This window comes from Candidatus Pantoea soli, assembly GCF_007833795.1.
GTDB classification, from domain to species: Bacteria; Pseudomonadota; Gammaproteobacteria; order Enterobacterales; family Enterobacteriaceae; genus Pantoea; species Pantoea soli.
In genome coordinates this window covers 2,700,938-2,758,608 of the sequence record NZ_CP032702.1, presented here as the reverse complement: position 1 = coordinate 2,758,608, position 57,671 = coordinate 2,700,938, and the positions used below count along the sequence as shown (strand labels likewise).

At 59.2% G+C, this 57,671-nt stretch carries 46 protein-coding genes (1 of these 46 cut by a window edge); 31 read left to right on the top strand and 15 right to left on the bottom strand.

Annotation, left to right across the window (positions count from 1 at the left end; translation table 11 throughout):
• The first annotated feature begins 171 nt into the window (after positions 1 to 171).
• From purL to glnB, 5 genes are all read left to right on the top strand, one after another.
• Positions 172 to 4,062: a phosphoribosylformylglycinamidine synthase gene (purL, locus tag D8B20_RS12820; RefSeq protein ID WP_145889236.1), complete on the top strand. Its 3,891-nt coding sequence runs from the start codon at positions 172 to 174 to the stop codon at positions 4,060 to 4,062.
• 587 nt (positions 4,063 to 4,649) lie between these two features.
• Positions 4,650 to 6,077: a sensor histidine kinase gene (locus D8B20_RS12815; RefSeq protein ID WP_145889235.1), complete on the top strand. Its 1,428-nt coding sequence runs from the start codon at positions 4,650 to 4,652 to the stop codon at positions 6,075 to 6,077.
• 3 nt (positions 6,078 to 6,080) lie between these two features.
• Complete coding sequence (qseG, locus tag D8B20_RS12810; RefSeq protein WP_145889234.1) at positions 6,081 to 6,755, top strand: two-component system QseEF-associated lipoprotein QseG; 675 nt, start codon at positions 6,081 to 6,083, stop codon at positions 6,753 to 6,755.
• Between the two features lie 2 nt (positions 6,756 to 6,757).
• Positions 6,758 to 8,089, top strand: a complete 1,332-nt coding sequence (gene glrR / locus D8B20_RS12805) for a two-component system response regulator GlrR (RefSeq protein ID WP_145889233.1) — start codon at positions 6,758 to 6,760, stop codon at positions 8,087 to 8,089.
• A 77-nt stretch (positions 8,090 to 8,166) separates the two neighbouring features.
• The gene (gene glnB / locus D8B20_RS12800) at positions 8,167 to 8,505 is read left to right on the top strand and encodes a nitrogen regulatory protein P-II (RefSeq protein ID WP_007886217.1); all 339 of its coding nucleotides are present in this window, start codon (positions 8,167 to 8,169) and stop codon (positions 8,503 to 8,505) included.
• A gap of 53 nt (positions 8,506 to 8,558) precedes the next feature.
• Here the strand turns inward: glnB and hmpA are convergent, their stop codons facing one another.
• Positions 8,559 to 9,743 carry an NO-inducible flavohemoprotein gene (gene hmpA / locus D8B20_RS12795; RefSeq protein ID WP_145889232.1) on the bottom strand — a complete coding sequence of 395 codons (1,185 nt, stop codon included), beginning with the start codon at positions 9,741 to 9,743 and terminating at the stop codon, positions 8,559 to 8,561.
• Positions 9,744 to 10,075: 332 nt separating this feature from the next.
• On the opposite strand from hmpA, the gene glyA reads away from it, so the two are divergent.
• Positions 10,076 to 11,329 carry a serine hydroxymethyltransferase gene (gene glyA, locus D8B20_RS12790; protein WP_145889231.1) on the top strand — a complete coding sequence of 418 codons (1,254 nt, stop codon included), beginning with the start codon at positions 10,076 to 10,078 and terminating at the stop codon, positions 11,327 to 11,329.
• Positions 11,330 to 11,459: 130 nt separating this feature from the next.
• The gene (locus D8B20_RS12785) at positions 11,460 to 12,611 is read left to right on the top strand and encodes a 3-phenylpropionate MFS transporter (protein WP_145889230.1); all 1,152 of its coding nucleotides are present in this window, start codon (positions 11,460 to 11,462) and stop codon (positions 12,609 to 12,611) included.
• Here the strand turns inward: D8B20_RS12785 and csiE are convergent.
• A complete protein-coding gene (csiE, locus tag D8B20_RS12780) occupies positions 12,593 to 13,861 on the bottom strand; it encodes a stationary phase inducible protein CsiE (RefSeq protein WP_145889229.1) in 1,269 nt (422 codons plus the stop codon). The genes D8B20_RS12785 and csiE overlap by 19 nt on opposite strands.
• 157 nt (positions 13,862 to 14,018) lie before the next feature.
• Here csiE and D8B20_RS12775 point away from each other — a divergent pair, with 157 nt between their 5' ends.
• From D8B20_RS12775 to D8B20_RS12765, 3 genes are all read left to right on the top strand, one after another.
• Positions 14,019 to 14,645 (top strand): DUF1007 family protein, encoded by a 627-nt coding sequence (locus D8B20_RS12775; protein WP_145889228.1) that lies wholly within the window; start codon positions 14,019 to 14,021, stop codon positions 14,643 to 14,645.
• A complete protein-coding gene (locus D8B20_RS12770; RefSeq protein ID WP_145889227.1) occupies positions 14,636 to 15,613 on the top strand; it encodes a nickel/cobalt transporter in 978 nt (325 codons plus the stop codon). The genes D8B20_RS12775 and D8B20_RS12770 overlap by 10 nt, the downstream gene beginning before the upstream one ends.
• Positions 15,614 to 15,802: 189 nt before the next feature.
• Complete coding sequence (locus tag D8B20_RS12765; RefSeq protein WP_145889226.1) at positions 15,803 to 16,816, top strand: TIGR04086 family membrane protein; 1,014 nt, start codon at positions 15,803 to 15,805, stop codon at positions 16,814 to 16,816.
• A gap of 73 nt (positions 16,817 to 16,889) precedes the next feature.
• Here D8B20_RS12765 and suhB read toward each other — a convergent pair whose 3' ends face one another.
• On the bottom strand, positions 16,890 to 17,693 hold the full coding sequence (gene suhB / locus D8B20_RS12760) for an inositol-1-monophosphatase (RefSeq protein WP_145889225.1): 804 nt from the start codon (positions 17,691 to 17,693) through the stop codon (positions 16,890 to 16,892).
• Positions 17,694 to 17,811: 118 nt separating this feature from the next.
• Here suhB and trmJ point away from each other — a divergent pair, with 118 nt between their 5' ends.
• From trmJ to sseB, 5 genes are all read left to right on the top strand, one after another.
• On the top strand, positions 17,812 to 18,555 hold the full coding sequence (gene trmJ, locus D8B20_RS12755; RefSeq protein ID WP_145889224.1) for a tRNA (cytosine(32)/uridine(32)-2'-O)-methyltransferase TrmJ: 744 nt from the start codon (positions 17,812 to 17,814) through the stop codon (positions 18,553 to 18,555).
• A 135-nt stretch (positions 18,556 to 18,690) separates the two neighbouring features.
• Positions 18,691 to 19,188 carry a Fe-S cluster assembly transcriptional regulator IscR gene (gene iscR, locus D8B20_RS12750; protein WP_145889223.1) on the top strand — a complete coding sequence of 166 codons (498 nt, stop codon included), beginning with the start codon at positions 18,691 to 18,693 and terminating at the stop codon, positions 19,186 to 19,188.
• Between the two features lie 149 nt (positions 19,189 to 19,337).
• Entirely contained in the window at positions 19,338 to 20,507 is a 1,170-nt protein-coding gene (locus tag D8B20_RS12745; protein WP_145889222.1) for an IscS subfamily cysteine desulfurase, read from the top strand.
• A 59-nt stretch (positions 20,508 to 20,566) separates the two neighbouring features.
• Positions 20,567 to 21,853 (top strand): aminopeptidase PepB, encoded by a 1,287-nt coding sequence (gene pepB / locus D8B20_RS12740; RefSeq protein ID WP_145889221.1) that lies wholly within the window; start codon positions 20,567 to 20,569, stop codon positions 21,851 to 21,853.
• A 52-nt stretch (positions 21,854 to 21,905) separates the two neighbouring features.
• On the top strand, positions 21,906 to 22,673 hold the full coding sequence (gene sseB / locus D8B20_RS12735) for an enhanced serine sensitivity protein SseB (protein ID WP_145889220.1): 768 nt from the start codon (positions 21,906 to 21,908) through the stop codon (positions 22,671 to 22,673).
• Between the two features lie 58 nt (positions 22,674 to 22,731).
• Here sseB and sseA read toward each other — a convergent pair whose 3' ends face one another.
• Entirely contained in the window at positions 22,732 to 23,571 is an 840-nt protein-coding gene (gene sseA / locus D8B20_RS12730; RefSeq protein WP_145889219.1) for a 3-mercaptopyruvate sulfurtransferase, read from the bottom strand.
• Between the two features lie 145 nt (positions 23,572 to 23,716).
• Here sseA and D8B20_RS12725 point away from each other — a divergent pair, with 145 nt between their 5' ends.
• From D8B20_RS12725 to D8B20_RS12670, 12 genes are all read left to right on the top strand, one after another.
• Positions 23,717 to 28,600, top strand: coding sequence for an alpha-2-macroglobulin family protein (locus D8B20_RS12725; protein WP_145889218.1), 4,884 nt, complete (start codon positions 23,717 to 23,719; stop codon positions 28,598 to 28,600).
• A 15-nt stretch (positions 28,601 to 28,615) separates the two neighbouring features.
• Positions 28,616 to 30,931, top strand: coding sequence for a peptidoglycan glycosyltransferase PbpC (pbpC, locus tag D8B20_RS12720; RefSeq protein ID WP_370664112.1), 2,316 nt, complete (start codon positions 28,616 to 28,618; stop codon positions 30,929 to 30,931).
• Positions 30,932 to 31,100: 169 nt separating this feature from the next.
• Positions 31,101 to 31,532, top strand: a complete 432-nt coding sequence (ndk, locus tag D8B20_RS12715) for a nucleoside-diphosphate kinase (protein ID WP_021506555.1) — start codon at positions 31,101 to 31,103, stop codon at positions 31,530 to 31,532.
• Between the two features lie 186 nt (positions 31,533 to 31,718).
• Positions 31,719 to 32,888, top strand: coding sequence for a dual-specificity RNA methyltransferase RlmN (rlmN, locus tag D8B20_RS12710; RefSeq protein ID WP_145889216.1), 1,170 nt, complete (start codon positions 31,719 to 31,721; stop codon positions 32,886 to 32,888).
• 75 nt (positions 32,889 to 32,963) lie between these two features.
• Positions 32,964 to 33,701, top strand: a complete 738-nt coding sequence (gene pilW, locus D8B20_RS12705; protein ID WP_145889215.1) for a type IV pilus biogenesis/stability protein PilW — start codon at positions 32,964 to 32,966, stop codon at positions 33,699 to 33,701.
• Positions 33,691 to 34,707, top strand: coding sequence for a cytoskeleton protein RodZ (rodZ, locus tag D8B20_RS12700; protein WP_145889214.1), 1,017 nt, complete (start codon positions 33,691 to 33,693; stop codon positions 34,705 to 34,707). The genes pilW and rodZ overlap by 11 nt, the downstream gene beginning before the upstream one ends.
• Before the next feature lie 38 nt (positions 34,708 to 34,745).
• Positions 34,746 to 35,867: a flavodoxin-dependent (E)-4-hydroxy-3-methylbut-2-enyl-diphosphate synthase gene (gene ispG, locus D8B20_RS12695; RefSeq protein WP_145889213.1), complete on the top strand. Its 1,122-nt coding sequence runs from the start codon at positions 34,746 to 34,748 to the stop codon at positions 35,865 to 35,867.
• A gap of 106 nt (positions 35,868 to 35,973) precedes the next feature.
• A complete protein-coding gene (gene hisS / locus D8B20_RS12690; protein WP_145889212.1) occupies positions 35,974 to 37,248 on the top strand; it encodes a histidine--tRNA ligase in 1,275 nt (424 codons plus the stop codon).
• Between the two features lie 38 nt (positions 37,249 to 37,286).
• Positions 37,287 to 37,904: a YfgM family protein gene (locus D8B20_RS12685; protein WP_145889211.1), complete on the top strand. Its 618-nt coding sequence runs from the start codon at positions 37,287 to 37,289 to the stop codon at positions 37,902 to 37,904.
• A 19-nt stretch (positions 37,905 to 37,923) separates the two neighbouring features.
• Positions 37,924 to 39,105, top strand: coding sequence for an outer membrane protein assembly factor BamB (gene bamB / locus D8B20_RS12680; protein ID WP_145889210.1), 1,182 nt, complete (start codon positions 37,924 to 37,926; stop codon positions 39,103 to 39,105).
• Between the two features lie 176 nt (positions 39,106 to 39,281).
• A complete protein-coding gene (gene der, locus D8B20_RS12675) occupies positions 39,282 to 40,772 on the top strand; it encodes a ribosome biogenesis GTPase Der (protein ID WP_145889209.1) in 1,491 nt (496 codons plus the stop codon).
• Positions 40,773 to 41,135: 363 nt separating this feature from the next.
• Positions 41,136 to 43,586 (top strand): glucose/quinate/shikimate family membrane-bound PQQ-dependent dehydrogenase, encoded by a 2,451-nt coding sequence (locus D8B20_RS12670; RefSeq protein ID WP_145889208.1) that lies wholly within the window; start codon positions 41,136 to 41,138, stop codon positions 43,584 to 43,586.
• A 77-nt stretch (positions 43,587 to 43,663) separates the two neighbouring features.
• Here D8B20_RS12670 and D8B20_RS12665 read toward each other — a convergent pair whose 3' ends face one another.
• The 4 genes from D8B20_RS12665 to xseA form a co-directional block, all read right to left on the bottom strand.
• Positions 43,664 to 43,846, bottom strand: a complete 183-nt coding sequence (locus D8B20_RS12665; protein WP_145889207.1) for a con-10 family general stress protein — start codon at positions 43,844 to 43,846, stop codon at positions 43,664 to 43,666.
• 103 nt (positions 43,847 to 43,949) lie between these two features.
• Positions 43,950 to 44,297, bottom strand: coding sequence for a protealysin inhibitor emfourin (locus tag D8B20_RS12660; RefSeq protein ID WP_186454373.1), 348 nt, complete (start codon positions 44,295 to 44,297; stop codon positions 43,950 to 43,952).
• On the bottom strand, positions 44,273 to 45,286 hold the full coding sequence (locus tag D8B20_RS12655; protein WP_145889205.1) for a M4 family metallopeptidase: 1,014 nt from the start codon (positions 45,284 to 45,286) through the stop codon (positions 44,273 to 44,275). Before D8B20_RS12655 ends, D8B20_RS12660 begins: the two co-directional genes overlap by 25 nt.
• A gap of 71 nt (positions 45,287 to 45,357) precedes the next feature.
• A complete protein-coding gene (gene xseA, locus D8B20_RS12650) occupies positions 45,358 to 46,728 on the bottom strand; it encodes an exodeoxyribonuclease VII large subunit (RefSeq protein WP_145889204.1) in 1,371 nt (456 codons plus the stop codon).
• A gap of 168 nt (positions 46,729 to 46,896) precedes the next feature.
• Here xseA and guaB point away from each other — a divergent pair, with 168 nt between their 5' ends.
• Together guaB and guaA are read left to right on the top strand one after the other, a co-directional pair.
• On the top strand, positions 46,897 to 48,363 hold the full coding sequence (guaB, locus tag D8B20_RS12645) for an IMP dehydrogenase (RefSeq protein WP_145889203.1): 1,467 nt from the start codon (positions 46,897 to 46,899) through the stop codon (positions 48,361 to 48,363).
• Positions 48,364 to 48,435: 72 nt separating this feature from the next.
• Positions 48,436 to 50,016 carry a glutamine-hydrolyzing GMP synthase gene (guaA, locus tag D8B20_RS12640; RefSeq protein ID WP_145889202.1) on the top strand — a complete coding sequence of 527 codons (1,581 nt, stop codon included), beginning with the start codon at positions 48,436 to 48,438 and terminating at the stop codon, positions 50,014 to 50,016.
• A 199-nt stretch (positions 50,017 to 50,215) separates the two neighbouring features.
• Here guaA and D8B20_RS12635 read toward each other — a convergent pair whose 3' ends face one another.
• Complete coding sequence (locus D8B20_RS12635) at positions 50,216 to 51,001, bottom strand: dTDP-4-amino-4,6-dideoxyglucose formyltransferase (RefSeq protein WP_145889201.1); 786 nt, start codon at positions 50,999 to 51,001, stop codon at positions 50,216 to 50,218.
• A gap of 534 nt (positions 51,002 to 51,535) precedes the next feature.
• On the opposite strand from D8B20_RS12635, the gene D8B20_RS12630 reads away from it, so the two are divergent.
• Both D8B20_RS12630 and D8B20_RS12625 read left to right on the top strand, forming a co-directional pair.
• Positions 51,536 to 51,910, top strand: a complete 375-nt coding sequence (locus D8B20_RS12630; RefSeq protein ID WP_145889200.1) for a hypothetical protein — start codon at positions 51,536 to 51,538, stop codon at positions 51,908 to 51,910.
• A gap of 111 nt (positions 51,911 to 52,021) precedes the next feature.
• On the top strand, positions 52,022 to 52,798 hold the full coding sequence (locus D8B20_RS12625) for a DUF3750 domain-containing protein (RefSeq protein WP_145889199.1): 777 nt from the start codon (positions 52,022 to 52,024) through the stop codon (positions 52,796 to 52,798).
• Between the two features lie 47 nt (positions 52,799 to 52,845).
• Here the strand turns inward: D8B20_RS12625 and D8B20_RS12620 are convergent, their stop codons facing one another.
• The 6 genes from D8B20_RS12620 to ppk1 all read right to left on the bottom strand — a co-directional run.
• Positions 52,846 to 53,025, bottom strand: coding sequence for a GDFGVC terminal motif YodC-like protein (locus D8B20_RS12620; RefSeq protein ID WP_145889198.1), 180 nt, complete (start codon positions 53,023 to 53,025; stop codon positions 52,846 to 52,848).
• A 103-nt stretch (positions 53,026 to 53,128) separates the two neighbouring features.
• Positions 53,129 to 54,562 carry a magnesium transporter gene (gene mgtE, locus D8B20_RS12615; RefSeq protein ID WP_145889197.1) on the bottom strand — a complete coding sequence of 478 codons (1,434 nt, stop codon included), beginning with the start codon at positions 54,560 to 54,562 and terminating at the stop codon, positions 53,129 to 53,131.
• Positions 54,563 to 54,676: 114 nt separating this feature from the next.
• A complete protein-coding gene (locus D8B20_RS12610; RefSeq protein WP_145889196.1) occupies positions 54,677 to 54,868 on the bottom strand; it encodes a YfgG family protein in 192 nt (63 codons plus the stop codon).
• 161 nt (positions 54,869 to 55,029) lie between these two features.
• Complete coding sequence (gene tehB / locus D8B20_RS12605; protein WP_145889195.1) at positions 55,030 to 55,629, bottom strand: tellurite resistance methyltransferase TehB; 600 nt, start codon at positions 55,627 to 55,629, stop codon at positions 55,030 to 55,032.
• Between the two features lie 27 nt (positions 55,630 to 55,656).
• On the bottom strand, positions 55,657 to 57,180 hold the full coding sequence (gene ppx / locus D8B20_RS12600) for an exopolyphosphatase (RefSeq protein WP_145889194.1): 1,524 nt from the start codon (positions 57,178 to 57,180) through the stop codon (positions 55,657 to 55,659).
• Positions 57,181 to 57,185: 5 nt separating this feature from the next.
• A protein-coding gene (ppk1, locus tag D8B20_RS12595) for a polyphosphate kinase 1 (RefSeq protein ID WP_145889193.1) crosses the window boundary here: on the bottom strand, positions 57,186 to 57,671 show its final stretch. 1,575 nt of this gene lie beyond the right edge of the window; 486 of the gene's 2,061 nt are visible here — the last part of the coding sequence; the start codon falls outside the window, past its right edge; it ends in the stop codon at positions 57,186 to 57,188.

Here is a 57,671-nt window from a genome sequence, read left to right as displayed (position 1 = left end):
CAGCAGGGCAACTTATATAGCAAGTTTTGCGCAAAATTCAGGCAAATCCTGAGGCTGAGTTTTTCTGCGCAAACGGTTTCGTAACCGGTGCTGTTTCTCTATAATACCGCCCGTTTTCCCTGTTGCGCCCAATGAAGCGTCGCCCGGCGCTTCGAAGACGAGAGATCTTTCATGATGGAAATTCTGCGTGGTTCGCCCGCTCTGTCGGCATTTCGTGTAAACAAACTGCTGACCCGCTTTCAGGACGCTCATCTGCCGGTGAGCGATATTTACGCCGAGTACGTCCATTTCGCCGAGGTCAGCGCACCGCTCAGTGCCGATGAACAAACCCGCCTGCAACGTCTGCTGAAATACGGTCCTTCTCTCGCCGGACATGCGCCACAAGGGCGTCTGTTACTGGTTACGCCGCGTCCCGGCACCATTTCTCCCTGGTCATCCAAAGCCACCGACATCGCGCACAACTGCGACCTGCCGCAGGTTATCCGGCTGGAGCGCGGTCTGGCTTTTTATGTTCAGGCACCACAGCTCACCGAAGCCCAGTGGCAGCAACTTGCCAGCCTGCTGCATGACCGCATGATGGAAACGGTCTTTACCGATCTCAGCGATGCGCAGCAGCTGTTTGCTCATCATGAACCGCAGCCGCTGAAAAGCGTGGATGTGCTGGGCGGCGGACGCCAGGCGCTGGAGCAGGCTAACCGCACGCTGGGCCTCGCCCTGGCAGAAGATGAAATTGACTATCTGCTGGAAGCCTTTACCCGTCTGGGGCGTAACCCGAACGACATTGAGCTGTACATGTTCGCGCAGGCCAACTCGGAGCACTGTCGCCATAAAATTTTCAACGCTGACTGGATTATTGATGGCGAGAAGCAGCCTAAATCGCTGTTTAAGATGATTAAAAACACCTACGAGCGTCATCCCGAGCACGTGCTGTCTGCTTATAAAGACAACGCCGCGGTGATGGAAGGTTCGGAAGTGGGGCGGTTTTATGCCGATGCGCAGCAGGGCGAGTACGATTTCCATCAGGAAGCCGCGCATATCCTGATGAAAGTGGAAACCCACAACCACCCGACGGCTATCTCACCCTGGCCAGGCGCCGCCACCGGCTCCGGTGGCGAAATCCGTGATGAAGGGGCCACCGGACGCGGTGCCAAGCCAAAAGCTGGCCTGGTGGGCTTCTCTGTTTCCAACCTGCGCATTCCCGGCTTTGAACAGCCGTGGGAAGAGGATTTTGGCAAGCCGGAGCGTATCGTTACTGCGCTGGATATCATGACCGAAGGCCCGCTGGGCGGCGCAGCGTTCAACAACGAATTTGGCCGTCCGGCGCTTAACGGCTACTTCCGCACCTATGAAGAGCAGGTAAACAGCCACAACGGTGTGGAACTGCGCGGTTATCACAAACCCATTATGCTGGCAGGCGGTATCGGGAATATCCGTGCCGATCACGTGCAGAAAGGGGAGATTGTGGTTGGCGCGAAGCTGATTGTGCTGGGCGGGCCGGCCATGAACATCGGCCTTGGCGGCGGTGCGGCCTCTTCCATGGCATCGGGCCAGTCCGACGCCGATCTTGATTTCGCCTCAGTACAGCGCGATAACCCGGAAATGGAGCGGCGCTGCCAGGAAGTGATTGACCGCTGCTGGCAGCTGGGCGAAGACAACCCGATCCTGTTTATCCACGATGTCGGTGCCGGCGGACTCTCCAATGCCATGCCGGAGCTGGTCAGCGATGGCGGCCGCGGCGGCAACTTCAGCTTACGCGACATCCTCAGCGACGAGCCGGGCATGAGCCCGCTGGAAGTGTGGTGTAACGAATCGCAGGAGCGCTATGTGCTGGCCGTTGCGCCGGACAAGCTGGCGCTGTTTGACACCCTGTGCCAGCGTGAGCGCGCGCCTTATGCCGTGATTGGCGAAGCCACTGAAGAGCAGCATCTGACGCTGTCCGACAGCCACTTCGACAACAAACCTATCGATATGCCGCTGGACGTGCTGCTGGGTAAAACGCCGAAAATGACGCGTGACGTGGTGCGTCAGCAGGCAGGCGGCGAGCCGCTGCAGCGTGACGGCATTACCGTCGCTGATGCCGTCAACCGCGTGCTGCATTTGCCCACGGTGGCCGAGAAAACCTTCCTGGTCACCATTGGCGATCGCAGCGTCACCGGCATGGTGGCACGCGATCAGATGGTCGGCCCGTGGCAGATTCCGGTCGCCAACTGCGCGGTCACCACCGCCAGCCTCGACAGCTACCACGGCGAAGCCTTTGCCATGGGCGAGCGTGCGCCGGTCGCACTGCTGGACTTTGCTGCCTCCGCGCGCCTGGCGGTGGGAGAAGCGCTGACCAACCTCGCGGCCACGGCGATTGGTTCGCTCAACCGCGTGAAGCTCTCCGCAAACTGGATGGCCGCAGCCGGTCATCCGGGTGAAGACGCCGGGCTTTACGCGGCGGTGAAAGCCGTGGGCGAAGAGCTCTGTCCGGCGCTGGGCATCACCATTCCGGTGGGCAAAGATTCGATGTCGATGAAAACCCGCTGGCAGCAGGGCAGTGAGCAGCGTGAAATGACCGCTCCGCTGTCGCTGGTGATCACCGCCTTTGCCTGCGTGGAAGACGTACGCCGCACCGTGACGCCGCAGCTGCAGCCCGGGCGGGACAACCTGCTGCTGCTGGTGGATCTCGGTCAGGGAGCCAATACGCTGGGCGCAACGGCGCTGTCACAGGTTTACCGTCAGCTGGGCGATAAGCCGGCCGACGTGCGTGACGCGGCACAGCTGGCTGGCTTCTTTAACGCCATTCAGACGTTGGTCAGTGAGCAGAAACTGCTGGCTTACCACGACCGTTCCGATGGTGGCCTGCTGGTGACGCTGGCCGAGATGGCCTTTACCGGCCATTGTGGTATCGAAGCCGATATTGCGGCGCTGGGCAGCGACGCGCTGGCCGCGCTGTTTACCGAAGAGCTGGGGGCGGTGCTGCAAATCGATGCCGCCGATCGCGACGCCGTCGTGCGCGTGTTTGCTGAGCAGGGCCTGGGTGACTGCGTGCATGTGATTGGTCAGGCGCTGCCGGGCGACCGCTTTGTGATTCGTTCAGGCGATAGCGCGGTTTACAGCGAAAGCCGCACCACGCTGCGCACCTGGTGGGCGGAAACCACCTGGCAGATGCAGCGTCTGCGTGACAACCCGGCCTGTGCCGATCAGGAACACGAAGCGAAGAAAAACGACAGCGATCCTGGCCTTAATGTACATCTGACCTTCCGTCCGGAAGAGGATGTTGCCGCGCCAATGATTGCCATCGGCGCGCGTCCGCGCGTTGCGGTACTGCGCGAGCAGGGCGTGAACTCGCACGTGGAAATGGCGGCAGCGTTCCACCGTGCCGGTTTCACCGCGGTGGATGTGCACATGAGCGATCTGCTGGCAGGCCGGCGCGGTCTGGAAACGTTTGATGCGCTGGTCGCCTGCGGCGGCTTCTCCTACGGCGATGTGCTGGGCGCAGGGGAAGGCTGGGCCAAATCCATCCTGTTCAACGGCCGCGTGCGCGATGAGTTTGAGAATTTCTTCCACCGTCCGCAGACGCTGGCGCTGGGCGTGTGTAACGGCTGTCAGATGATGTCCAATCTGCGTGAGCTGATTCCGGGCAGTGAGCTGTGGCCACGCTTTGTACGCAATCAGTCCGAGCGTTTTGAAGCGCGCTTCAGCCTGGTTGAGGTGGCGGCCAGCCCGTCACTGCTGCTGGATGGCATGGCCGGTTCACATATGCCGATCGCCGTCTCACACGGTGAAGGTTTCGTGGAGGTACGCGATGGCGCACATCTGGCCGCGCTGGAAGCAAAAGGTCTGGTCGCGCTGCGCTTTGTGGATAACTTTGGCAAAGTCACAGAAAGCTATCCGGCGAACCCGAACGGCTCACCAAACGGCATTACGGCGGTGACGAACGAAAGCGGTCGCGTGACCATTATGATGCCGCATCCGGAGCGCGTCTTCCGGACGGTCAGCAACTCCTGGCATCCGGCGGAGTGGGGCGAAGACAGCCCGTGGATGCGTATCTTCCGTAACGCACGCCGCCAGCTGGGGTAATTTCTCCGCTGCGGTAAAACAGGGCGGCCGGCAGGCCGCCTTTTTTATGTTTTTTGCCGCAGCCAGCAGATCGCAGTGTCGGAATATGGCGACAGGGCGGCCTTTCCGCTGTCGCTAAAAGGTGACATATAACCTATTGATTGTGAATGGATGTGCTTAGGTTGCGGCTAACCGTTGCTATCCGGCGACACTTTTTACAGACCGGACGGTCCGTTTTCAGCGGAATCACGCCAGAAAAAATAGCAGTTGTCTGATTATAATGACTATTTCAATTCTGGCACGATAGTTGCTATAATCAGCGCGTGGCTCATTCGCCTGTTTATGATTGCCCCGCTTCGGCGGCTGAGCTCATAAAAACTGAATGACGCACCAAACGGAGCCTGTCGTCCACCTGACCGATAATCGTTGCTTTGCAACGTTATCAAACACCGGGCGCAACGTTGAGTTAGGCTCCACCCATTTTGCAGGCGATGCTGCGGCGTCGCTCTCACGGCAGGCCAGCAGGCCTGCCGTTTTTGTTTGCGGCCTTTCTAACGCGACGAGACTTCGCTAGCATGCCAGCAACTCACTTTGAAGGAAGCGCGGTTGTGAAGAAATGGCGTCTGTTTCCCCGGTCTCTGCGCCAGCTGGTTTTGATGGCCTTTTTACTGGTTCTGCTGCCGCTGCTGGTGCTGGCCTGGCAGGCATGGGAAAGCCTTTCTGCACTCAGTGAACAGGCGGCGGATACCAACCGCAGCACCTTTACCGACGTGCGGCGCAGTGAGGCTATGGCGCGTACCGCGCTGGAGCTGGAGCGCAGTTACCGCCAGTACTGCGTGCTGGGTGATGCCAGCCTTGCCCGGCTCTATCAGACGCAGTGGACGCGCTACGGGCAGATGCTCAGCAGCCATGCCGCCAGCCTGCCGGACCTGCCGGCGTTTAAGGTGCTGCAAAGTACGCTGCCGCAGTTGCAGCAAATGCAGTGTGACAACGGCAACCCGGCCGGTCAGGCGGCAGGCGCGCTGGAACAGTTTTCCGCCGCCAACACGCAGATGGTGCAGGCCACGCGCGAAGTGGTCTTTTGGCGCGGTCTGCAGCTGCAGCGTGAGATTGCCGAGCGCGGCCAGTTCTTTGGCTGGCAGGCCCTGATTCTGTTTCTCATCAGTCTGGCGCTGGTGCTGCTGTTTACCGGCATGATCATTGGCCCGGTCAAGCGCGTTGAGCGCATGATCAACCGGCTGGGCGAAGGAAAAACGCTGGCCAACAGCGTCAGCTTTCGCGGCCCGCGCGAACTGCGCTCGCTGGGACAGCGGATCGTCTGGCTGAGCGAACGGCTCAGCTGGCTGGAGGCGCAGCGCCACGAATTTTTGCGCCACCTTTCACATGAACTGAAAACACCGCTCGCCAGCCTGCGGGAAGGCACAGAACTGCTTGCTGACCAGGTTGCGGGCCCGCTTAATGCCGAGCAGCAGGAGGTAGTGGCGATTCTGGATACCAGCAGCCGCCATCTGCAGCGTTTGATCGAACAGCTGCTGGACTACAATCGTAAGCTGGCAGACACGCCGCAGCCGCTGGAACCGGTGGATCTCGCCGGCATCGTCAACGCCGTGGTAAAGGTGCATTCGCTGCCGGCCAGCGCGCGTCACCTCACCACGCACATTGATCTGCAGGCGACGCACTGCCTGGCGGACGCCACCCTGCTGCAGCGGGTGATCGATAACCTCTATTCGAACGCCGTGAACTACGGCAGCGAATCCGGTAACATCTGGCTGCAGAGCCGACAGCAGGGCAACCAGGTGTGGATAGAGGTGGCTAACACCGGCACGCCGATTCCGGCTGAAGAGCAGGCCATGATTTTTGAGCCCTTTTATCAGGGCAGCCAGCAACGCAAAGGGCCGGTAAAAGGCAGCGGGCTGGGATTAAGTATCGCCAAAGATTGCCTGCGCAGAATGCAGGGCGATCTGCTACTGGTGACGCGCAGGGAGGCGGACGTCTGTTTTCGTATTATTTTGACCACTCGCGCCGGGAAAGCCTGATTGATGAAACGCATTTTTTCCAGATTCCTCTCCGGTGCCCTGATGGCGCTGGGGCTTACCGCCTGTCAGGCCCCTGCGCCTGCCAGTGCGCCACGTGGGGCGATCGTCAGCCAGCCTGAGCCCGCGGTGCGTTTGCCGGATTATCTGGCCACCCGCTGTCAGACGGTATGGCAGATAGAAACGCCCGCCGCATTGAGCAATCCGCTTTACTGGCAGCGCGCCATTGACTGCGCTGAGCGCCTTTCCCCGGCAGAGGCGCGTGCTGAAGCGCGTCGCTGGCCGGTGCAGGGCTGGGCGCGCGCGTTTAAGCAGGCTATTTTGCTGGCAAACGGCAACGTGACGCCGGTGGAGCGCCGCCAGTTTGTGGCAACGCTCGATAGCTACAGCGCTGATTATCCCGGTGCGGTGCGGCCGCTGCTGCAGCTCTGGCGCAGCAATCAGGCGGCTCAGCTGGATCTGAGTGAAGCGCGCAGCCGCTACGCCGCGCTGCAGCAGCGCCACGATGCTGAGCTGGACACGCTGCGCCAGCAGCAGACCCACCTGCGCCAGACGCTGAGCGAAACGCAGCGCAAACTGGATCGCTTAACGGATATTGAACGCCAGCTGTCCTCGCGCAAAGCGCCAGACAGCAGCGATGCATCGCACGGTGCCGGCGATGCGCAAAATGAGGAGCAGTAAACATGAAACAGGCCGCACGTCTGCTGCTGGTGGATGACGACCCGGGCCTGCTGAAGCTGCTCGGGATGCGTCTGAGTAGTGAAGGGTATCAGGTCGCGACGGCGGCCAGCGGGCCGGAAGCCCTGCGCCATCTGCAGAAAGAAAAAGTGGATTTGGTCATCAGCGACCTGCGCATGGACGAGATGGACGGTCTGGCGCTGTTTGGTGAAATCCAGAAGCGCCATGCGGGTCTGCCGGTGATTATCCTGACCGCGCACGGCTCTATTCCGGAAGCCGTTGCCGCCACCCAGCAGGGCGTGTTCAGCTTTCTGACAAAACCGGTGGATCGCGATGCGCTGTACCAGGCAATTGACGACGCGCTGGCGCAGCGGGCGCCGGTGAGCGATGACGGCTGGCGCGAAGCGATTGTGACGCGTAATCCGCTGATGCTGCGTTTACTGGAACAGGCGCATATGGTGGCGCAGTCTGATGTCAGCGTGCTGATTAATGGACAGAGCGGCACCGGAAAAGAGGTGCTGGCGCAGGCGATCCACGCCGCCAGTCCGCGCGCGGCAAAGCCGTTTATCGCCATTAACTGCGGTGCGCTGCCGGAACAGCTGCTGGAATCGGAGCTGTTCGGTCACGCTAAGGGCGCTTTTACCGGCGCGGTCAGCGCGCGGGATGGGCTGTTTCAGGCGGCAGAAGGGGGCACGCTGTTTCTTGATGAGATTGGCGACATGCCGCAGGCGCTGCAGGTCAAACTGCTGCGGGTGCTGCAGGAGCGCAAAGTGCGTCCGCTCGGCAGCAATCGCGACATGGATATTAATGTGCGCATTATCTCAGCCACCCACCGCGATCTGCCCAAAGCGATGGAGAAGAAAAGCTTCCGTGAGGATCTCTACTACCGTCTGAACGTGGTTAACCTGAAGATCCCCGCGCTGCAGGAGCGCGCAGAGGATATTCCGCTGCTGGCCAACCATCTGCTGCGCCAGTCTGCCGATCGCCATAAACCCTTTGTGCGCAGTTTCTCCGTGGATGCCATGAAACGGCTGGTCAGCGCCAGCTGGCCGGGTAACGTGCGCCAGCTGGTCAATGTGATTGAGCAGTGCGTCGCGCTAAGCACGTCGCCGGTGATTGGCGAGGCGCTGGTTAGTCAGGCGCTGGCAGAAGAGAACACCGCGCTGCCCACCTTCGCGGAAGCGCGCAACCAGTTTGAGCTGAATTATCTGCGCAAACTGCTGCAGATGACCAAAGGCAATGTCACCCATGCGGCGCGGCTGGCTGGACGCAACCGCACTGAGTTTTATAAGCTGCTGTCACGTCACGAACTGGACGCCAGCGAATTTAAAGAGTAGCTTGCTGCGGCAGCGTCAGGAACACTTATACTCATTGTTACCCGTCCGTCACGGAGGGAGCGAAAAAAGGATCTGTGATGAAAAAGATCGATGCAATTATCAAACCATTCAAACTCGATGATGTGCGTGAAGCGCTGGCAGAAGTCGGCATCACCGGGATGACAGTCAGCGAAGTGAAAGGCTTCGGACGTCAGAAGGGCCACACTGAACTTTATCGCGGTGCGGAATACATGGTCGATTTTCTGCCAAAAGTGAAAATCGAAATGGTGGTTGGCGATGATATCGTCGACACCTGCGTGGAAACCATCATGAAGACAGCGCAAACCGGCAAAATCGGTGATGGTAAAATCTTTGTCTTTGATGTGGCGCGCGTCGTGCGCATTCGTACCGGCGAAGAGGACGAAGAGGCGATTTGAGTCTCACCTTCGTCAGCGGTTAAAAAGCCTGCTTTGCGCAGGCTTTTTTGTTTTTACAGCACCTTGTGCGGACCAAATACTTCGTAATGCAGGCGATCGGCGCTGATGCCGGCGTCCAGCAGCTGGCGGGCCACAAACTGCATAAACGGCAGAGGGCCACAGATCCAGAAGTGGCGGTCGGCCTGCTGCAGCTCTGCGGATACGGCGGCTAAATCCATCAGCCCGGCGGTATCGAAACGGCCTGCGTCAGCGGCGTCAGGTTGCCGGTACCAGACGTGCTGGCTGAACTGTGGCAGTTGCGCACCCAGCGCGGCCACTTCCTCAGCAAAGGCGTGATGCGCGCCGTTCTCCGCGGCGTGCAGCCAGGTGACGGCCGCCGGATGAGGCTGCTGCGCCAGGCGGGCCAGCATCGCCAGCAGCGGTGTCTGCCCCACACCAGCGGAAATCAGCGTCACCGGCGTAGTGTCGCGACACTGCAGGAAGAAGTCCCCGGCTGGGGTTGTGCACTGCACCACATCGCCCACCTGCGCCTGCTGATGCAGCCAGCCAGAGACGCTGCCGTGTGCTTCCTGCTTTACCGCAATACGATAGGATCGGCCGTTCGGCAGGTGCGTCAGGGAATACTGGCGGTGCTGGATCGTCTCGCTGCCGGTCGGACGCAGGCTGATAGCCAGATACTGACCGGGCAGGAAATCGGCCACCGGCTCACCATCCTCCGGCACCAGCACAATACTTTTAATCACCGCACTCTGTTGCTGAATGGCATGGATGCGAAATGCCCGCATACCGCGCCAGCCGCCTGTTTTCGCTTCTGAGGCGCGATAAATCTGCGCTTCGCGCTGAATAAACAGGTCGGCCAGTACGCCATACGCTTTGCCCCAGGCTTCCAGCACCGCTTCGCCAGGGTTCATCAACTCGTCAATGGTGGCCAGCAGGTTTTCACCCACAATGGCGTACTGTTCCGGCTGTATGTTCAGGCTGGCGTGTTTCTGCGCGATCTTCTCCAGCGCCGGCAACAGCGCAGCGGGATTTTCCAGATGACTGCCGTAGGCGCAGATAGCATTAAACAGCGCCTCACGCTGATTACCGCTGCGCTGGTTATTCATGTTGAAGACGTTTTTCAGCTCCGGATGCCGGGTCAGCATGCGCTGATAGAAGTGGCCGGTCAGTGCCGGACCAAGCCGGGCGATTGCCGGCAGCGTGGACTTCACGATCTGGATAGTTTGCGCGTCGAGCATGGTGTTTCCCCTGGTGTGGCTTTAAACATGTATTTTAAATGCATCTTATGCCGCTCACGGGCGGCTGTAAATCCCCCTTAGCGCGCAGGGTCACCCTTACCCTGGAATCTGGCTCGCAAAGCTGACATTTTCTTCGGTGCCGGAATGGGCCTGCGGGCGCTTTTCTGGTGGAGAAAAAAGCGTAAAAAACCCGTTCCAGCGCCCTGCCAATCGTTTGCGTAAAAAGAGGGGATTGGCGCTACCGTCCCCTGGCAAAACCGTTTACACTGTTGGCCTTCGCCCCCCGGTCGGGGCTAAACTGCCGTTAAAAGTTGCTGAGTCAGGAGATGCGGATGTTAAAGCGTGATATGAACATTGCCGATTATGATGCCGAGTTGTGGCAGGCTATGGAGCAGGAGAAGGTGCGTCAGGAAGAGCACATTGAACTGATTGCTTCGGAAAACTACACCAGCCCACGCGTTATGCAGGCGCAAGGTTCACAGCTCACTAACAAATATGCCGAAGGCTATCCGGGCAAGCGCTACTACGGCGGATGTGAATACGTCGATATCGTAGAGCAGCTGGCGATTGATCGCGCCAAAGCGCTGTTTGGTGCTGATTACGCTAACGTGCAGCCGCACTCCGGCTCCCAGGCGAACTTTGCGGTTTACACCGCGCTGCTGCAGCCGGGCGATACCATTCTGGGCATGAACCTGGCGCACGGTGGTCACCTGACGCACGGCTCACCGGTTAACCTCTCCGGTAAACTCTATAACGTTATCCCTTACGGCATCGACGAAAGCGGCAAAATCAACTATGACGAGCTGGCCGAGCTGGCGCAGACGCACAAGCCAAAAATGATCGTGGGCGGTTTCTCCGCTTACTCTGGCGTGTGTGACTGGGCAAAAATGCGTGAAATCGCTGACAGCATTGGTGCCTGGCTGTTTGTGGATATGGCGCACGTGGCCGGTCTGATTGCCGCAGATGTCTATCCGAACCCGGTGCCGCATGCACACATCGTGACCTCCACCACGCACAAAACCCTGGCGGGTCCGCGCGGCGGCCTGATCCTGGCGAAAAATGGTGATGAGGAGCTGTACAAAAAGCTTAACTCAGCTGTCTTCCCGGGCGGGCAGGGTGGTCCACTGATGCACGTCATTGCCGGTAAAGCGGTGGCATTCAAAGAAGCGATGGAGCCGGAGTTCAAGGCATATCAGCAGCAGGTAGCGAAAAACGCCAAAGCGATGGTGGAAGTGCTGATCGAGCGCGGCTACAACATCGTTTCCGGAGGAACTTACAACCACCTGTTCCTGATCGATCTGGTCAGCAAAAACCTGACCGGTAAAGAAGCGGATGCTGCGCTGGGCCGTGCTAACATCACCGTTAACAAAAACAGCGTACCTAACGATCCAAAGAGCCCGTTTGTCACGTCCGGCGTGCGTATCGGTACGCCAGCGGTCACCCGCCGTGGCTTCAAAGAAGCCGAAGTGCGTGAGCTGGCTGGCTGGATTGCCGATGTGCTCGACAACGTTAACGACGAAGCGACCATTGAACGCACCAAACAGAAGGTGCTGGATATCTGTGCGCGCCTGCCGGTTTATGCCTGATTACCGCTAAACCCGGTGCAGTGAAAAAGGATGGCGAGCGCCATCCTTTTTTTATTCCTTTTTCACCCCCGCTTTGAGAAAGTACCGCCCTTATCCGCAGCCGGCGACGCTGCATTTTTCAGGAGGAAGCATGACCATCGGATCGGCCAGATGGCTCGGGCTGAGCTATTTCACCTACTTTTTTTGCTATGGCATTTACCTGCCTTTCTGGAGCGTCTGGCTGAAAGGCAGTGGACTTGATGCAGAAAAAATTGGTCTGCTGCTGGGCTGCGGCATGATAGCGCGCTTTGCCGGCAGCCTGCTGATTGCCTCGCAGGTAAAAAATCCGTCTCAGCTGATCCTGGCGCTGCGCCTGCTGGCGCTGATGACCTGCCTGTTTGCGCTCGGTTTCTGGCTGGGCGGCCAGTGGCTATGGCTGCTGCTGGTGATGGTAGGGTTCAATCTGTTTTTCTCTCCGCTGGTGCCGCTCAGTGATGCGCTGGCCGCCACCTGGACACAGCAGATCGGTCTGGCTTACGGTCCGGTACGGCTGTGGGGATCGCTGGCATTTGTTATCAGTTCGGCGCTGACCGGGATGCTGGTCAGCGCTTACTCTTCGCAGGCTATTCTGCTGCTGCTGACGCTGGGTACGCTGGCGATGCTGAGCGGTATGCTGCTGCCCCCGCACACCAGACCACAGGGCGATGCGCGTCAGGGCGTAAGCGGGGGCTGGGCGGCCTGGCGTGACCTGCTGCGGGAAAACAGCGTCTGGCGCTTTATGCTGTGCGTGACGCTGATGCAGGGGGCACATGCGGCTTACTACAGCTTCAGCGCCATCTGGTGGCAGGAGGCCGGCTATTCTGCCACCCTTATCGGCTATCTCTGGTCGCTGGGCGTTGTGGCGGAGATAGTAATTTTTGCGCTGAGTCATCGCCTGTTTCACCGCTGGAGCGCGCGCGATCTGCTGCTGCTTTCGGGCATCTGTGCGCTGGTGCGCTGGAGCCTGCTGGGCGCCAGTAGCGCTTTGCCGTTGCTGATTGTGGCGCAAATTCTGCACTGCGGCAGTTTTACCGTCTGTCATCTGGCGGCAATGCGCTTCATCGCTTCGCGCCAGGGCGCGGAGGTCATTCGCCTGCAGTCGCTCTATTCAGCGCTGGCGATGGGGGGAGGGATTGCGGTGATGACGATGATCTGCGGCGTGCTGTATACCCATCTGCACGGGCATCTGTTCTGGGCGATGGCGCTGGTGGCACTGCCGGCGCTGTTTCTGCGCCCGCGCGCGGCTCAGGACTCCAGCAGCTGAAGGATACGCTGCTGCTGATGGTCGCTCAGCGGCAGCTCGGCGTGGATCAGCGGCGGCGAAAACAGCGGCAGCGAGGTGGCGTAGGGCGTGATCACCAGCGCCACATCGCGCGGCGCGCCTTCACGCTGATAATTCAGCATATCCTGATAGGTGATGTTGATCGGCAGCAGCGTCATTTCACGCAGCTGCTGCTCCAGCAGCTGTTCAACGGCGGCGTCAGCGCCGGTCAGCAGCAGTACCTGTTTCTCCTGCAACGCACTCTCCTGCATCAGCCACGCACCAAACAGCACGGCAACCAGGCTGACCTCTTCTGCGCTGAAGCGCGTCCCAAAATCACTGCTGAAGTAGCGCAGCGCGCGCTCGGTGGTACGCAACAGGCGCGGATAGAGACGCGCCACATCCAGTGCCACGCTGTTATCAATACCTATGGAGAAGTGGCTGCGGTCCAGCGCCTGCGCCAGGTGTGTATATAGCTGCAGCTTAAGCTCCTGCTGATTTTTAATGCGCGTATTGGCCAGCTGTTCAAAGCGATCAATCAGGGCTTCAACGGCTGCCATCAGTTTCCGCGCCGGTTCATTTTCCAGCCGCCGGCCATCCGGCGCGTAAATCAGGCTGAACAGCAGCGTCCAGAAGTCTGTCTCGCTGGCATCGGGCGCCAGGTGGCAACGCTTCTGCCAGTGGTGAATCACATCATCCGCTGCGGCGCGTTCGGTTTTGGCTGCCAGCCAGGCGCGCTGCACCTCGTTAAACAGCGCGTTCTGGCGCTGACACAACGAATATTTCATAAAAATTTGCAGAAACAGGCGATCGCGCGCGGTGAAATCGCGCGCCAGGCGCAGACTGCAGTGCTGAATCAGCGCCTGCAGGTTGGTTTCATCCCACAGCGCTTTTTCAATTTTGAGTACCTTCAGACGCTGACGCAGCGCCGGGGCAAAATGCGCGCAGACAAACTCCTGCGACAGACGCAGGGCGCGGCGCAGCCAGAGCAGCAGGCATAAACGCCGGTCCAGTTCCGTGCCGTGGATGCGAAAACTGCCGTCCACCATCTGGTGTAACTCCAGTTGATGAAAGCGCTGTATCTCCTCTCCCACATCCGCGATATCCTGACGGGCGACGCCGGGATCCACACCATTTAACTGGCACAGTTTTTCCAGCGTTAATGCGGGAGCGGGCAGAAACAGCAGCAATAGCAGATGGCAACGGCGCTGTGCGCGGCTGAAGAGTGGTGCAGTTAAGGGCGCAGAACTCATCAATCGTGTTATCCGCAGGTGACTTTTCAGCTAAGAATAGCCAACTCCGCGTTTTAACTTTGCTGCTGCCTGCGACTTTTACTCAGAGCTTCAGGGCGGGTCACAAAATTTTTCGGGCCAGCCAGCCCTTCACACAAAATTTGTTACTTTATAACATATGAAAATTGCGCTGTTTCTGATTACGCTGCTGTTCTCTGCGGTTGTCTGGTCGCACCCGCACAGCTTTATTGCAATGAAAACCACCTTTATCGGCGACTCTCAGCACCTCACCGGCATGAAAATGGAGTGGACCATGGATGAAATTACCTCAGCGGATCTGCTGTACGATGCCGGCAATGCCGGGCCGGATGATGTCGCATGGAAAAAGCTGGCGGCCAAGGTGATGGCGAACGTGCTGGGTCAGCATTACTTTACCGAATTGTGGTCCGGAAAATCGCGGGTGAAATTCCTTAATCTGCCGCAGGCATATCAGCTGTCGCGTCAGGGCAATCAGGCCGTACTGACGTTCACGCTGCTGTTGGGTGAACCCCAGCCTCTCCAGGCGCGCACTTACCGGATGCAGACGTTTGATCCGAGCTACTTCGTGGATATGACCTATAAAAACCCGCAGACCATCATGCTGGATGAGGCGGTTAAGGCCCACTGTACGGTTGATCTGCATACGCCGCAGCCTGACGACGCGCTCAGGCAGTACGCGCTGTCGCTGGATAAAGCCGATGCCCCACCGGAAAGCCTGGATCTGGGCCAGCAGTTTGCACAAACGGTGACGCTGACATGTCACTGAGCGGGTTTGCCTGCGCACTGCGACGTCAGTGGCCGCTGCTGTTGCTGGCAGCTGGCGGACTGCTGGCCGGTCTGCTGCTGTGGCAGTTCTGGCCGCAGGTTCTGCTGCAGAGTATTCAGGGTCAGCGAAGCCTCAATCAGGCCATGGCCGGGCTACTGCAGCAGGTGGCGCAACAGCCGCAGCAGGCGGGCTTGACGCTGCTGGGATTCAGCCTGCTGTACGGCATACTGCATGCGTTAGGGCCAGGGCACGGTAAAGTGGTGATCGCGACCTTCCTGGCCACGCATCCGGCAAAACTAAAAACCAGTATCCGGCTGACACTGCTGGCTGCGCTATTACAGGGCAGCGTGGCGATCGGGCTGGTCACGCTGATGCTGGTGGTGTTGCAGACCTCTTCGCGACAGCTGCATCTGAGCAGCGCCTGGCTGGAAAAGGGCAGTTATCTGCTGGTGATGGTGCTGGGCGGCTGGATCGGCTGGCGGGCACTGCGTGCGCTGCGCGTGGCGTTACAGCCTGCCGGTAAGATGCGCATGCGTGTTCTGCATCAATCCCATGCTCATCTGGCGCACTGCGGCTGCGGGCACGCTCATCTGCCCGACGCGCAGCAGCTGGCGCAGGCGGTGAGCGTTAAAACGCAGGCGCTGGTGGTGCTGTCGATGGGGCTGCGTCCCTGTTCCGGCGCGATAATGATGCTGCTGTTCGCCAAAGTGATAAACGTTTATGCCTGGGGCGTGGCTTCTGCACTGGCGATGGCGGCCGGCACGGCCTGCACAGTGTCATTGCTGGGCGTGGTCGTTCAGCGCTCACGCCGGCTGGGGGAACGGCTGGCACACGCTGTCGGGATGAAAACACAGCTGGCCTGGCTGATGCCTTGCCTTGCGCTGCTGGGGGCGGGTGTGCTGATTATCGCCGGTGGTTTGCTGTGGCAGGGGGCGGCGGCAGCCGGAAGCGGAATCAGGCCGTTTTAATTGTCTGCAGAGGTTTCGCTTATTGGCTCTTTTTCTGTTCGCTTTTTCTGCATCCCGTTTCGCATAAATCATTCTCCTGCGCTTTCGCACTGGTGGAAATAACATTCTCTGTCTACGCTAAATGACATCAGCTGATACATCACCTTTTAATTCACTATATAGTTCGCTGTTTTCTGCGAGGGGAATATTATGCCTGAAATCAGGACGCATAATGGCATTACGGATACGGTTTCTGACACCCGGACCGGCTTACCGTTAAAGCGCATTTCATGGAGTGCGGTATTTGCCGGTGTGATTGCCGCATTGATCGTACATATATTACTGGGACTGTTGGGGGCGGCCATTGGTGCCACGTCAATTGATCCACAACAGGAGCAAAATCCGTTACAACATCTCGGTACCGGGGCGCTGATCTGGTCTGCCGCCAGTATGCTGATTGCCATGGCAGTGGGCAGCTACATTGCGGGCCGTCTGGCGCAGCGTGAAGGTGCACTGCATGGTTTATTAATGTTTGGTGTCAGCACAATTATCACCCTGTGGCTGGCGGTCTCTCTGGCCAGCGGTATTATCGGCGGTGCCTTTAATATATTAGGCTCTGGTATGAACGCGCTGGGTAGTGGAATTTCTGCGGTTGCGCCATCGGTCACCAATATGGCGAAAGAGAAGCTGCAGGAAAATAATATCAATCTGAACGATCTGCAAAATGAACTGGAAACGACACTGCGTCAGACCGGTAAAAGTGAATTGCAGCCAGAGAAATTAAAGCAGGATGCAAATAGCGAAGCGAATAACGCCGAAAATCAGGCGAAACAGACCGCGCAAAATCCGCAAAACGCGGATAACGATATTTCCGGCTGGATTCGCGGCGTGCTGAGCCGTCACAGCGATACGCTGCAGGCAGCTGACCGCGACGCTTTAAAAAATATCATTAAAGCGCGTACCGGTAAGAGCGATCAGGAAGCTGAACAGATCGTGAACCAGACCGAGCAGAGCTATCAGAAAGCGGTACAGCAGTACCAGCAGCTGAAGCAGGAAGCAGAGCAGAAAGCGCGCGAAGCAGCCGAAAAAGCGGCAGCCGCGACGGCGAAAGCCAGCTGGATCGCCTTCTTTACCCTGCTGATTGAGGCGGTACTGGCCGCGGTACTGGGCGGGGTCGGTCGTCGTACTCAGCCGGCACAGGTACTGAGCCACGAACGTCGTTAATAAACCGTAAGCAATAAAAAAGGCGGCTGAATCAGCCGCCTTTTCTTTATTCAATGCTTCAGCGCATCACCGCTTAGCGCTTCAGCGCTTCGCTCAGTTCTTCACGCATGCTGGCCAGCATCGCTTTCACCACGCGCGGGTTACCGGCTACGAGGTTACCCGACAGCATGTAGCCATGGTTGCCGGTGAAGTCGGTCACCAGGCCGCCAGCTTCACGCACCAGCAGTTCACCGGCCGCAAAATCCCACGGCTTCAGGCCGATCTCAAAGTAACCGTCCACGCGACCGGCGGCCACGTAAGCCAGGTCCAGCGCGGCGGATCCACTGCGGCGGAAGTCTGCGCACTGGGTAAACAGTTTGCCCACGATATTGATATAGGGGGTCGCGTGCTGCTTGAGTTTGAACGGGAAGCCGGTAGCGAGGATGGTGCCATCCAGATCGCGCGCCGTGCTGCCGCGCAGGCGATAACCGTTAAGCTGAGCGCCCTGACCGCGGACGGCAGTGAACAGTTCGTTGCGCATGGGATCGTACACCACGGCAACTTCGGTGCGGCCTTTAATGCGCACAGCGATAGACACCGAGAAGTGGGGCAGGCGTTTGATAAAGTTGGTGGTGCCATCCAGCGGATCGATAACCCATTGAATGTCCTGATCCTCACCGGCCAGCTCACCGCTCTCTTCGGTGATGATGGTGTGCTGCGGGTAAGATTTACGAATTACTTCGATAATCAGACGTTCTGCGTCGCGGTCAACATTCGTCACGAAGTCGTTGCTGCCTTTCTGGCTGGCTTCGACCGCGTCCGGGGTTTCGTAATTTTTGGCAATTAAATTTCCGGCCTTGCGCGCTGCGCGCACGGCGATGTTGAGCATCGGATGCATCGGTATCTCTCACTGGATGTTAAAGAACGGGAAAACGGCGCGGAGTATATCAGCGTGTTCAGCAAATGTCCTGTTTTATGTTAGGATGCGCGCCATCATTTTCTCACTGCTCTCAATTATGCTGCAAAATATCCGAATCGTACTGGTCGAAACGTCGCACACCGGCAACATGGGTTCCGTTGCCCGAGCCATGAAAACCATGGGTTTAAGCAACCTGTATCTGGTGAATCCGCTGGTTAAGCCGGATTCACAGGCCATCTCCCTGGCAGCTGGCGCCAGCGATGTGATTGGCGATGCTCACATTGTCGATACGCTGGATGAAGCGATTGCCGGTTGCAGCCTGGTGGTGGGTACCAGCGCGCGCTCCCGTTCGCTGCCCTGGCCGATGCTGGATTCACGCGAATGCGGTATTAAAAGCGTGGAAGAGGGCCAGCAGGCGCCGGTGGCGCTGGTGTTTGGCCGCGAACGCGTTGGCCTGACCAATGAAGAGCTGCAGAAGTGCCACTATCATGTCGCTATTCAGGCCAACCCTGAATACAGCTCGCTGAATCTCGCCATGGCGGTGCAGATTATCGCGTATGAAGTGCGCATGGCCTGGCTGGACGCCCAGGCGAACGCCACGCCACAGCCGCAGTATGCGGAATCGCCTTATCCGCTGGTGGACGATCTGGAGCGCTTTTATCAGCACATTGAACAGATGATGATGAACAGCGGCTTTATCCGCCAGGGTACCCCAAGCCAGGTGATGAGCAAGCTGCGTCGTCTCTATACCCGTGCGCGCCCGGAGCGTGATGAACTCAATATTCTGCGCGGCATGCTGTCATCGTTTGAAAAACCCAAAGGTGATAAGGGTAATAGTTGAGTAAAACACCAGGTTAAATAGTTGAGCGGAATACTCGGTTAAATAGTTGACCAAAATACTCGGGAATGTCAGACTGGCCCTCATTCTTCAGATAACCCGCCACTATTCGGGCGAATGCTTACGAGGTTGTATGCTATGAGACTGACATCCAAAGGACGTTATGCCGTTACCGCTATGCTGGACGTTGCCCTGCATTCGCACGCGGGCCCGGTTCCGCTGGCCGATATTTCCGAGCGTCAGGGCATTTCGCTCTCCTATCTGGAGCAGTTATTCTCACGCCTGCGTAAGCATGGTCTGGTTGCCAGCGTACGTGGTCCAGGCGGCGGTTATCTGTTAGGAAAAGAGGCTGCGGCCATTGCCGTGGGCGCGGTCATCACCGCGGTTGACGAATCTGTTGATGCCACTAAGTGCCAGGGCAAAGAGGGCTGTCAGGGCGGTGAGCGCTGCCTGACGCACGTACTGTGGCGCGATCTGAGTGAGCGCATCAGCGAATTCCTTAACAACATCACGCTGGCGGAACTGGTAAACAATCAGGAAATCCTCGACGTGGCCGATCGCCAGAATAGCGTGGATAACCGCCGCTTCCAGCAGCACCGCGTGCAGGAAACCATTAACGTCAATCTGCGCGCCTGAATTTCCCTGCCTTTTCGCCCGCGCCCGGCATACTGCGGCGCGGGCGGGATAGCCTTCGCTTCTGCGGCCCGCAGCATAACGGGCTTAATACGGCAGAGGCCGAATCGTGCTATAAAGACGTATGAATTTTTATACGGAGTTTTAGCGCAATGAAATTGCCGATCTACCTGGATTACGCAGCGACAACGCCTGCCGATCCGCGTGTCGCCAGCAAAATGATGCAGTACCTCACTTTGGATGGCACCTTCGGTAACCCCGCTTCCCGTTCTCACCGTTTTGGCTGGCAGGCTGAAGAGGCCGTCGATGTTGCCCGCAATCAGATTGCCGGGCTGGTCAATGCCGATCCGCGTGAAATCGTCTTTACCTCTGGTGCCACCGAAGCCGATAACCTGGCCATCAAAGGGGCAGCACTGCAGCACCAGGCGCGCGGCCGACACATCATCACCAGTCAGACTGAACACAAAGCCGTGCTCGACAGCTGCGAACAGCTGGCGCGCGAAGGGTTTGACGTCACCTTTCTGCAGCCTGGCAACGATGGCATTGTCACCCCGCAGATGCTGGAAGCCGCGCTGCGCGACGACACGGTGCTGGTCTCACTGATGCACGTCAACAATGAAACCGGCGTGATTCAGGACATTGCCGCGCTGGGTGCGCTGTGCCGCGCACGCGATATTCTGTTCCACGTTGATGCCACCCAAAGTGTGGGCAAACTGCCGCTGGATGTCAGCGTGCTGCCGGTGGATCTCATGTCGTTTTCCGCACATAAGCTGTACGGGCCAAAAGGCATTGGTGCGCTGTGGGTGCGCCGTAAACCGAAGCTGCAGATCGCGGCCCAGATGCACGGTGGCGGACATGAGCGCGGCATGCGCTCCGGCACGCTGCCGGTACACCAGATTGTCGGCATGGGGGAAGCCTATCGCATCGCCCATGAAGAGATGCACGAAGAGATGCCGCGACTGGCAGCCCTGCGCCAGCGTCTGTGGCAGGGCATCAGCGCGCTCAGCGATGTACAGATTAACGGTTCGCTGGCGCACGGTGCGCCTAACATTCTCAATATCAGTTTTGCCCACGTTGACGGCGAATCGCTGATCATGGCGCTGAAAGATCTGGCGCTCTCTTCCGGTTCTGCCTGTACCTCGGCCAGCCTCGAACCCTCTTATGTGTTACGCGCCATGGGCGTGGAGCAGGCGCTGGCCCACAGCTCGCTGCGCTTCTCGCTGGGCCGCTTTACCACGGAAGAGGAGATTGATTATGCAATCGGGCTGGTCACGAAAGCGGTGAGCCGGCTGCGGGCATTGTCGCCTGCCAGCGCCCGCTGATTCATGTCACTCGCCGCCGGGCTGGCGGCGAGCTAACCAAACGCAAACGGAGCCACGCGATGACAACACAACCGATGACAATTACGCTCAGCTCTCAGGCCGCCGATGCGCGCTGGGGCGAAAAAGCGTTGCTGAGCAGCAATGAAAGTGGCATGACCCTGCACCTGACCGGCAGCGATCCGCTGATGAGCATCCAGCGCGCCGGACGCAAGCTGGACGGCCAGGGCATCCGCCACGTTGCGCTGAGCGGCGAAGGCTGGGATCTGGAAAAATGCTGGGCCTTTTGGCAGGGCTACCGCAGTCCGAAAGGCACGCGTCAGGTAGAGTGGCCGGCGCTGAGCGAGCAGGATCAGGCCGAGTTTGATCGTCGCCTGAAGATCGTTGACTGGGTCCGCGATACCATCAACCTGCCGGCTGAAGATCTGAGCCCGGAGCAGCTGGCGCACAGCGCGATCGATCTGATCAGCGAAGTGGGCGGCGAGGCAGTCAGCTATCGCATTACCAAAGGCGACGATCTGCGCGAGCAGGGTTACGCCGGGATTTATACCGTGGGGCGCGGGTCCTCCCGTGCGCCGGTGCTGCTGGCGCTGGATTTCAACCCAACCGGTGACGACAGTGCGCCGGTGTATGCCTGCCTCGTCGGCAAAGGCATCACCTTTGATACCGGTGGCTACAGCCTGAAGCAGAGCGCTTTTATGGACTCCATGAAATCGGACATGGGCGGTGCGGCCACCGTGACCGGGGCGCTGGCGTTAGCGATTTCGCGCGGTCTGGATAAGCGCGTGAAGCTGTACCTGTGCTGTGCAGACAATATGGTCAGCGGGAATGCCTTCCGTCTGGGTGACATCATTCGTTACCGTAACGGTAAGTCGGTGGAAGTAATGAACACCGACGCCGAAGGCCGTCTGGTGCTGGCCGACGGGCTCATCGATGCCAGCGAACAGCGGCCGCAGTTGCTGATTGACGCCGCCACGCTGACCGGCGCGGCAAAAACGGCGCTCGGCAACGATTATCACGCGCTGTTCACCTTCGATGACGTATTAGCAGAGTCCCTGCTTGGCAGCGCCACCGGTGAGAATGAAGCGTTCTGGCGGCTGCCGCTGGCCGAATTCCATCGCAGCCATCTGCCGTCAAACTTTGCCGATCTGAACAACATTGCCAGCCCGGCGCATGCCGCAGGGGCCAGCAGTGCGGCCGCGTTTCTCTCTTATTTTGTCAGCAACTATCAGCAGGGCTGGCTGCACATCGACTGTTCTGCCACCTACCGCAAAAGTGCGGTTGACCAGTGGTCAGCCGGCGCCACCGGGCTGGGCGTGCGCACCCTTGCCAACCTGTTACTGAAATAATCCCGCTGACGGCAGAGAGGACTCTGCCGTCTTTTTTCTGGAAGCAATAACCATGAGTAATCGTCTGGAAGAGGTGCTGAAGCTGGCGGCCACTGAGCCTGCGCACCGTCCCGAGTTTTTTCAGCTGCTGCTGGAAGCCGATGTCTGGGTGCCGGGCGAAAGCCCGGCGGAACAGTTTGATGCCACTTCACCGGTTGAGCTGCAACACTGGGAAAAAGAGGGCGGCGGCAGCGTGATCCCCTTCTTTACGTCAGAAGCGGCGATGAGCGAAGCGATTGTCGAAGAGCAGCCATACCTGCGTTTGCCGGCACGTACCCTGTTTGAAATGACGCTGGGCGAAACCCTGTTTCTTAACCCGAAGCTGCCAGCCGGCAAAGAGTTTTCTCCCGGCGAGATTGCCCATCTGCTTGGCGAAGAGGGGGATGCGCTGAGCCAGCAAACCGTCATTGAAGGCGGGCAGGCGCTGCTGCTGTCTGAAGTGGCAGAGCCACCGGCGCAGATGATCGACTCGCTGACGCAGCTGTTTGCGAAATATAAGCAGGTGCGCCGCGCCTATCTGGCCAGCATCCGCGAAAGCGCCGACGCCCCGTCAAATCTGTTAATCGGTATCGAAGCCGACAGCGATATTGATACGATCATACAGGCGGCGGGCAGCGTGGCGACCGATACGCTGCCCGATGACGCTCCGATAGATATCTGCGAAGTGGTCAGCGAAGAGCAGGGTGTCAGCCATTTCTTTACCGCACACATTACGCCATTCTACGAACGTCGCTGGGGCAGTTTCCTGCGCGATTTCAAAGGCAGCCAGCGCATTCTCTGAGCAGCACGCGTATTCTGGCGCAACCCGCCATCCACGGCCGCCGCCTGGCGGCCATCTGCTATTTTTCGATCGGTAAATCGTCGCGGCTGCCCCATTCACTCCAGGAGCCGTCATACAGGGTGACATCGCGCACGCCCAGTGAGGTCAGGGCCAGAATTACCACCACCGCAGTCACACCGGAACCGCAGCTGGCGACCACCGGCTGATCCAGTCTGACACCCGCGTTTTCAAACAGCTGACGCAATTCGGCCGCCGGTTTCAGTGTGCCATTGACCACCAGTTCATTCCACGGCACGTTCAGGCTGTGCGGAATGTGGCCACGCTGCAGACCGGGACGGGGCTCATCCACTTCCGCATTAAAACGATTGGCTGCACGGGCATCCACGATCTGCGCGCCGCCTTCATGGCTGATCAGCAGCACATCGGTCAGGCGTTTGACCTGGCTGCTGTCATAATGCGCGTCAAACTCGCCTTCCGGCAGCGTCACCGGGCCGCTCGCGACGGCATAGCCGGCCGCTTTCCAGCCCTGCAGGCCGCCCGCCAGAATCGAGACCTGCTCACAGCCAAACGCGCGCAGCATCCACCACGCCCGCGGCGCCGAGAACAGGTTGCCTTCATCATACACCACCAGATGTTTGTCCTGGCGGACGCCCAGCTCACGCATGGCGACGGCAAAGGTTTCGGGTCGCGGCATCATATGCGGATAAGGGCTGGTGTGATCGGACAGCGCTTCGATATTAAAGAAAGGCGCATCGGGCAGATGGGCAGCCAGATATTCGGCCCGGAGATCCCGCACGGCTTCCTGACCCGGAGGCAGCATCCGCGCATCCAGCACCTGCACCGCACCTTCCGCATAATGCTCGTTTAGCCACTCCGCGGAAACAAACATGGTCGTCATAGCAACCTCTTCTCAGTTATCGGGAAAAGCCCAGTGTCCGGGAATGTGAAAGCTATCTCAAGGGCAGCGTTGCTAAAGTTAGCGGGTTGATGTGAAATTGCGCAGCACAACATTGATAACCTTTGGGGCTGGTGAGGGACTTACCATGGCAAGACGTAACCGACTGCTGCTCAGCATGCTGATTGGCGGGGCTTTACTGGCTGGCAGCGTGCCGGCGATGCAGGCAGCAGCGACGCCTGCCGCACAGACCACGACGAAAGCGCTCGCCGTTATCGATTTTTCAGAGCTGCAGCTGGAGGGCGCCGCCGCGCTGGTGCTGACCTTCAATACGCCGCTCGACAGCCAGCAGGATTTCAGCCAGCTGCTGCATCTCAGCGATGAAAAAAACGGTCAGCCTGATGGTGGCTGGGAGCTGGCGCCAAACGGCAAGTCGCTGCGCTTTCGCCATCCGGAACCGGCCCGCAAATTCACGGTGCGCGTCGGGGCGGCGCTGAAGGCTGCCGACGGCAGCACCCTCGGCAGCCCGTTCACACAGACGCTGACCACGCGTGACATCCAGCCGATGGCGGGTTTTGCCAGCCGCGGCTCGCTGCTGCCGCTGCGCCTGGCGCAGGGCCTGCCGGTGCTGGCGCTGAACGTCAGCCAGATTGACGTCGATTTCTTCCGCGTCAGAAACAGCACGCTGACCGATTTTCTTGCGCAGTGGAACTATGGCAATAACCTGTCGTACTGGGAATCGCGCGATCTGCTGAAAAATGCTGACCTGATCTACAGCGGTCGTTTTGCCCTCAACCCGGCGCGCAATACCCGGGAGAAACTGCAGCTGCCGCTCGGGGATATTGCTGCGCTGCAGCAGCCGGGCGTTTACCTCGCGGTCATGAAGCAGGCGGGCACTTACAACTATACGCAACCGGCTACGCTGTTCACCCTGAGTGACATCGGGCTGTCCCTGCACCGTTTCCCGGCGCAGCTGGAGCTGTTTGCCCAGAGCCTGGCCACCGGCACGCCGCTGGCACAGGTCAGCGTGCAGCTGCTGGATGAAAAAGGACAGGTGCTGGCCAGTGGCAGCAGTGACCGTCACGGTTATCTGCGTCTGCCAGCCCAGCCAAAGGGCAGGCTGCTGCTGGCGACGCAGCAGGGGCAAACTTCCCTTATCGATCTTAACCGCCCGGCGCTGGATCTGGCTGAGTTTGCCGTTGACGGCCCGCAGGGGTATGACAAACAGCTGTTTCTCTTTGGCCCACGCGATCTTTATCGTCCCGGGGAAACGGTGATCGTCAATGCATTGCTGCGCGATGCCGACGGTAAACCGCTGCCGGATCAGCCGCTGAAAGCGGAGGTGGTGCAGCCAAATGGCGAAGTGGTGCAAACCTTCGTCTGGCAGCCAGCGCAGGGATTATGGCAAACGCACTTCAGTTTACCGGCGTCGGCAATGACCGGCAGCTGGACGCTGCGCGTAAATACCGGCGACAACCAGCCGCGCAGCTGGTCTTTTCACGTCGAGGATTTTCTGCCGGAGCGCATGGCGCTGACGCTGCAGGCCAGCGATCAACCGGTGGCCCCTGACGCCGCTGTGCAGTTTGCGATTGACGGGCGCTATCTGTATGGCGCCCCCGCGGCGGGCAATGAACTGCAGGGACAGCTGTTCCTGCGACCGGCGCGCGAAGCGGTTGCCACACTGCCGGGCTACCAGTTTGGCGACGTCACGGAAGCGCTGAAGCGCACGCTGGATGAGGTTGATGAGAAGCTGGATGCCGGAGGGAAGCTGCAGCTGAAGGTAGAGAGCAGCTGGGCGGAGAGCCATTCACCGCTCAGCCTGATTCTGCAGGCCAGCCTGCTGGAAACCGGCGGCCGGCCGGTCACGCGCCGCGTCACGCAGGCTATCTGGCCTGCCGCCGCGCTGCCGGGCATTCGTCCGCTGTTCCGCAGCGAATCGGTGTATGACTACCGTACCGATCGCTACCACGACGAACCCACCGTAGCAGAAAACAGCCTTGCAGAGTTTGATGTCATTTACGCCAATCCGCAGGGAGAAAAGCTGGCGGCGCAGGATCTTGAGGTGCGGCTGATCCACGAGCGGCGCGACTATTACTGGAGCTTTTCGGACAGCGAAGGCTGGCAGTCCCGCTTTGATCAGAAGGATCTGCAGGAGGAGGAACAGCGCATCAGCATTCCGGCGGGTGGCAGTCAGAAAGTGAGCTTCCCGGTAGAGTGGGGCACGTATCGTCTGGAGGTGCAGGCAGGGGATAACATTGTCAGCAGCGTACGCTTCAACGCAGGCTACTGGTGGCAGGACAACACCGACGGCACCGGCGCGCTGCGTCCCGATCAGGTGAAACTGAAAATTGACAAAAGCGCATACCAGCCCGGCGACACCGCACATGTGCAGGTGGCATCACCAGCGGCGGGCAACGGCTATCTGCTGGTCGAATCCAGCAGCGGAACGCTCTGGTCGCAGCCGCTCACCGTACCCGCCGGCGGCACCACGGTAGCGGTGCCGATCGACGCCAGCTGGCAGCGACACGATCTCTATCTCAGCGCGATTGTGGTGCGCGAGGGCGATAAGGCCAGCGGCACCACGCCCAAACGCGCCGTTGGCCTGCTGCACCTGCCCATGGCGACGGCAGCCCGTCATCTCAGCCTGACGCTGGACGCGCCGCAGAAGATCCGTCCGGAGCAGACGCTGAAGGTGAAAGTTAACGCCACGCGTGACGGCGGCCCGCTGCCGCAGCAGGTCCAGGTGTTGCTGTCCGCGGTTGACAGCGGCGTACTGAATATTACCGATTACGCAACGCCCGATCCGTGGCGCGCCTTCTTTGGCCGTAAACGCTACAACGCCGATCAGTACGATGTCTTCGGGCAGCTGATTGAGGGCGGCGGCCGGCTGGCCGCGCTGCGCTTCGGCGGAGATGGTGAGGAAGCCGATGCGCTGTCGCGCGGCGGCAAAAAACCGACCACCGCCGTGCAGATTGTGGCGCAGCAGCTGCAGCCGGTTACGCTGGATGCCAGCGGCGAAGGCACGCTGGAACTGCCCATTCCGGCCTTTAACGGCGAGCTGCGGCTGATGGCGCAGGTGTGGAGTGCCGATAGCTTTGGCGCGGCGGAGCGCAAACTGGTGGTGGCGGCACCGCTGATCAGTGAGCTGGCCACGCCGCGCTTTCTCGCCAGCGGCGATCAGTCTACGCTGGCGCTGGATGTCACCAACCTGACGAATCAGCCGCAAACGCTGCAGCTGGCTGTCTCTGCCACCGGCCTGATCGCCGCCACCACACCGCCACCGGCCAGCGTACAGCTGGCGGCAGGCGCGCGCGTCACGCTGCCGGTGAGTGTAAAAGCCCTGAACGGGTTTGGTGAAGGAGAGGTGAAGGTCACGCTTTCTGGCCTGAACGTGCCGGGTGAAACGCTGGCCCCGAGCGTGCGCAGCTGGAAAATTGGCGTGCGTCCGGCTTATCCGGCGCAGACGCTCAGTTTTGATAACGTGCTGCAGCGCGGCCAGCCGTGGCAGGTGACCGCCACGGCCTTTAACGGGCTGTTGCAGGATACGCTGAGCGGGCAGCTTGCGCTCAGCAATCAGCCACCGCTTAATCTCGCCAGCTTTATCAGCGCGCTGTACGCCTATCCCTATGGTTGCCTGGAGCAGACCGCCAGCAGTATCTGGCCATCGCTTTTCACCCGTCAGGCGAAGCTGGCGGCAATGGGGATTAAATCCAGCAGCGATGAGGCGCGCCGCGCCGCGATTGATACCGGTATTGCGCGGCTGGCAGGCATGCAGCGCGGCAATGGCAGTTTTGGTTTGTGGAGCAAAGAGAGTCCGGAAGAGTTCTGGCTCACAGCCTATGTCACCGATTTTCTGCTGCGCGCCAGCGAGGCCGGCTACAGCGTGCCGGAGGGCGTAATCCGTCGCGCCGATGAGCGACTGCTGCGCTATCTGCAGGACCCGGCACAGATTGACACCCGCGGCAGCAGCGAGGCAGACAGCCTGCGTTTCAGCGTACAGGCTTACGCGGCGCTGGTGCTGGCCCGTCAGCAGCAGGCACCGCTGGGCGCACTGCGGGCGCTGTATGCACAGCGGGCGCAGGCCAAATCCGGGCTGGCGCTGGTGCAGCTGGGCGTTGCGCTGCAGCTGATGGGCGATGTGCAGCGCGCCGGCCTGGCGCTGGCGCAGGGCGCGGGTATGGATCGTCAGATAAAGGGCTGGTCGGGCGATTACGGCAGCCCGGTGCGCGATCGCGCGTTAATCCTGGCGCTGCTGAGTGAAAATCAGCTGCTGCCAGAGAAGCAGGGGCTGCTGCTGATCGAACTGGCGAAAGCGGTGCACGGCCAGCGCGTGTTTTCCACGCAGGAGAACAATGCGCTGTTCCTTGCCGCGCGCCCGCTGCAGCAGCATAAAGGCGAAAGCTGGCAGGCAACGCTGGCCGGCAGGGAAACCGCCCTGCACAGCGATCGCCCTGTGAACATTGGCCTGAGCGCCACGCAGTTACGCCAGGGCGTGAGGGTGGAAAGCGACACCGCAGCGCCGCTGTATGGCACGCTGAATGTGGTGGGCTATCCGCGCACGGCACCGTCGCCGATGAGCAACGTGCTGAGCATCCGCCGTGAATATTTCACGCTGCAGGGACAACCGGCAGACCTCACCCGTCTGAAAAGCGGAGAACTGCTGGTGGTGCGGCTCAGCGTAGGGGCCAGCGAACGCGTCAGTGATGCGCTGGTGGTGGATATGCTGCCTGCGGGTCTGGAGCTGGAGAATCAGAACCTCAGCGACAGCAGCGCCAGCCTCGGGGACAGCGCCGATGTGCTGAAAGAGAGCCTGATGGATATGCAGCAGGCCAATATTCAGCATATTGAGTTTCGCGACGATCGCTTTGTGGCCGCGCTGGCGCTGGATGGCTATAGCCCGGCCACGCTGCTTTATCTGGCACGGGTCGTGACGCCGGGCAGCTATCGACTGCCGCCGCCGCAGGTGGAATCCATGTATGTGCCGGCATGGCGCGCGGTGGGCAGCACCCCTGAAAAAATGACGGTGCGTTAAGAGGCGATGCGCCACATGGGACGTCTGAAGCGGTGGCGCTGGCTGCCGCTTTTTTTACTGCTGCTGGTCGCCGGCCTGGGGCTGCTGGATCGGCTTGACCCGCTGCCGCTGCAGGAATTGCAACCGGCCCGCGTGGTGGTGGCCGAAGATGGCACGCCGCTGTGGCGTTTCGCGGACCGCCAGGGCGTATGGCGTTACCCGGTGACGCCGGAGGAGGTCGCCCCGGCTTACCTCGACGCGCTGCTGACCTACGAGGATCGCTGGTTCTGGCACCATCCGGGCATCAATCCCCTGGCGCTGGTGCGTGCCAGCGCCCAGAATCTGCTGCATCACGGCATCGTCTCCGGCGGCAGCACGCTGACCATGCAGGTGGCGCGACTGATTGATCCGCAACCGCGCACGCTGCGCGGCAAGATGGTACAGGCGTGGCGCGCCTTGCAACTGGAGTGGCATCTCTCCAAACGGCAGATTCTGACGCTGTATCTTAACCGCGCGCCGTTTGGCGGCACGGTAGAGGGCATAGGAGCCGCCAGCTGGCTATGGCTGGGTAAACCGCCCGCCCGGCTGACCCAGGGCGAAGCGGCACTGCTGGCGGTGCTGCCCCAGGCGCCGAGCCGCCTGCGGCCTGATCGCTGGCCGCAGCGGGCCGAGGCAGCACGCAATAAAGTGCTGGACCGGCTGGCGGCGTACCGGGTGTGGCCGGCGGCGACGGTGGCAGAGATCAAACAGGAGCCGGTATGGCTGCCGCCCCGCCAGATGCCGCAGCATGCGCCGCTGCTGGCGCGTCGTCTGCTGTCGCTCTCACCGGCGACGAAAATTGTCTCCACGCTGGATGTCGCGCTGCAGCGCGAGCTGGAAAATCTGGCTGACGCGCTGCGAACGCAGCTGCCGCCGCGCACCTCGCTGGCGCTGCTGGTGGTGGATCATCACACCATGAACGTACGCGGTTATGTGGGCTCGGTTTCCTTCACGGACGACAGCCGCTTTGGCCAGATTGATATGATCGCCAGCGTGCGCTCTCCTGGATCGCTGCTGAAGCCGTTCATCTATGGCATGGCGCTGGATGAGGGACTGATTCATGGCGAATCGCTGCTGCAGGATGTGCCGCGCCGCTTTGGCGATTACCGCCCCGGCAATTTTGACAGCGGCTTTCACGGCCCGGTCAGCGCCAGCGAAGCGCTGCAGCGCTCGCTGAATCTGCCGGCGGTACAGCTGCTGGACGCGCTCGGACCGAAAGGCGTGGCGGCGCGGCTGCGAAATGCCGGCCTCGATCTGCGTTTCCCGGCGGGCGGCCAGCCCAACCTGGCGCTGGCGCTGGGCGGCACCGGAGCCCGGCTGGATGACATGGTGGCGGCTTTCAGCGCATTTGCCCGTCATGGCAATGCCGCGCAGCTACGCTGGCTGCCGCAGCAGCCGCTGCAGGAGCGTCCGCTGCTTTCGCCCGGCGCGGCATGGATTATCCGTCGCATCCTGGCTGGTCAGGCGCAGCCACCGGCCAGCGGAACGGTGAGCGATGTGGTGCCGCTGGCGTGGAAAACCGGTACCAGTTATGGCTATCGTGACGCCTGGAGCATCGGCATCACGCCGCGCTATCTGATTGGTGTCTGGGTCGGCCGTCCGGATGCCACGCCGGTGGCAGGGCAGTTCGGGTTTGCCTCGGCCGTACCGGTGATGAATCAGGTCAGCCATATTCTGGCCGGGCATGGGCTGCCGGACGGCATCGTGCGCGATCCGCGTCCGCCTTCGGTCAGCGCCGCCAGCATCTGCTGGCCCGGGGGACAGCCGCTGCCGCCGGGAGATGACAACTGCCGCCAGCGTCGCCAGAGCTGGGTGCTGAATCACACCCTCCCGCCGACGCTGCTGGCGCCGGGGCAGGAGGGCGTAAACGGATTACGTCAGCGCATCTGGCTGAACCGTCAGGGGCGGCGGGTGGCGGCAGATTGCCCGGATGCGCAGAGCAGTGAACGCCTGCTGTGGCCGCTGCCGCTGGAGCCGTGGTTACCGGCCAGTGAACGGCGGGCGCAGCGTCTGCCGCCCGCCGATCTCCTCTGTCCGCCGCTGACGTCCGGCAATGTTCCGCCGCTGGTGGTCACCGGTGTGATAGCCGGGCAGCGCGTGCAGCCGCTGCCGGGTCACGCGGTACTGCTGCTGCCGGTGGCGGTGCAGGGCGGGCAGGGCACGCAGCGCTGGTGGTTCCTTAATGGCCAGCCGGTGGAGCAGGCGGCCGGGCAGAGCAGCGCCTCGCTGGTGCTGAGCTCACCGGGAACCTATCAGCTGGTGGTAATGGATGAGGGCGGGCAGCTGGTTTCGCTCTCCTTTACGCGGAGCTGAGCAGGACCGGCAGCCACAGCGGGCGGTGCGCGTTGCGGCAGAAATCAATTATTTTCAATAATTCCAGCATTCACTCATAGGCAAGGCGCGACGATCTCCCTATAATCGGCGCGTTTTCTTACCGGGAGTGGACTTCCGGTTTCTTCAGGATGCTAAATCAGAGGTAATCATGGCAATCGAACGTACTTTCTCCATCATCAAACCAAACGCCGTCGCTAAGAACGTAATTGGTGCTATCTACAACCGTTTTGAGAGCGCAGGCTTCAAAATCGTTGGCGCGAAAATGCTGCACCTGACTAAAGAGCAGGCTGAAGGCTTCTACGCGGAGCACAAAGGCCGTCCGTTCTTTGATGGTCTGGTTGAGTTCATGACCTCTGGCCCGGTGGTGGTTTCCGTTCTGGAAGGTGAAAATGCTATCCAGCGTCACCGTGACCTGATGGGTGCAACCAACCCGGACAACGCACTGGCTGGCACCCTGCGTGCTGACTATGCAGACAGCTTCACCGAGAACGCAACGCACGGTTCTGACTCTGCAGAATCTGCTGCGCGCGAAATCGCGTACTTCTTCGCAGAAAACGAAGTCTGCCCGCGCACCCGCTAAGTGCGGTGCGGCTGATGCAGGGACGCGGCTTAACACCTTTTCCGGTGTGCTGAAACCATACCCCTGGCATCATGCAGCAGATGTAGTACAATAATGCGCCCCTGCTGAGCCTGGCTCCGCAGGGGCGTGTTTTTTTCTTCTTCTTAACCAGAGCCGTAACGTGTAACAACGAGGCCAGAGAACATTATGTCCGAACAGATTGTGACGCCAGCGTCCGCTTCCCCCGCCGTGGTTTCCCCGAAAAGCGAAAAAATTAACCTGCTGGATCTGAACCGCCAGCAGATGCGCGAATTCTTTGTCGAAATGGGCGAAAAGCCTTTCCGCGCCGATCAGGTCATGAAGTGGATGTACCACTACTGCTGCGACGATTTCGAGCAGATGACCGACATCAATAAAGTGCTGCGCAGCAAACTGATGCAGCGCGCTGAAATCCGCGCGCCGGAAGTGGCGGAAGAGATGCGTTCCAGCGATGGCACCATTAAGTGGGCGATTCGCGTGGGCGATCAGCTGGTTGAAACCGTGTACATTCCGGAGGCCGATCGCGCCACGCTCTGCGTCTCTTCGCAGGTGGGATGTGCGCTGGAGTGTAAATTCTGTTCGACCGCACAGCAGGGCTTCAACCGTAACCTGCGGGTTTCCGAGATCATCGGCCAGGTCTGGCGCGCCGCCAAAATCATCGGCGCAGCCAAAGTGACCGGTCAGCGTCCTATCACCAACGTGGTGATGATGGGCATGGGTGAACCGCTGCTCAACCTCAACAATGTGGTGCCGGCGATGGACATCATGCTGGACGATTTTGGTTTCGGCCTGTCTAAACGTCGCGTGACGCTCTCTACCTCGGGCGTGGTGCCGGCGCTGGATAAGCTGGGCGACATGATTGACGTGGCGCTGGCGATCTCCCTGCATGCGCCGAACGACACCATTCGCGACGAAATTGTGCCAATCAACAAAAAGTACAATATCGAAGCGTTTCTCGGTGCGGTGAAGCGTTACATTGGCAAGTCCAATGCCAATCAGGGCCGCGTCACCATTGAGTATGTGATGCTGGATCACATCAACGACAGCACGGATAACGCTCACGAGCTGGCGGCTCTGCTAAAGGACACGCCGTGCAAGATCAACCTGATTCCGTGGAACCCGTTCCCCGGCGCACCTTACGGCCGCAGCTCCAACAGCCGCATCGACCGCTTCTCGAAAGTGCTGATGGAGTATGGCTTCACCACCATCGTGCGCAAAACCCGCGGTGACGACATCGACGCCGCTTGTGGTCAGCTGGCAGGCGATGTGATTGACCGTACCAAACGTACGCTGCGCAAGAAAATGGCCGGTGAAACCATCTCTGTGAAGGCGCTCTGAAAGATCGTGCCCGGTGATAGTCGCCGGGCATGAGGCGTGGCAGTCTCTGCGCTGGACTTTCAGGGAGAGACTCGCATGCGTACAGGATTACCCGCGGCTGTTCTGGCTGGCTTTGTTGTAACCGGTTGTGTCAGTGATGCGCCGCATCATCGCAGCGCCGCTGATATTCGCCTGCAGCTCGGCGTGCATTATCTGGCTGTGAAAGAGTATGCTGCTGCACAGCGTAATCTGTTGCGGGCTCAGCAGGCGGCTCCCGGGGATTATCGCATCCCGCTGGCGCTTGCGCGCGTGGCCCAGGCGCAGCAGAATAGCGCCCGGGCGCGGTACTACTATCAGCGCGCGCAGCAGCTGGCACCGGCGAATGGCTATCTGGCTAACAATTACGGTGCGTTTCTCTGCGGTTTAAGGCAGTATGACGAAGCGCATCAACAGTTTAAGCTGGCGATTGAGGCGCAGGAAAATGCGGCCCGGCAGGATGCCTTTCTGTTTTCGGGCTATTGTTACCTGCAGGCTGGAGAGCCTGACGCCGCGCGTGCGCAATGGCATCACGCGCTGGCAGCCGCACCGGAGCAGGGCAGTGCGCTGCTGAAGGAAGCGGACAGGCGGCTCGATCAGCAAGAGCGGGACACCGTTCCGCTGCTTTTAGAAGTTTACCATCAGCACCTGCCCGCAACGGCAGAGAGCCTGTGGTTACAGATACGTTTCGCCGCGCAACAGGGAAACGCTGCTGACGTTACACGTTATGGCGACCGGTTGGCGCGAAGTTTTCCACAATCGATACAGTACCAGCGTTATTTAGCTAATGAATACTGAAGCCACTCAAGAGAAATCTGCAGTACATTCCACAGGTGAACGCCTGCGTCTGGCCCGTGAGCAGATGGGGCTGACGCAGCAAAACGTCGCTGAACGCCTGTGCCTGAAACTTTCCACCGTACGTGACATTGAAGAGGACAAATCCCCGGCGGATTTAGCCTCCACTTTCCTGCGCGGCTACATTCGTTCTTATGCGCGACTGGTGCACGTTCCGGAAGATGATCTGCTGCCGATGATGGCGAAACAGGCGCCGGTGCGCGCCGCGAAAATCGAGCCTATGCAGAGCTTCTCATTAGGTAAACGCCGTAAAAAGCGTGATGGCTGGCTGATGATTTTCACCTGGCTGGTGATTTTTGTCGTGGTGGGCCTCACCGGCGCCTGGTGGTGGCAGAATCATAAAGCCTCGCAGGCAGATCTGGTCTCGATGGCGGATCAGAACGGCAGCAGCAGCGACAACAGCCAGTCGATTCCGCTGGGTGATAACAGCACCGACAGCGCCAGCGATAGCGACACCAATGCGGCAGGCACGCCGGTCGATAACGGTGCCGGTGCGGTGGCGACGCCGGATACCGGCAGCACGGCGCCGGCGGCCAGCAGCAACAGCGCTGCGGCAAGCGGCAGCGCTAACGCCGTTGTCGCCCCGAGCCAGGCGCCGGTGGATAACACGCCGCCAGCGGCGACCTCACCGGCACCGGCTAACAGCGTTCCTGCAGCCAGCATGCCAACCGGCAATGCCGCGGTCAGCCAGCCAGCGGGCGATCCCAACGCCGTGGTGATGAATTTCAAAGCCGACTGCTGGCTGGAAGTGACCGATGCCACGGGCAAAAAGCTGTTCAGCGGCCTGCAGCGCAGCGGCGGTAAGCTGAGCTTATCCGGCACGGCTCCGTATCGTCTGAAAATTGGCGCACCGGGGGCGGTTGAGGTGCAATATCAGAATCAGCCCGTTGATTTAAGTCGTTTTATCCGTAATAACCAGGTTGCCCGACTGACGCTGGGTGCGCAATAACGCGCAGCGCGCTTTCCGGGTAATTGTGGAGAGAAAATATGCATAACGAAGCACCCATTATCCGTCGCAAATCAACGCGAATTTACGTCGGCAAGGTGCCAGTTGGCGATGGCGCGCCCATCGCCGTTCAGTCCATGACCAACACCCGAACCACTGACGTTGAAGCCACGGTAAACCAGATCCGTGCGCTGGAGCGCGTCGGGGTGGATATCGTGCGCGTTTCCGTGCCGACCATGGATGCGGCTGAAGCCTTCAGACTCATTAAGCAACAGGTCAATGTGCCGCTGGTGGCGGACATTCACTTTGACTATCGCATCGCCCTCAAAGTGGCTGAATATGGCGTCGATTGCCTGCGCATTAACCCGGGCAACATTGGTAACAATGAGCGTATTCGTCAGGTGGTGGACTGCGCACGCGATCACAACATTCCTATCCGTATCGGCGTTAACGCCGGTTCGCTGGAGAAGGATCTGCAGGAGAAGTATGGTGAGCCCACGCCACAGGCGCTGCTGGAATCGGCCATGCGTCACGTGGATCACCTTGACCGGCTAAACTTCGATCAGTTTAAGGTCAGCGTCAAAGCGTCTGATGTCTTCCTCGCCGTTGAATCGTATCGCCTGCTGGCGAAAGCGATCGACCAGCCGCTGCATCTGGGCATCACTGAAGCTGGCGGCGCACGTGCCGGTGCGGTGAAATCTGCGATTGGTCTTGGCCTGCTGCTGGCTGAAGGCATCGGCGATACGCTGCGTATCTCGCTGGCGGCGGATCCGGTTGAGGAAGTAAAAGTCGGTTACGACATCCTCAAATCGCTGCGCATTCGTTCACGCGGCATCAACTTTATTGCCTGCCCGACCTGTTCACGTCAGGAGTTTGATGTGATCGGCACCGTGAACGCGCTGGAAGAGCGGCTGGAAGACATTATCACGCCAATGGATGTCTCGATTATCGGCTGTGTGGTAAACGGCCCGGGCGAAGCCACCGTTTCTACCCTTGGCGTAACCGGCGGCAATAAAAAAAGCGGTTTCTACGAAGATGGGGTGCGCCAGCGCGATCGTCTGGATAACAACGACATGATCGATCAGCTGGAAGCGCGCATTCGTGCCAAAGCCGCCATGCTGGATGAGAGCCGCCGTATCAGCGTACAACAGCTGGAAAAATAACGGAAGGTGCGCGCCCGCCGCGCGCCAGTTTGTGAATGAACCTGTGCGGTTTCATCCTCATAAGGTATGATGCCGGACAGGTTTTTTTGTATTAAGAGATTCTAACGTGGCGAAGAATATTCAAGCGATTCGCGGGATGAACGATTACCTGCCGGCAGATACCGCAATCTGGCAGCGTATTGAAGGCACCCTGAAGCAGGTGCTGGCCAGCTATGGTTACAGTGAAATCCGTCTGCCAATCGTTGAGCACACCCCGCTGTTCAGCCGCGCCATCGGTGAAGTGACCGACGTGGTTGAAAAAGAGATGTACACCTTTGAAGACCGCAACGGCGAAAGCCTGACGCTGCGCCCGGAAGGCACGGCGGGTTGCGTACGCGCCGGTATTGAGCATGGCCTGCTCTACAACCAGGAGCAGCGCCTGTGGTACGTCGGCCCGATGTTCCGCTATGAGCGTCCGCAAAAAGGGCGCTACCGCCAGTTCCATCAGATGGGGGTGGAAGTCTTTGGCCTGCAGGGGCCGGACGTGGATGCCGAGCTGATTATGCTGACTGCGCGCTGGTGGAAAGCGCTGGGCATCGCCGACCACGTGGAACTGGAACTGAACTCAATTGGCTCTCTGGAGGCGCGTGCAAACTACCGCAGCGCGCTGGTGGCGTTCCTCGAACAGCATAAAGAGGTGCTGGATGAGGACTGCAAACGCCGCATGTACACCAATCCGCTGCGCGTGCTGGACAGTAAGAATCCGGAGATTCAGACCCTGCTGAACGATGCGCCAACGCTGAGTGAATTCCTCGACGACGATTCACGTGAGCATTTCCGCGGTTTGTGCGCACTGCTGGACGATGCCGGCATCCGCTATCGCATCAATCAGCGCCTGGTGCGCGGCCTGGATTACTACAACCGCACCGTTTTTGAGTGGGTAACCCGCAGCCTCGGCTCGCAGGGCACGGTGTGCGGCGGCGGTCGCTATGATGGCCTGGTGGAGCAGCTGGGTGGCCGCGCCACGCCGGCGGTCGGCTTTGCCATGGGGCTTGAGCGTCTGGTACTGCTGGTGCAGGCCGTGAATCCGGAATTTGAACCGACGCGCGTTGTTGATGTCTATGTTATCGCTTCGGGGCAGGGCGTGCAGTCCGCCGCGATGCAGCTGGCGGAAAAACTGCGTGATGCCGACCCGGCGCTGAAGCTGATGACCAACTTCGGTGGCGGTAACTTCAAAAAGCAGTTTGCCCGTGCCGATAAGTGGGGCGCACGCATTGCGCTGGTGCTGGGTGAAGACGAAGTCAACGCCGGCCAGGTGGTGCTGAAAGATTTGCGCACCGGCGACCAGCAGACGCTGGCGCAGAGTGACGCTGCGGCGACCCTGCGTACGCTGCTGCAGTAAGCGCAGCACGGTAACCGCATTTTAAGGAGAAGGATTGCGTGGAAGTTTACAGCAACGAAAATGAACAGGTTGATGCACTGCGTCGCTTCTTTGCCAGTAACGGTAAAGCGCTGGCCGTCGGTGTGATTGTCGGAATTGCCGCGCTGGGCGGCTGGCGTTTCTGGGCCAGTCATCAGGAAGGCGCAGATAAAGCCGCTTCTGCGCAATATCAGCAGCTGACCCGCGCCATGCAGGCGGACAAGCCGCAGACGCTGGAAGCGGTAGCCAGCTTCGTTAATGAAAATCACAACACCTATGGTGCGCTGGCGTCACTGGATCTGGCAAAACAGTACGTGGAGGCCGGCCAGCTTGATAAAGCCATTACGCTGTTACAGAGCGGGCTGAAAGATACCAAAGATGCCAATCTGCAGGCGGTGCTTAACCTGCGTCTGGCGCGCATTCAGCTGCAGCAAAACCAGGCCGATGCCGCATTAACCACCCTGAACAACGTGCAGGGTGAAGGCTGGACGGCCATTGTGGCCGATATTCGCGGTGAAGCGCTGCTGAGCAAAGGCGACAGGCAGGGTGCACGGGATGCCTGGAGCAAGGGTGCTGAATCGCAGGCTTCTCCTGCGCTGAAGCAGATGCTGCAGATGAAGATGAATAACTTAAGTTAAGCCAGTCAAGAGAGCGCACATGGAATTACGTAAATACCTGCTGCCGGGGCTGATTTCAGTCACACTGCTCAGCGGTTGCTCGCTGTTCAGCGGCGAAGAAGATGTAGTGAAAATGGCACCGCTGCCCAAGGTGGAAAATCAGTTCACCCCGGAAACCGCGTGGAGCACCTCAGTGGGTGACGGCGTCGGCGACTTCTACTCAAATCTGCACCCGGCCTGGCAGGACGGCACCGTCTACGCGGCGGATCGCTTTGGCGTGGTGAAAGCACTGGATGCCAGCAATGGCAAAGAGAAGTGGAAAGTTGACCTCTCTGAAAAAACCGGTTTCTTCTCGAAAAACATCTCTGCGCTGCTGTCGGGCGGCATTACCGCCAGTGGCGATCGCCTCTATATCGGCAGTGAACGCGGACAGGTATTTGCGCTGAACACCAGCGACGGCGGCATCGCATGGCAGACCAAAGTGGCTGGCGAAGCGCTGTCACGACCGGTGGTCAGCGATGGTCTGGTTCTGGTGCACACCAGCAACGGCATGTTGCAGGGACTGGATCAGAACAGCGGCGTCATCAAATGGAGCGTGAACCTGGATATGCCAGCGCTGTCGCTGCGCGGCGAGTCTGCGCCGGCCGTCGCCTTTGGCGGGGCGATCGTCGGCGGCGATAACGGTCGTGTCAGCGCAGTAATCATGAACCAGGGACAGCTGATCTGGCAGCAGCGTATTTCGCAGCCAAGCGGCGCGACGGAAATTGATCGCCTGAACGATGTGGATACCACGCCGGTGATCGTTAACGGTGTGGTTTACGCCCTGGCCTACAACGGCAACCTGACGGCGCTGGATCTGCGCTCAGGTCAGATTCTGTGGAAACGTGAAATCGGCGGTGTGAAAGATCTGATTGTGGATGCCGGTCGCATCTATCTGGTGGATCAGGATGACCGCGTGATTGCGCTGAATGCCGATGGCGGCGTGGCGCTGTGGCGTCAGAGCGATCTGCTGCACCGTAACCTCACCGCGCCGGTGCTGTTCAACGGCTATCTGGTAGTGGGCGATAGCGAAGGTTACCTGCACTGGATCAATACGCTCGACGGCCGCTTTGTGGCGCAGCAGAAACTGGACAGCGATGGCTTCCAGACTGAGCCGGTGGTCGCCGGCGATAAACTGCTGATCCAGGCGAAAGGCGGCGAGGTTTACGCCATTACCCGTTAAGGTTGTGGCCCGGCGGGACGCGCGTCCCGGCTGTTTTTACGGCTCCTGATTCGTCAGGAGCCGTTCTGTTTTTAGTCAGGCATGGTATGCTTTGCGCCTTCAGCCTGACGGCTCCCGCTAAATGTCGTTATAATCACGCCATTCGGGCGATTTATTTTTAAACTGAGGCAAGTGTTATGGTACCTGTGGTCGCGCTGGTTGGGCGTCCCAATGTGGGGAAATCCACGCTGTTTAACCGCTTAACGCGCACTCGTGATGCGCTGGTGGCCGATTTCCCTGGACTGACTCGCGATCGCAAATATGGTCGCGCCGAAGTGGAAGGGCGCGAATTTATCGTCATTGATACCGGCGGTATTGATGGCACCGAGGAAGGCGTGGAAAACCGCATGGCGGAACAGTCGCTGCTGGCGATTGAAGAAGCGGATGTGGTGCTGTTTCTGGTCGATGCCCGCGCTGGCGTAATGCCTGCGGATCAGCAGATTGCGAATCACCTGCGTTCACGTGATAAAGCGACGTTCCTCGTTGCCAACAAAACCGACGGTCTGGATCCCGATGCCGCGGTGCTGGATTTCTACGCGCTGGGTCTCGGCGAGATCCATCCGATTGCCGCCTCGCACGGCCGTGGCGTGACGAACCTGCTGGAAACGGCGCTGCTGCCGTGGATGGATGAAGTCGCGCCGCAGCCGCTGAGTGAAGAAGATGAAAACGAAGCCTACTGGGCAGCGTTAGCGGCGGAAGAGAATGGCGAAGCGCTGGACGAAGAGGAAGAAGAAGCCTTCGATCCCACCGGCCTGCCGATCAAGCTGGCGATTGTTGGTCGTCCGAACGTAGGTAAATCAACGCTTACCAACCGTATTCTCGGCGAAGACCGCGTGGTGGTCTACGACATGCCTGGCACCACGCGTGACAGCATTTACATCCCGATGGAGCGTGACGGTCGTGAATACATTCTGATCGACACCGCCGGAGTACGTAAGCGCGGTAAAATCACCGATACCGTGGAAAAATTCTCGGTTATCAAGACGCTGCAGGCAATCGAAGACGCCAACGTGGTGATGCTGGTGATCGACGCGCGCGCCGGGATTTCCGATCAGGATCTCTCCCTGCTGGGCTTTATCCTTAACAGCGGTCGCTCGCTGGTGATTGTGGTCAACAAATGGGATGGCCTGTCGCAGGAGATCAAAGACGAAGTCAAAGAGACGCTGGATTTCCGTCTTGGCTTCATCGACTTCGCGCGCGTGCATTTCATCTCTGCACTGCACGGCAGCGGGGTGGGCAACCTGTTTGAATCGGTCACCGAAGCCTACGACTGCTCAACCAGGCGTGTTAACACGTCGATGCTGACGCGCATTATGAACATGGCCGCCGATGACCACCAGCCGCCGCTGGTGCGGGGGCGCCGCGTGAAGCTGAAATATGCGCATGCCGGTGGTTATAACCCGCCAATCGTGGTCATCCATGGTAATCAGGTGAAAGATCTGCCGGATTCCTATAAGCGTTACCTGATGAACTACTTCCGCCGCTCGCTGAACGTGATGGGCACGCCTATCCGCATTCAGTTTAAAGAGGGTGACAACCCGTACGCCGGGAAACGCAACCTGCTGACGCCAACGCAGCAGCGCAAGCGTAAGCGTCTGATGGCGCATCTGAAAAAGAACAAACGTTAAAACGTTAAGATGAAAAGGGCCCGCAGGGGCCCTTTTTTTTGCCCGCTCCTCAGCGCCAGCCGCCACCTGTCAGGCTGCGTGACGGCATTTGTAGCAAAAATGCTATTAGCCGGTAACTCCCGCGTTATGGATATTCACTTTTAATTGTACCAGGTGGTACAATCCTGCCGCCCTGTAACAGGCGCTGCCGGGATCACCGCTGCACGCCGCCTGACAGGCGCGCGATTACGGGCCTGGTGTCCGTTCCCACAACGATAAATAACGCGCAATGGAGCGATTTCCTGCCCCTGTGTGCCAGGAAATCGCTCCCCGATGGCTGCGGCTCGCTGGCGCCAGCCCGTTATTTTCAGGAGAGTAAGTGTTATGGCAGAAAATTCCGCTCGTCCCGGTAAAGGGCTGAGTCTCTGGTCCGGACTGTTCGGACTGGTGCTGCTGGCGATCGGCCTGTTCTTTGCGATCGGTGGTGGCAAACTGGTTGCCCTCGGCGGCAGCTGGTATTTCCTGATTGCCGGCATCGTGATGCTGCTGTCGGCGGTGCAGTTCTTCCGCCGCAAATCATCCGCCGTCACCCTGTTTATTCTGGTGTTTGCCGGTACGCTGATCTGGTCGCTGTTTGATGCCGGCTGGTCGTTCTGGCCGCTGGTGTCGCGCCTGATGGTGCCGGCCGGTCTGATGCTGTTTGCGTTTCTGACCTGGCCCGCGCTGCGTCAGCGTGAAGGCAAAAATCCGCTGTCCGGCCTCTCTTATGCGCTTGCTGCGGTGATTGCCGTGGGTATGGGCGTCACCGGCTTTCAGATGTTCCAGCCGCATCCGACCGTGGCCTTCAGCGGCAAACAGCTGCCGCTGATTCCGGTGGATAAAAGCAAACCTCAGCAGGACTGGAGCAGTTATGGCCGCACGCCGCAGGGCGATCGTTTTGCGGCGATCGATCAAATCACGCGTGATAACGTGCAAGATCTGCAGGTAGCCTGGACCTTCCACACCGGTGATATTCCGGTCAGCCCGACCGGTAACGGCGCAGAAGATCAGCAGACGCCACTGCAGGTTGGCAATACCCTTTATCTGTGCACGCCGCATAACAATGTCATTGCGGTTGAAGCCGATAGCGGTAAAGCGATCTGGAAGCGCGAAATCAACGCGCAGGCGGAAGTGTGGAACCGCTGCCGCGGCCTCGCCTATTTCGATGCCACCAAACCGATCCAGCAGCCTGACCAGCCCGGCTCTACGCCGGTGCCGCCTCCGGTACTGGCCGCCGGTGACAGCTGTCAGCGCCGTATTCTGATGAACACCATCGATGCGCGTCTGATTGCCATCAACGCCGACACCGGGGCATTGTGTGAGAATTTTGGTGACCACGGCGTGGTTGACCTGAAGCAGGGTCTCGGCAGCGCGCCCGATCCGCAGTATCAGCTGACCTCGCCACCGCAGGTTGCAGGTACGACGGTCGTGGTAGGCGGCCGCGTTGCCGATAACGTGCAGACCGATATGCCAGGCGGCGTGCTGCGCGGCTTTGATGTGATCACCGGTAAAATGCGCTGGGCGTTTGACCCGGGCAACGACGATCCGAACGCGATTCTGCTGCCGGGTAAACACTACACCCGCAGCACCCCTAACTCCTGGGCACCGATGTCCTACGATCCGGCAATGAACACCGTGTTCCTGCCGATGGGCAGTTCATCGGTCGACCTGTGGGGCGCAAACCGCACCGCACTGGATCACAAATACGGCGCTTCGATTCTGGCGCTGGACGCCACCACCGGCAAAGAGAAGTGGGTTTACCAGACGGTGCACAATGACCTCTGGGACTTTGACCTGCCGATGCAGCCAAGCCTGGTGGACTTCCCGATGAAGGACGGTACCACCAAACCTGCGGTGGTGATTGGTGCCAAAACCGGCATGATCTGGGTGTTGGATCGCCTGACCGGCAAGCCGCTGACAAAAGTGGAAGAGCTGCCGATGCCGCAGGGTCATATTCCTGACGAGCAGTACACCAAAACGCAGCCGCACTCGGTGGAGATGCCCAATATTGGTAATCAGACCCTGACCGAAGCGGATATGTGGGGAGCCACGCCGTTTGACCAGCTGGCCTGCCGTATCGCCTTTAAAGGCATGCGTTATAACGGACTGTTTACCGTACCGGACACCGATAAATCGCTCAGCTTCCCCGGCTCGCTCGGCGGCATGAACTGGGGCAGCATTTCGTTTGATCCCAACAACCAGTATATGTTCGTCAACGATATGCGCCTTGGCCTGTGGGTTCAGATGATTCCGCAGGACACCAGCAAAGTGTCACGCGGCAGCAACGGTGGTGAAGCGATCAACACCGGCATGGGTGCGGTACCGCTGAAGGGCACGCCGTATGCGGTCAATAAAAACCGCTTTATGTCGCCGCTGGGCATTCCCTGCCAGGCTCCGCCATTTGGTACGCTTTCCGCTATCGACATGAAAACCCGTCAGATTGTCTGGCAGGTACCGGTCGGTACCGTGCAGGATACCGGGCCGTTTGGCATCAAAATGCATGCGCAAATGCCGGTCGGTATGCCGACGCTGGGCGGCACGCTTGCCACGCAGGGTGGGCTGGTCTTTATCGCCGGAACCCAGGATTACTACCTGCGCGCCTTTGACAGTTCAACCGGAAAAGAGGTGTGGAAAGCCCGTCTGCCGGTGGGCAGCCAGGGCGGGCCGATCAGCTATGTCTCACCGAAGAATGGCAAACAGTACATTCTGATTTCCGCCGGTGGTGCCCGCCAGTCGCCGGATCGCGGGGATTACGTGATCGCCTACGCGCTGCCTGACAGCCCGTCATCACATTAACAAACAAAGGCCGACATCATGATGTCGGCCTTTTTCATTACCGTCCCTGGACAGGGCCTTCCTGTCAGGTACCTGAATTACTGCTGCTTAGAGGGGCGACGGCTTTTTTGTCCTCCTTTTCTTCCAGCTTCCCTGGCCCTTTCAGGATCGTTTCTGAAATTGCCCCCGCTGACTTTGCCGCCAGCACGACCGGCTTCCCTGGCGCGCTCCGGGTCCTCTGCAAAGTTCCCGGCACCGCCTCGTTGCTTATGTTGTGTCATAGCAGAGACCTCATCGAAGGGTGTGTTCTTTGATGTGGACCAGCCAGCCACGTTATTGAGTATAGTCCGCTACTGCCGCTTCGCTGGGTGCGCGTGCAGCGCTTTACTGGCCGTCACGCCACAGCGCCTGTAACTCTGGCGGCGCGACGGTTTCCGGAATCAGAATCACCAGCGAGCCCGCTTCCTGCCGCGTGGCGTAGGTGATCTGAATGCGAAAGTAGCGCTGGTCGCCGCGGCCAATATCCGCCGCCTTTTCTTCCGGTTCGCCCAGCGGCAGCGCCCGCTCCAGCACGTGACAGACGCGCTCTTTTTGCGGCTCCGGCAGCTGCGCCAGCGCAAACCGCCGCTCGCCGCGCAGCCTGGGGATAAATGCAATGCCGCCTTCACGCGCCAGTTCAATAATCGCGTCGTCGGTCAGCTCAACGTTCACTTCACACCTACCTGCTGCCATGCAGACTGGATGGCATCCGCGACGGTGCGGTCAAAACGCGTCTCGGCATGCTGCACGGTAAAGCGTGCAAAGGTGCTGAAATCGGCGTTCTGCGGCAGGGCTTTGTCGCACAGCGCGTCATACCATGCCTGACCGGCCTGTTCCCAGGCGAAGCCGCCCAGCGCGGTGGCAGCAAGGTAGAAGGCGCGGTTGGGAATACCGGAGTTAAGGTGCACGCCGCCGTTATCTTCGCGCGTGTCGATGTAGTGCGCCATGTCCGCCGGCTGCGGGTCTTTGCCCAGCAGCGGGTCGTCATAGGCGGTGCCCGGTTGCGACATGGAACGCAGTCCGCGGCCATGAATGCCTTTGGCCAGCAGGCCTTCACCAATGATCCAGTCGGCCTGATCGGCACGCTGTTGCAGGTGATACTGCTTCACCAGCGAACCAAAAACGTCGGACATCGATTCATTGAGCGCGCCGGCCTGCTGGAAATAGATCAGCCCGGCTTCGGTTTCCGTCACGCCGTGCGTCAGTTCATGCGCCACTACGTCAATCGCAATCGTAAAGCGGTTAAATATTTCGCCATCGCCGTCGCCAAATACCATCTGCTGGCCGTTCCAGAAGGCGTTCTGATACTCCTGGCCATAATGCACCGTGCCGTCCAGCTTCAGGCCTTTGTTATCCAGCGAGTTACGTTTGTAGACGTTCCAGTAGAAATCATAAGTGACGCCGAGGTAATTCCAGGCTTCTTCAGCCGCCACGTCGCCATTACCGGACTGGCCCTCTGCGCGGATTAAGGTGCCGGGCAGATTCTGCGTGTTTTGCGCATCATAAATGGCGCGCAGCACGCTGCCGGGCCGCGCGGTACCGGCAGCGCTGGCGGTATGGTTATGCTGTGCCATCAGTTGCTGGACATGGGTGAGGGTACGACGCGCATAATCCTGCTGAGCGCCGGAGCAATTATCAATGATGTTACGCAGTATATACGGAGGAATAACGCTGTAAGTCATGTCTAACTCCCATTAACGATCCTGATGGAAGTATAGACGGGTCCGCGCAGGCTGGCGGTCCGTTTACCGTATTACGACGATTTACGGCGGCGCTTTTTTTCCGGCTGCAGCGCGGTGACTGCGCTCTCAACCCAGCCATCATCCAGCCGGGTACGCAGCACATCACCGGGTTGCAGCTGAGCGGTTTTTTTCACGACCAGGCCGCGGGTGTCGGTGGTGACGCTGAAGCCGCGTGCCAGCGTTGCCAGCGGGCTGACGGCTTCCAGCTGCGCCGCCAGTGCGCCAAAGCGCTGCCGGTTATGGCTGAGCTGCTTTTCCAGCCCCTGCTGTAAACGATAGTGCCACTGCTGCAGCTGCTGCTGCGCGCGCAGAATGCGCCCCTGCGGCTGCTGGTGGTTGAGACGCTGGACCAGACGTTCCTGCTGAAGACGGGCGCTGCGCAACCGCAGTTCCATCGCCTCATTCAGACGGCGCTGCAGCTGAAACAGCGCCGTCTGCTGGCGGGCCAGCCGCAGCTGCGGATGCTGCTGCTGCAGGCGATGCTGCAGACGCGTAAAGCGGCGCTGCTGCTGCGCCACATAATAATCCATTGCCATTTCCAGGCGCTGCTGCTGTGACTGCAGGCGGCGCAGCAGTTCAAGCTGATTACGGCTGACCAGCTCGGCCGCCGCCGACGGTGTCGGCGCGCGCAGGTCAGCGACAAAATCGGCGATGGTGATGTCCGTTTCATGGCCCACCGCGCTGACGATTGGCAGGCGGCTGGCAAAAATGGCCCGCGCCACGCGCTCGTCGTTGAAGCTCCATAAATCTTCCAGCGAACCGCCGCCGCGACCGACGATCAGCACATCACACTCATTGCGCTGGTTGGCCAGTTCAATGGCGCGCACGATTGCCGCCGGCGCGTCCACGCCCTGTACCACGGTGGGGTAGATCACCACCGGCAGCGAGGGATCGCGGCGGTGCAGCACGCGCAATACGTCATGCAGCGCCGCCCCGGTGGCAGAGGTGATAACGCCGACCTGGCGCGCCGGTTCCGGCAGCGGCTGTTTATAATGCTGATCGAACAGGCCTTCCGCCGCCAGGCGGGTTTTAAGCTGTTCGAACTGCTGCTGCAGCAGGCCTTCGCCCGCCGGATGCATACTTTCAATGATCAGCTGGTAGTCGCCGCGCGGCTCATACAGCGTGATGCTGGCACGCACCAGCACCTGCTGACCATGCTGCGGGCGGAAGCTGACGCGACGATTGCTGTTACGGAACATGGCACAGCGTACCTGTGCGCCATCGTCTTTCAGCGTAAAGTACCAGTGACCGGAGGCCGGCTGGGTAAAATTCGAGATCTCAGCGCTGAGCCACACCAGGCCCATCTCATTTTCCAGCAGCTGACGCACCGTGGTGTTCAGACGGCTGACGGTAAAAATACTGGCGGTTGGCGGTAGCGACATGTGATGAGGATCAAATTTTAAATCAGAGGGTTAATTAACCGATACTACATGGCTGTCCCACAGGATCAAGCGCTTTTCCTAAAAAACACTGGAGGCAATCGATTTCGGCCTGTATAATGCCGCGGCAATATTTTATCTGTTTTCAACGCCCCAGGTGGAGATATTGCAATGTTAAGAATCGCGAAAGAAGCCCTCACATTTGACGACGTCCTGCTCGTTCCCGCTCACTCCACTGTTCTTCCCAACACGGCTGACCTCAGCACCCAACTGACTAAAAACATTCGCCTCAATATTCCAATGCTCTCCGCAGCGATGGACACCGTGACCGAAGCGGGTCTGGCGATTGCGCTGGCGCAGGAAGGCGGTCTGGGCTTTATCCATAAAAATATGTCGATTGAGCGTCAGGCTGACGAAGTCCGCAAAGTGAAGAAGCACGAAAGCGGCGTGGTCACGGAGCCACAGACCGTACTGCCTACCACGACGCTGGCGGAAGTGAAAGCGCTGACTGAGCGCAACGGGTTTGCCGGTTATCCGGTGGTGAACGCCAGTAATGAACTGGTGGGCATCATTACCGGCCGTGACGTGCGTTTCGTTACCGATCTGACGCAGCCTGTAACCGCCGTGATGACGCCAAAAGAGCGCCTGGTCACGGTGAAAGAGGGTGAAGCGCGTGATGTGGTGCTGCAGAAAATGCACGAAAAGCGCGTGGAAAAAGCGCTGGTCGTGGATGACAGCTTCCACCTGCTGGGCATGATTACGGTTAAAGACTTCCAGAAAGCAGAACGTAAACCTAACGCCTGTAAAGATGCGCAGGGCCGTCTGCGCGTAGGCGCAGCCGTGGGTGCCGGTGCCGGTAACGAAGAGCGCGTGGATGCGCTGGTCGCCGCGGGCGTCGACGTGCTGCTGATTGACTCTTCGCATGGTCACTCTGAGGGTGTGCTGCAGCGTATCCGCGAAACCCGCGCCAAATATCCGGATCTGGAAATTATTGGCGGCAACGTGGCAACCGGCGCAGGCGCACTGGCACTGGCAAATGCCGGCGTCAGCGCGGTGAAAGTGGGCATCGGCCCGGGCTCTATCTGCACCACCCGTATCGTAACCGGCGTGGGCGTACCGCAGATCACCGCCGTTTCTGATGCGGTTGCCGCACTGGAAGGCACCGGTATTCCGGTGATTGCCGATGGCGGTATCCGCTTCTCCGGTGATATCGCCAAAGCCATCGCCGCGGGTGCCGCTGCCGTGATGGTGGGATCTATGCTGGCGGGTACCGAAGAATCACCGGGCGAAATCGAGTTGTATCAGGGCCGTGCCTTTAAATCTTACCGTGGTATGGGTTCCCTCGGCGCGATGTCCAAAGGCTCGTCTGACCGTTACTTCCAGAGCGATAACGCCGCGGACAAACTGGTGCCGGAAGGGATCGAAGGGCGCGTGGCCTATAAAGGCCGTCTGAAAGAGATCGTGCATCAGCAGATGGGCGGCCTGCGCTCCTGCATGGGGCTGACCGGTTGCCCGACCATCGATGACCTGCGTACCAAAGCGGAGTTTGTTCGTATCAGCGGGGCCGGCATCAACGAAAGCCACGTGCATGACGTGACCATCACCAAAGAGTCACCAAACTACCGCATGGGTTCCTGATCCCATAAGATTTCCCGCCCGGCACCAGCCGGGCGCTTTTATGTTTAAGTCCATCCCAATGGAAATGCCTCAATGACCACTGAAAATATTCATAAACATCGCATTTTGATCCTCGATTTTGGTTCTCAGTATACGCAGCTGGTCGCGCGCCGCGTGCGTGAGCTGGGCGTCTACTGCGAACTCTGGGCGTGGGATGTCACCGAAGAGCAAATCCGCCAGTTCAACCCGAACGGCATCATCCTTTCCGGCGGTCCGGAGAGCACCACCGAGCTGAACAGCCCGCGTGCGCCGGAATACGTCTTTAACGCCGGCGTGCCGGTTCTGGGCGTGTGCTATGGCATGCAGACCATGGCGATGCAGCTGGGCGGTAAAGTGGAAGGCTCAAACGAGCGTGAATTTGGTTACGCGCAGGTTGAAGTGACCACCCAGAGCGCGCTGGTGCGAGATATCGAAGACGCCATCAGCGCGGCAGGCAAACCGCTGCTCGACGTGTGGATGAGCCACGGCGATAAAGTGACCGCGATTCCGGCGGATTTCGTTACCGTCGCCAGCACAGAGACCTGTCCGTTCGCCATTATGGCCAACGAAGAGAAGAAATTTTACGGCGTGCAGTTCCACCCGGAAGTGACGCACACCCGTCAGGGCCTGCGCATGCTGGAACGCTTTGTGCGCGATATCTGCGGCTGCGAAGCGCTGTGGACCCCGGCAAAAATCATTGAAGATGCGGTTGAGCGCATCCGTGAGCAGGTTGGCAATGACAAAGTGATCCTTGGCCTGTCCGGCGGCGTTGACTCTTCCGTTACCGCGATGCTGCTGCACCGTGCGATTGGCGAGCGCCTGACCTGCGTCTTCGTGGACAACGGTTTGCTGCGTCTGAACGAAGCGGAGCAGGTCATGGACATGTTCGGCGACCACTTCGGTCTGAACATTGTGCATGTGCCGGCGGAAGCACGCTTCCTTGATGCGCTGGCGGGCGAGAACGATCCGGAAGCCAAGCGTAAAATCATCGGTCGCGTATTCGTTGAAGTGTTCGATGAAGAAGCGCTGAAGCTGACCGAAGTGAAATGGCTGGCGCAGGGCACCATCTATCCTGACGTCATTGAATCTGCGGCTTCGGCCACCGGCAAAGCGCATGTCATCAAATCTCACCACAACGTTGGCGGCCTGCCGAAAGAGATGAAGATGGGACTGGTGGAGCCGCTGAAAGAGCTGTTCAAAGATGAAGTGCGCAAAATCGGTCTGGAACTGGGACTGCCGTACGATATGCTGTATCGCCATCCGTTCCCGGGCCCGGGGCTGGGCGTGCGCGTACTGGGCGAAGTGAAAAAAGAGTATTGCGATCTGCTGCGCCGCGCCGACGCCATCTTCATTGAAGAGCTGCGTAAAGCGGACCTCTACAATAAAGTCAGCCAGGCCTTTACCGTGTTCCTGCCGGTGCGTTCTGTCGGCGTGATGGGCGATGGCCGTAAATATGACTGGGTGGTATCCCTGCGTGCGGTGGAAACCATCGACTTCATGACCGCGCACTGGGCGCACCTGCCGTACGATTTCCTCGGCCGCGTTTCCAACCGCATCATCAACGAAGTCAACGGCATCTCACGCGTGGTTTACGATATCTCCGGTAAGCCACCGGCGACGATTGAGTGGGAATAATCCCTCAGCCGTATCGCACTCAGCCCGCTCTCCAGCGGGCTTTTTTATGATTTCTTTAATGGATAACCGATCCCGGTATGATGAATCCCAAAGCGGGAAGAGATAAACCGGTACTGCAGAAACCTTCAACCACGTGATTGCAGCCCAGCCCAGGCGACGGGCGGGAGCGCACTCTGCCAGCCAGAGCGGCAACAGGTATTTATTTGTCTTCTTCTATTATGATGCGAACAAAATATTTTTTGCCGTTTTCATCCGTAAAGTAGGCGTTTTTAAAATCGCCATGCGTGGTGGCTCGCAACAGATTCAGATGTTCTTCGAGAGTGGCAACTGACGTTAAATCCAGCTTACAGAGCGCATTGTAATCCTGGATCCCGTTATAGTTTCCTTCACCCATGGGTTGTGTCGTGGTGTACTGGCCGTCAATGATATTAATGACATGCGTGTGGATCAGCGTTTTTTCCGCAGCAATCACTTTTCTGTATACATCCAGCGAGGTGTCAGATTTATCTATGTCAACGCGCTGTTGCGCAATGATTTCTCCGTGATCCACTTCAGCATCCATTAAATGCACGGTAGCGCCGACCGGCAGGCCATTTATTATTGAAAAGACCTGCGGATACCAGCCACGGTTGTAAGGGTTTAAACCCGGATGAAAATTAATACAGGTGACATTTTCGATAAGTCGTCTGGGGAATATTTGCTTGCAGTGAAGGCTAAAGACTAAATCATATTCCGCAATGATTTTTGTCACTGTCGCTTCATCTTTGACATTGATTTTTTCAGCGCCAATTTCAATCATTGGCTGCGGATGTTGATTAAAAGAGGTGTAACGGTAATCTACCTGCAACGAACGCGTGACCTGTTTATCCCTGAGTGTATTTTGCAGAAAAAGACAGAGTTCCTGATTTTCAGAAACAACAAGCAGTTTCTGCGCCGGACGTCTGGCAATGTTCTGACGGCTGTTTTGTTGCAGGTCTGTATTCATTACGCTTCCTGGTTGTGTATCGCTTTGTGATTCTACCGGGGGGACGGAACCGCGCAAAGAATTTTATTTCGGGGAAGGATTAGTACGGCTCATTTCCTGAAAAGGCGATATTAATCAAAAGATTGCTCGGTGATTTCTTACCAGGGTTAATAAAAGGACATCATCGAATTTCAGCCTGGTGGACAGGTATTGACTCGCGTTTTTTTCAATCTGTATGGACGGTGTTCCCATGCCTTTGCCAGCAGGATAAATAAACCGTTAACCGGCCCGAATAACATGTCGTCTAGATGAAACAGCTCGACCAGCCAGTGCCCTGGTTGCCGGGCGATGCGGTCAATGACACTTAAATCGTTAAGCGTCAGTCGGGAAGGAGCATCAGGCGGCACCGTTGTCCGTTGGTGCAGGAAAAAGAGATACTTAGCCGATATCGCCCATACAGACACCTGCCTTTATAGCGGTCTGTTGCCGGCTGTGGGGCCGCCACAGAACGTGTTAAAGACCGGGTTTATCACCGGCATCGCTTCAGGAGATACCATGCCGTTTCATTTCAGGCCGGTTGCACAGCAGGGCAGCAGAAAGGCACCGCGGCAAATGCTGACGCTCAGGGCGCTGCTTTTTCGCCATATGCTGCTGCTGGCGGGCATCGCGCTGATAACTTTTCTGCCGCTGATCAGCGCGCTGGGAGCGGGCTACATCGCCGGTCTGGCCGGCTGCCATCTGGATGAAGCCAGCGTGCACGCCTGCTATATCCTCGGCCGCGACGTCGGCCCGCTGCTCTCTGAACTGGGCGTGCTGGGCTGGTTTATGCTGATCACCTTCCCGGCTGGTGCGCTGCTGCTGCTGTGCTGGCTGCTTTTTTTTGCCAGAAACCTTGTCGGGTATTTACAGCAGCGTAACGCCGCAGAATAGGGCGGCGTCCGCTGCCGCACGCCGCTGCGCAGGTGGCAGCGCACCGTTGGTGAATACAGCTGCTGCGGTTTCGGCGCATGATAACGACGATTTATTCATCCGGAGCGCGGAATGCTGTCAGTTAAAATGGTTTTGCTTTCGTTTCTTGCGGTGGTGCTGCTGTCGCTGGCGGCCAGCCTGGCACAGGCCACGCGCAGCGCTGAAGCCAGCAGCGAGCGCGGCGGCTGGGCGACGGCGCGGCGTGATTCCGCCGGACTGGCACCCGATCCGCAGCGCTATGCCAGTGAAGCCATTGTGCAGGTGTACGCGGCGCCCACCTGGGGCTGGAAAGGCGTCGTGGCGGTGCATCCGTGGATTATCTTCAAGCGGGCGGGTGAAACGCGCTATAGCCGTTATGAAGTCATCAGCTGGGGCAGCGGCGATAAAGTTCGGCTGAACCGTAACCTGCCGGATGGTTACTGGTACGGCGCCCGCCCGCGGCTACTGGTAACGCATCGCGGTGCGGCGGCGGCCGCAATGATTCCGCAGATTGAAGCGGCTATCCGTTCATATCCGTGGCCCACCACCTATCGCGCCTGGCCGGGGCCGAACAGCAATACCTTTCTGGCGCATATCGGCCGTGAAGTACCGGCGTTGAAACTCGATTTACCGGCGAATGCCATCGGCAAAGATTACCGTTCGCTGTGGCATCCACTGGGCTTACCGCCATCCGGACGCGGTGTGCAGTTTTCACTGCTGGGGGTGCTGGGGGTGACGGCTGGGGCAGAAGAGGGGCTGGAGGTCAACGTGCTGGGCATAAACCTCGGGCTTGATTTTACGCCGCTGCGGCTGCGTTTACCTTTTATCGGAGGGCTCGGGCAGGATAACCTGCAGGACGATCGGCCCTGAAAGCAGGCGCTGCGCCGCTGCCGCAGACGGCAGGGCGCAGCGGTTAATCAGCACACGCCAAAATCGCCCTCTTCGTGATACAGGTTCACGCTGTCGGCGCTGACCTCAATTTCATGCTTTACCGGGTCATCCACGCGCGCGCACCACAGCGTATCGCCTTCCACGCGCAAAACCTGCATTTTCGGCCCGCCGGTTTTTGACTGCACAAAGTCATCCACGTTAAACATTGCGTCTCTCCTGATTGTTGGTGTCAGAGCCTGAGTGTAGCTGCGCTTACGCCACTGTGCGTGTGAAGAGAGCTCTCCGGTCGCCAGGCGTGTGCCGCTGCCGTTAATGCGGCAGCAAAAAGATCGTGGCCAGACCGAGGAAAATAAAGAAGCCGCCGGTATCGGTGATAGCCGTAATCAGCACGCTGGAGCCCACCGCCGGGTCGCGCTTCAGCTTCGTCATGATCAGCGGGATCAGGACGCCCATCAGCGCCGCCAGCAGCAGGTTCAGCACCATGGCCAGCATCATAACGCCGCCAAGCTGCAGATTGTCATACATCAGCCAGGTGACACCGCCCATGATGCCGCCCCAGAACAGGCCATTCAGCAGCGCAACGCCAAGCTCGCGCGCAATCAGAAACGAGAAGTTGCCGGGCTCAACCTGATGCAGCGCCAGCGCCCGCACAATCATGGTGATGGTCTGGTTGCCGGTATTGCCGCCGATGCCGGCGACAATCGGCATCAGCGTGGCCAGCGCGACCAGCTGCGAAATGGTGTCTTCAAACAGGCCGATAACGCGTGAGGCGATAAATGCCGTACACAGGTTGATAGCCAGCCAGGTCCAGCGTTTGCTCACGGCTTTACGCACCGGCGCGAACACATCCTCGCCCTGGCTGATACCGCCCATTTTACGGATATTGCTTTCGTTCTCCTGATTCACCAGGTCGATCACATCTTCCACCGTGATCCGGCCAATCAGCTTGCCACGGGCGTCAGTCACCGCCGCGGAAATCAGGTTATAACGTTCGAACGCGCTGGCGGCATCTTCCGCTTTATCATTCAGCTGGAAGGTGACAGGGCGGGGGTTCATCACGTCTGTCACCAGCGTTTTGGGTTTATTCAGCAGGATAGCGGTGAGCGCCAGCTCACCCAGCAGCTGATTCTGCTCATCGGTGATAAAGATCTTATCGGTGCCGTCCGGCATGCTTTTGCGTTTGCGTAAATAGCGCTGCACCGTGGCCAGCGTCACGTCGGCGCGGACCGTCAGGATATTGAAATCCATAATGCGGCCCACGCGATCGCGGTCCAGCTCAATAACATCCAGCAGGCGCGCCCGCAGGCCGGGCTCCAGCGTGGTCAGCAGCCGTCCGGTGAGATCGCGCGGCAGATAGCGGGCCAGATAGACCTGATCGTCAATGTCGAGCGGCTCAATGGCGCGCAGAATCTCGCGATCGGTCATCCCTTCTGTCAGGCTGGCCCACACCGTTTCTGAGGCCTCAACCAGCACCCGGCCGCGCTGTTCACCGGGCACCAGACGCCACAGCGCCTGACGCTCCTCTTCCGGCAGGGCTTCAAGAATATCGGCCAGGTCCGCTGCGTGCAGCTGGTGCAATCCGGTTTCCAGCTGCTGCCGCCAGAGCGTGACTTCCCGCAGCTCGGCGGCGCTCAGATCGACCGATTTATCGAGCAGAACATCCACTAAATCGTGTTGATTAAGCAGGAGATGGAGAATGCGCTGGCGGGTTTCAGATAAGAGTTGTGCGTGCGAAGCAGACATAACGCGTCCTTTGTGTCTGTAAAGTCAGGCTCAAGTGTAGCGCGTTACGGGTAAATCGGGCGTAAGCCGCCGCATTGTCTTTATCTGACAAAGGCATAAGCTTTGCTGCAAGGGTCAGGGCTGGCGCGTATCGCTGGTACTCAGGGTGGCGGGCGGAGTCACCGCTTTCTTTTGCTGGTGATGCTCAATGGCACCGGGAATGATAAAAAGCAGACGGCCGGCCAGAATAAAGAAACTGATCAGCAACACAATGCGGGTCATGGTGCCGGTTTTGGGACGTCTTCGTGCGGGTATAGCGCTGTTCACGCGGGTGGGTTCCTGTTAATGCCCGGGCGGGCGATGGCAACATTTAGTCATAGTTGCCGGATGAGGTCAATCGCTGTGTGAAAAATAAGCAGGAAAGGTGAAGGCGGCTTTGATCGCGGTCAGAAAACGCCGGCGAAAAAGGCCGCCGGCGTGGTGCAGGGTCAGTAGCTGGCTTTTTGCGCCAGCAGGGTAGCAAACTGATATTTCAGGCGGTTGCCCTGTTCATCCCGGCGATGCAGTTCTCCCACATGCTCGTTGTACTTCACAATGTGCCAGTTGCGGTAATAGTGGCTCAGCTCACCGGATTTGAACGTAAAAGGAAAGCCCTGCGTATTCGGGTAATCACGGGTTTCCATGGCCGCCACAATCAGGTTGTAGCCATATTTGCGCGTGCTGGCCTGCATATCTGCAATCAGCTGCGGAATAGTGGCAGGCTGCAGAAACATCATCACCACGGTGGAAAACACAAACTGGTAATCGCCGTTGAAACGATGCTGATTCAGATCGCACTGCGCGGTGTGGATATTCTGCAGCTGCTCTTCGGCAAGTATCGTATTCAGGCGCTCCAGACTGACCGGATTGGTGTCCCAGGCGGTGACATCAAAGCCATGCTGGCTGAGAAACAGGCTATTGCGGCCCTGGCCGCAGCCCAGATCCAGCGCGTGACCGGGCGTCAGCATCGGCAGTGCCGCCACCACTTCAGAATGCGGCGGCGTCAGGCCATATTTTTCGGCAAAATAGTTATCGGGGCGTAAGGTCATTGTGCGACAGCGGGCCGGCAGCCCGCCTTACTCCTCTTCCAGCATCAGTTTCCAGCCGGTGACATCGCTCCAGTAGCCCTGTTCACGCTCCAGATCCAGCTGCACCAGCGTATTCTGGCTGAGGAAACCGGCCGGGAAGGTCAGCGTCCAGTGCCCGTCATCGGTGGTCAGCTTCAGTGAATCAGGGCGCGTCGTCGCCTGGCGCTGATTATTCAGCAGGGTGCCGAGACGCAGCAGGAAAATCATCGGCAGAAACTGCTTTTTCTTAAACAGCGTGAAGCGCGGCATCTCGTCCAGCTTCACCGCTTTCCGGTGGAAGCGTACCAGCGTCGCCAGCAGCATCTGTTGATCCTGGTTAAAACCAGGCATGTTTGAGTTTTGCAGGATGTAGGCGGAATGGCGCTGCATGCCGCTGTGGTTGATGGTCAGGCCGACTTCATGCAGCATCGCCGCCCATTTCACCAGCGCGGTCAGCTGCGGATTCGCCAGCTTCGGGTTCTGCTCCTGCCACTGCGAATGCAGCTGCTCCGTGGTTTCCAGCACGCGACGCGCCTGATCGTTATCAATCGCGTAGTGGTTCGCCAGGCTCTGTGCGGTGCGGCTGCGGATATCCTGATGACGGAACCGGCCCTCCATCTCGTACAGAACCCCTTCACGCAGCGCCCCATCAGAGAGGCGCAGCTCGCGAATCGCCAGCGCGTCAAACACGCCGCACAGAATCGCCAGCCCGGGCACAAACACGGCTTTGCGCTCGTCGGACAGGCCCGGCAGGCTCAGCGCGGCAAAGGATTTGTGCTTCAGCACTTCACTGACCAGCATCTCAAGGTTATCGGGCGTTACGCGCTTCTCTTTTTCGCCCATCGCCACCAGCACTTCACAGGCGGCTTTAATGCTGCCGGAAGCGCCCAGCGCATACTGCCAGCCCTGCAGGCGATACTGCCACGCCAGAGTCTCCAGTTTTTGCGCGGCGGCAAGGCGCGCGCGACGGAAGTTCTCCGGTGAGATCTCCCCCTTCGGGAAGTAGAGATTGGCAAAGCTGACGCAGCCCATGCGGCGGCTCTCCACCAGCTGCGGCTCAAAATCCTCGCCGATGACCAGCTCGGTGGAACCGCCACCGATATCCACCACCAGCTTGCGGCCTTTCTCCGGCTGGGTGTGCTCAACGCCCATAAAAATCAGACGCGCCTCTTCGTTGCCGGAGATGACCTCAATCGGATAGGGGATCACCTCCGCAGCGCGCTGCAAAAACGCTTCCGCATTGGTGGCAATACGCAGCGTGTGGGTGCCGACAATGGTCACGTTCGCCGCGCTGAACCCCTGCAGGCGCTCGGCAAACAGCGCCAGGCAGCTCAGGCCGCGCTCTATCGCTTCCTCACTCAGGCGGTTTTGCGCATCCAGCCCGTCGGCCAGATGCACGCGCTGCTTCAGACGGCCCAGCACCTGCAGGGCACCATCAACCACACGGGCAATAACCATGTGGAAGCTGTTTGAGCCGAGATCGATGGCAGCGAATTCCTGCGGTTTCGGCGTAGTTTTCTGGGAGATTGGCATAGGCGTTATTCGGGTTGTTCCAGTTTCTTGATGTAATCGTAAATCGCCAGCTGCGAGCGCACCTTCCTGCGATTGCCGCGCGGAACATAACGGTTACTCAATTCTTTGTCTACGATGCGGGCTTTCACCGTATCACTTAACAGGATGGCAATGATATCCAGTATGCGCTGTTTCAGGCGCGGATCGAGCACGGAGACCGCCACTTCGATACGGTAATCGATGTTGCGCGTCATCCAGTCCGCAGAAGACAGGAACACTTTTTTATCGCCGCCGCTTTCAAAAATATAGACGCGGTCATGCTCAAGATACCGGTCTACGATGCTGGTGATGCGAATATTTTCGCTGATGCCAGGCAGATCGGGAATCAGTGAGCACATACCGCGCACCAGCAGGTTGATTTTTACGCCGGCAGAGGAGGCCGCATAGAGCCGATCCACCAGACCATTATCCACCAGATTATTGATTTTCAAGGTGATGCCGGCCGGTTTCTC

What these genes read in the sequence shown, in the direction of transcription:
- glyA (WP_145889231.1), top strand. Translation starts at nt 10,076, where the DNA reads ATGTTAAAGCGTGATATGAACATTGCCGATTATGATGCCGAGTTGTGG.
- sseA (WP_145889219.1), bottom strand. Translation starts at nt 23,571, where the DNA reads ATGACGACCATGTTTGTTTCCGCGGAGTGGCTAAACGAGCATTATGCG.
- guaB (WP_145889203.1), top strand. Translation starts at nt 46,897, where the DNA reads ATGTTAAGAATCGCGAAAGAAGCCCTCACATTTGACGACGTCCTGCTC.
- tehB (WP_145889195.1), bottom strand. Translation starts at nt 55,629, where the DNA reads ATGACCTTACGCCCCGATAACTATTTTGCCGAAAAATATGGCCTGACG.
- hmpA (WP_145889232.1), bottom strand. Translation starts at nt 9,743, where the DNA reads ATGCTCGACGCGCAAACTATCCAGATCGTGAAGTCCACGCTGCCGGCA.
- der (WP_145889209.1), top strand. Translation starts at nt 39,282, where the DNA reads ATGGTACCTGTGGTCGCGCTGGTTGGGCGTCCCAATGTGGGGAAATCC.
- glnB (WP_007886217.1), top strand. Translation starts at nt 8,167, where the DNA reads ATGAAAAAGATCGATGCAATTATCAAACCATTCAAACTCGATGATGTG.
- ppx (WP_145889194.1), bottom strand. Translation starts at nt 57,180, where the DNA reads ATGCCAATCTCCCAGAAAACTACGCCGAAACCGCAGGAATTCGCTGCC.
- guaA (WP_145889202.1), top strand. Translation starts at nt 48,436, where the DNA reads ATGACCACTGAAAATATTCATAAACATCGCATTTTGATCCTCGATTTT.
- D8B20_RS12625 (WP_145889199.1), top strand. Translation starts at nt 52,022, where the DNA reads ATGCTGTCAGTTAAAATGGTTTTGCTTTCGTTTCTTGCGGTGGTGCTG.
- pilW (WP_145889215.1), top strand. Translation starts at nt 32,964, where the DNA reads ATGCGTACAGGATTACCCGCGGCTGTTCTGGCTGGCTTTGTTGTAACC.
- D8B20_RS12725 (WP_145889218.1), top strand. Translation starts at nt 23,717, where the DNA reads ATGGCAAGACGTAACCGACTGCTGCTCAGCATGCTGATTGGCGGGGCT.
- D8B20_RS12765 (WP_145889226.1), top strand. Translation starts at nt 15,803, where the DNA reads ATGCCTGAAATCAGGACGCATAATGGCATTACGGATACGGTTTCTGAC.
- D8B20_RS12665 (WP_145889207.1), bottom strand. Translation starts at nt 43,846, where the DNA reads ATGACACAACATAAGCAACGAGGCGGTGCCGGGAACTTTGCAGAGGAC.
- bamB (WP_145889210.1), top strand. Translation starts at nt 37,924, where the DNA reads ATGGAATTACGTAAATACCTGCTGCCGGGGCTGATTTCAGTCACACTG.
- xseA (WP_145889204.1), bottom strand. Translation starts at nt 46,728, where the DNA reads ATGTCGCTACCGCCAACCGCCAGTATTTTTACCGTCAGCCGTCTGAAC.
- D8B20_RS12630 (WP_145889200.1), top strand. Translation starts at nt 51,536, where the DNA reads ATGCCGTTTCATTTCAGGCCGGTTGCACAGCAGGGCAGCAGAAAGGCA.
- D8B20_RS12635 (WP_145889201.1), bottom strand. Translation starts at nt 51,001, where the DNA reads ATGAATACAGACCTGCAACAAAACAGCCGTCAGAACATTGCCAGACGT.
- csiE (WP_145889229.1), bottom strand. Translation starts at nt 13,861, where the DNA reads ATGAGTTCTGCGCCCTTAACTGCACCACTCTTCAGCCGCGCACAGCGC.
- ispG (WP_145889213.1), top strand. Translation starts at nt 34,746, where the DNA reads ATGCATAACGAAGCACCCATTATCCGTCGCAAATCAACGCGAATTTAC.
- pbpC (WP_370664112.1), top strand. Translation starts at nt 28,616, where the DNA reads ATGGGACGTCTGAAGCGGTGGCGCTGGCTGCCGCTTTTTTTACTGCTG.
- D8B20_RS12785 (WP_145889230.1), top strand. Translation starts at nt 11,460, where the DNA reads ATGACCATCGGATCGGCCAGATGGCTCGGGCTGAGCTATTTCACCTAC.
- sseB (WP_145889220.1), top strand. Translation starts at nt 21,906, where the DNA reads ATGAGTAATCGTCTGGAAGAGGTGCTGAAGCTGGCGGCCACTGAGCCT.
- D8B20_RS12660 (WP_186454373.1), bottom strand. Translation starts at nt 44,297, where the DNA reads ATGGCAGCAGGTAGGTGTGAAGTGAACGTTGAGCTGACCGACGACGCG.
- D8B20_RS12775 (WP_145889228.1), top strand. Translation starts at nt 14,019, where the DNA reads ATGAAAATTGCGCTGTTTCTGATTACGCTGCTGTTCTCTGCGGTTGTC.
- rlmN (WP_145889216.1), top strand. Translation starts at nt 31,719, where the DNA reads ATGTCCGAACAGATTGTGACGCCAGCGTCCGCTTCCCCCGCCGTGGTT.
- qseG (WP_145889234.1), top strand. Translation starts at nt 6,081, where the DNA reads ATGAAACGCATTTTTTCCAGATTCCTCTCCGGTGCCCTGATGGCGCTG.
- suhB (WP_145889225.1), bottom strand. Translation starts at nt 17,693, where the DNA reads ATGCATCCGATGCTCAACATCGCCGTGCGCGCAGCGCGCAAGGCCGGA.
- D8B20_RS12745 (WP_145889222.1), top strand. Translation starts at nt 19,338, where the DNA reads ATGAAATTGCCGATCTACCTGGATTACGCAGCGACAACGCCTGCCGAT.
- D8B20_RS12620 (WP_145889198.1), bottom strand. Translation starts at nt 53,025, where the DNA reads ATGTTTAACGTGGATGACTTTGTGCAGTCAAAAACCGGCGGGCCGAAA.
- rodZ (WP_145889214.1), top strand. Translation starts at nt 33,691, where the DNA reads ATGAATACTGAAGCCACTCAAGAGAAATCTGCAGTACATTCCACAGGT.
- glrR (WP_145889233.1), top strand. Translation starts at nt 6,758, where the DNA reads ATGAAACAGGCCGCACGTCTGCTGCTGGTGGATGACGACCCGGGCCTG.
- purL (WP_145889236.1), top strand. Translation starts at nt 172, where the DNA reads ATGATGGAAATTCTGCGTGGTTCGCCCGCTCTGTCGGCATTTCGTGTA.
- D8B20_RS12770 (WP_145889227.1), top strand. Translation starts at nt 14,636, where the DNA reads ATGTCACTGAGCGGGTTTGCCTGCGCACTGCGACGTCAGTGGCCGCTG.
- pepB (WP_145889221.1), top strand. Translation starts at nt 20,567, where the DNA reads ATGACAACACAACCGATGACAATTACGCTCAGCTCTCAGGCCGCCGAT.
- iscR (WP_145889223.1), top strand. Translation starts at nt 18,691, where the DNA reads ATGAGACTGACATCCAAAGGACGTTATGCCGTTACCGCTATGCTGGAC.
- D8B20_RS12670 (WP_145889208.1), top strand. Translation starts at nt 41,136, where the DNA reads ATGGCAGAAAATTCCGCTCGTCCCGGTAAAGGGCTGAGTCTCTGGTCC.
- D8B20_RS12655 (WP_145889205.1), bottom strand. Translation starts at nt 45,286, where the DNA reads ATGACTTACAGCGTTATTCCTCCGTATATACTGCGTAACATCATTGAT.
- ndk (WP_021506555.1), top strand. Translation starts at nt 31,101, where the DNA reads ATGGCAATCGAACGTACTTTCTCCATCATCAAACCAAACGCCGTCGCT.
- mgtE (WP_145889197.1), bottom strand. Translation starts at nt 54,562, where the DNA reads ATGTCTGCTTCGCACGCACAACTCTTATCTGAAACCCGCCAGCGCATT.
- trmJ (WP_145889224.1), top strand. Translation starts at nt 17,812, where the DNA reads ATGCTGCAAAATATCCGAATCGTACTGGTCGAAACGTCGCACACCGGC.